The 57,671-nt window shown below is 63.9% G+C and carries 49 protein-coding genes (2 of these 49 cut by a window edge); 20 read left to right on the forward strand and 29 right to left on the reverse strand.

Going from position 1 to position 57,671, the window contains the following annotated elements:
- The 11 genes from F3J17_RS16655 to F3J17_RS16705 all read right to left on the reverse strand — a co-directional run.
- Positions 1-963, reverse strand: the 5' portion of a protein-coding gene (locus F3J17_RS16655) for an acyltransferase (RefSeq protein WP_167060682.1). The gene continues 153 nt to the left of window position 1, outside the view; the window shows 963 of its 1,116 coding nt (coding positions 1-963); its start codon is at positions 961-963; its stop codon lies beyond the left edge, outside the window.
- 199 nt (positions 964-1,162) lie between these two features.
- Positions 1,163-2,317 carry a glycosyltransferase family 1 protein gene (locus tag F3J17_RS16660; RefSeq protein WP_167060685.1) on the reverse strand — a complete coding sequence of 385 codons (1,155 nt, stop codon included), beginning with the start codon at positions 2,315-2,317 and terminating at the stop codon, positions 1,163-1,165.
- Positions 2,314-3,210 carry a glycosyltransferase family 2 protein gene (locus F3J17_RS16665; RefSeq protein ID WP_167060688.1) on the reverse strand — a complete coding sequence of 299 codons (897 nt, stop codon included), beginning with the start codon at positions 3,208-3,210 and terminating at the stop codon, positions 2,314-2,316. The genes F3J17_RS16660 and F3J17_RS16665 overlap by 4 nt, the downstream gene beginning before the upstream one ends.
- A gap of 248 nt (positions 3,211-3,458) precedes the next feature.
- Positions 3,459-4,397, reverse strand: coding sequence for a glycosyltransferase family 2 protein (locus tag F3J17_RS16670; protein ID WP_167060691.1), 939 nt, complete (start codon positions 4,395-4,397; stop codon positions 3,459-3,461).
- 144 nt (positions 4,398-4,541) lie between these two features.
- Positions 4,542-5,801 (reverse strand): hypothetical protein, encoded by a 1,260-nt coding sequence (locus F3J17_RS16675; protein WP_240161019.1) that lies wholly within the window; start codon positions 5,799-5,801, stop codon positions 4,542-4,544.
- Positions 5,802-6,024: 223 nt separating this feature from the next.
- Positions 6,025-7,260 (reverse strand): glycosyltransferase family 4 protein, encoded by a 1,236-nt coding sequence (locus F3J17_RS16680; RefSeq protein WP_167060698.1) that lies wholly within the window; start codon positions 7,258-7,260, stop codon positions 6,025-6,027.
- Positions 7,248-8,351: a glycosyltransferase family 1 protein gene (locus tag F3J17_RS16685; protein WP_167060701.1), complete on the reverse strand. Its 1,104-nt coding sequence runs from the start codon at positions 8,349-8,351 to the stop codon at positions 7,248-7,250. Before F3J17_RS16685 ends, F3J17_RS16680 begins: the two co-directional genes overlap by 13 nt.
- A 210-nt stretch (positions 8,352-8,561) precedes the next feature.
- On the reverse strand, positions 8,562-9,647 hold the full coding sequence (locus tag F3J17_RS16690) for a glycosyltransferase (RefSeq protein WP_167060704.1): 1,086 nt from the start codon (positions 9,645-9,647) through the stop codon (positions 8,562-8,564).
- A gap of 135 nt (positions 9,648-9,782) precedes the next feature.
- A complete protein-coding gene (locus F3J17_RS16695) occupies positions 9,783-12,029 on the reverse strand; it encodes a GNVR domain-containing protein (RefSeq protein WP_167060707.1) in 2,247 nt (748 codons plus the stop codon).
- Between the two features lie 55 nt (positions 12,030-12,084).
- A complete protein-coding gene (locus F3J17_RS16700) occupies positions 12,085-13,221 on the reverse strand; it encodes a polysaccharide biosynthesis/export family protein (RefSeq protein ID WP_240161029.1) in 1,137 nt (378 codons plus the stop codon).
- A gap of 275 nt (positions 13,222-13,496) precedes the next feature.
- Positions 13,497-14,561 (reverse strand): sugar transferase, encoded by a 1,065-nt coding sequence (locus F3J17_RS16705; protein WP_167060713.1) that lies wholly within the window; start codon positions 14,559-14,561, stop codon positions 13,497-13,499.
- A gap of 409 nt (positions 14,562-14,970) precedes the next feature.
- Here F3J17_RS16705 and F3J17_RS16710 point away from each other — a divergent pair, with 409 nt between their 5' ends.
- The 5 genes from F3J17_RS16710 to F3J17_RS16730 all read left to right on the forward strand — a co-directional run bounded on the left by F3J17_RS16710 (position 14,971) and on the right by F3J17_RS16730 (position 21,128).
- A complete protein-coding gene (locus tag F3J17_RS16710) occupies positions 14,971-15,222 on the forward strand; it encodes an acyl carrier protein (protein WP_167060716.1) in 252 nt (83 codons plus the stop codon).
- Positions 15,219-16,493, forward strand: coding sequence for an acyl-CoA dehydrogenase family protein (locus F3J17_RS16715; RefSeq protein WP_167060719.1), 1,275 nt, complete (start codon positions 15,219-15,221; stop codon positions 16,491-16,493). The genes F3J17_RS16710 and F3J17_RS16715 overlap by 4 nt, the downstream gene beginning before the upstream one ends.
- Position 16,494: 1 nt before the next feature.
- Positions 16,495-17,523 (forward strand): amino acid--[acyl-carrier-protein] ligase, encoded by a 1,029-nt coding sequence (locus F3J17_RS16720; protein WP_167060722.1) that lies wholly within the window; start codon positions 16,495-16,497, stop codon positions 17,521-17,523.
- On the forward strand, positions 17,520-18,527 hold the full coding sequence (locus tag F3J17_RS16725; RefSeq protein ID WP_167060725.1) for a DUF1839 family protein: 1,008 nt from the start codon (positions 17,520-17,522) through the stop codon (positions 18,525-18,527). Before F3J17_RS16720 ends, F3J17_RS16725 begins: the two co-directional genes overlap by 4 nt.
- 75 nt (positions 18,528-18,602) lie before the next feature.
- Positions 18,603-21,128 carry a glycoside hydrolase family 2 protein gene (locus F3J17_RS16730; protein WP_345891211.1) on the forward strand — a complete coding sequence of 842 codons (2,526 nt, stop codon included), beginning with the start codon at positions 18,603-18,605 and terminating at the stop codon, positions 21,126-21,128.
- A 165-nt stretch (positions 21,129-21,293) separates the two neighbouring features.
- Here F3J17_RS16730 and F3J17_RS16735 read toward each other — a convergent pair whose 3' ends face one another.
- Positions 21,294-23,129: an alpha/beta fold hydrolase gene (locus F3J17_RS16735; RefSeq protein ID WP_167060731.1), complete on the reverse strand. Its 1,836-nt coding sequence runs from the start codon at positions 23,127-23,129 to the stop codon at positions 21,294-21,296.
- A gap of 282 nt (positions 23,130-23,411) precedes the next feature.
- Between F3J17_RS16735 and F3J17_RS16740 the strand changes: the two genes are divergently transcribed.
- Positions 23,412-24,827, forward strand: a complete 1,416-nt coding sequence (locus F3J17_RS16740; RefSeq protein WP_167060734.1) for a calcium-binding protein — start codon at positions 23,412-23,414, stop codon at positions 24,825-24,827.
- Positions 24,828-24,844: 17 nt separating this feature from the next.
- Here F3J17_RS16740 and F3J17_RS16745 read toward each other — a convergent pair whose 3' ends face one another.
- Together F3J17_RS16745 and F3J17_RS16750 are read right to left on the reverse strand one after the other, a co-directional pair.
- On the reverse strand, positions 24,845-25,876 hold the full coding sequence (locus F3J17_RS16745) for a glycosyltransferase (protein WP_167060736.1): 1,032 nt from the start codon (positions 25,874-25,876) through the stop codon (positions 24,845-24,847).
- A gap of 240 nt (positions 25,877-26,116) precedes the next feature.
- Positions 26,117-26,677 (reverse strand): flavin reductase family protein, encoded by a 561-nt coding sequence (locus tag F3J17_RS16750; protein ID WP_167060739.1) that lies wholly within the window; start codon positions 26,675-26,677, stop codon positions 26,117-26,119.
- Positions 26,678-26,872: 195 nt separating this feature from the next.
- On the opposite strand from F3J17_RS16750, the gene F3J17_RS16755 reads away from it, so the two are divergent.
- The 3 genes from F3J17_RS16755 to F3J17_RS16765 all read left to right on the forward strand — a co-directional run bounded on the left by F3J17_RS16755 (position 26,873) and on the right by F3J17_RS16765 (position 28,951).
- Positions 26,873-27,976 carry a glycosyltransferase gene (locus F3J17_RS16755; RefSeq protein WP_167060742.1) on the forward strand — a complete coding sequence of 368 codons (1,104 nt, stop codon included), beginning with the start codon at positions 26,873-26,875 and terminating at the stop codon, positions 27,974-27,976.
- Positions 27,977-28,103: 127 nt separating this feature from the next.
- Entirely contained in the window at positions 28,104-28,238 is a 135-nt protein-coding gene (locus F3J17_RS16760) for an entericidin A/B family lipoprotein (RefSeq protein ID WP_027816744.1), read from the forward strand.
- A gap of 260 nt (positions 28,239-28,498) precedes the next feature.
- Positions 28,499-28,951, forward strand: a complete 453-nt coding sequence (locus tag F3J17_RS16765; RefSeq protein WP_167060745.1) for a host attachment protein — start codon at positions 28,499-28,501, stop codon at positions 28,949-28,951.
- A 21-nt stretch (positions 28,952-28,972) separates the two neighbouring features.
- Here F3J17_RS16765 and F3J17_RS16770 read toward each other — a convergent pair whose 3' ends face one another.
- The 3 genes from F3J17_RS16770 to F3J17_RS16780 all read right to left on the reverse strand — a co-directional run bounded on the left by F3J17_RS16770 (position 28,973) and on the right by F3J17_RS16780 (position 31,239).
- The gene (locus tag F3J17_RS16770) at positions 28,973-29,149 is read right to left on the reverse strand and encodes a DUF1427 family protein (protein WP_167060748.1); all 177 of its coding nucleotides are present in this window, start codon (positions 29,147-29,149) and stop codon (positions 28,973-28,975) included.
- Positions 29,150-29,185: 36 nt separating this feature from the next.
- Complete coding sequence (locus F3J17_RS16775; RefSeq protein WP_167060751.1) at positions 29,186-30,154, reverse strand: zinc-binding alcohol dehydrogenase family protein; 969 nt, start codon at positions 30,152-30,154, stop codon at positions 29,186-29,188.
- Between the two features lie 179 nt (positions 30,155-30,333).
- Complete coding sequence (locus tag F3J17_RS16780) at positions 30,334-31,239, reverse strand: MBL fold metallo-hydrolase (protein WP_205194829.1); 906 nt, start codon at positions 31,237-31,239, stop codon at positions 30,334-30,336.
- A gap of 127 nt (positions 31,240-31,366) precedes the next feature.
- Between F3J17_RS16780 and F3J17_RS16785 the strand changes: the two genes are divergently transcribed.
- The 3 genes from F3J17_RS16785 to F3J17_RS16795 are packed head-to-tail and all read left to right on the forward strand — an operon-like array spanning position 31,367 to position 34,263.
- Positions 31,367-31,720, forward strand: a complete 354-nt coding sequence (locus F3J17_RS16785; RefSeq protein ID WP_167060756.1) for a metalloregulator ArsR/SmtB family transcription factor — start codon at positions 31,367-31,369, stop codon at positions 31,718-31,720.
- A 58-nt stretch (positions 31,721-31,778) separates the two neighbouring features.
- Entirely contained in the window at positions 31,779-33,383 is a 1,605-nt protein-coding gene (locus F3J17_RS16790; RefSeq protein ID WP_167060759.1) for a bifunctional protein tyrosine phosphatase family protein/NAD(P)/FAD-dependent oxidoreductase, read from the forward strand.
- Between the two features lie 31 nt (positions 33,384-33,414).
- Positions 33,415-34,263 carry a sulfite exporter TauE/SafE family protein gene (locus F3J17_RS16795; RefSeq protein ID WP_167060762.1) on the forward strand — a complete coding sequence of 283 codons (849 nt, stop codon included), beginning with the start codon at positions 33,415-33,417 and terminating at the stop codon, positions 34,261-34,263.
- 7 nt (positions 34,264-34,270) lie between these two features.
- Here the strand turns inward: F3J17_RS16795 and F3J17_RS16800 are convergent, their stop codons facing one another.
- Together F3J17_RS16800 and rarD are read right to left on the reverse strand one after the other, a co-directional pair.
- Positions 34,271-34,651: a DUF5594 family protein gene (locus F3J17_RS16800; protein WP_167060765.1), complete on the reverse strand. Its 381-nt coding sequence runs from the start codon at positions 34,649-34,651 to the stop codon at positions 34,271-34,273.
- 112 nt (positions 34,652-34,763) lie between these two features.
- A complete protein-coding gene (rarD, locus tag F3J17_RS16805; RefSeq protein WP_167060767.1) occupies positions 34,764-35,666 on the reverse strand; it encodes an EamA family transporter RarD in 903 nt (300 codons plus the stop codon).
- A 347-nt stretch (positions 35,667-36,013) separates the two neighbouring features.
- Here rarD and F3J17_RS16810 point away from each other — a divergent pair, with 347 nt between their 5' ends.
- Positions 36,014-36,802, forward strand: coding sequence for a sulfite exporter TauE/SafE family protein (locus tag F3J17_RS16810; protein ID WP_167060770.1), 789 nt, complete (start codon positions 36,014-36,016; stop codon positions 36,800-36,802).
- A 108-nt stretch (positions 36,803-36,910) separates the two neighbouring features.
- On the opposite strand, the gene F3J17_RS16815 is transcribed toward F3J17_RS16810, so the two are convergent.
- Entirely contained in the window at positions 36,911-37,171 is a 261-nt protein-coding gene (locus F3J17_RS16815) for a hypothetical protein (RefSeq protein WP_167060773.1), read from the reverse strand.
- 208 nt (positions 37,172-37,379) lie between these two features.
- Positions 37,380-37,730 (reverse strand): BON domain-containing protein, encoded by a 351-nt coding sequence (locus F3J17_RS16820; protein WP_167060776.1) that lies wholly within the window; start codon positions 37,728-37,730, stop codon positions 37,380-37,382.
- 530 nt (positions 37,731-38,260) lie between these two features.
- On the opposite strand from F3J17_RS16820, the gene F3J17_RS16825 reads away from it, so the two are divergent.
- From F3J17_RS16825 to F3J17_RS16835, 3 genes are all read left to right on the forward strand, one after another.
- Entirely contained in the window at positions 38,261-39,718 is a 1,458-nt protein-coding gene (locus F3J17_RS16825) for a TAXI family TRAP transporter solute-binding subunit (protein ID WP_167060779.1), read from the forward strand.
- 110 nt (positions 39,719-39,828) lie between these two features.
- Complete coding sequence (locus F3J17_RS16830) at positions 39,829-40,482, forward strand: 2-hydroxychromene-2-carboxylate isomerase (RefSeq protein ID WP_167060782.1); 654 nt, start codon at positions 39,829-39,831, stop codon at positions 40,480-40,482.
- A gap of 201 nt (positions 40,483-40,683) precedes the next feature.
- A complete protein-coding gene (locus tag F3J17_RS16835) occupies positions 40,684-41,709 on the forward strand; it encodes a LysR family transcriptional regulator (RefSeq protein ID WP_167060784.1) in 1,026 nt (341 codons plus the stop codon).
- Positions 41,710-41,773: 64 nt separating this feature from the next.
- Here the strand turns inward: F3J17_RS16835 and F3J17_RS16840 are convergent, their stop codons facing one another.
- The 4 genes from F3J17_RS16840 to xdhA all read right to left on the reverse strand — a co-directional run bounded on the left by F3J17_RS16840 (position 41,774) and on the right by xdhA (position 46,876).
- A complete protein-coding gene (locus tag F3J17_RS16840; protein WP_167060787.1) occupies positions 41,774-42,169 on the reverse strand; it encodes a DUF995 domain-containing protein in 396 nt (131 codons plus the stop codon).
- A gap of 173 nt (positions 42,170-42,342) precedes the next feature.
- On the reverse strand, positions 42,343-42,924 hold the full coding sequence (gene xdhC / locus F3J17_RS16845) for a xanthine dehydrogenase accessory protein XdhC (protein ID WP_167060790.1): 582 nt from the start codon (positions 42,922-42,924) through the stop codon (positions 42,343-42,345).
- Between the two features lie 28 nt (positions 42,925-42,952).
- Positions 42,953-45,307: a xanthine dehydrogenase molybdopterin binding subunit gene (gene xdhB, locus F3J17_RS16850; protein WP_167060793.1), complete on the reverse strand. Its 2,355-nt coding sequence runs from the start codon at positions 45,305-45,307 to the stop codon at positions 42,953-42,955.
- A gap of 33 nt (positions 45,308-45,340) precedes the next feature.
- Complete coding sequence (gene xdhA / locus F3J17_RS16855) at positions 45,341-46,876, reverse strand: xanthine dehydrogenase small subunit (RefSeq protein ID WP_167060796.1); 1,536 nt, start codon at positions 46,874-46,876, stop codon at positions 45,341-45,343.
- Positions 46,877-47,381: 505 nt separating this feature from the next.
- Here xdhA and F3J17_RS16860 point away from each other — a divergent pair.
- A complete protein-coding gene (locus F3J17_RS16860; protein ID WP_167060799.1) occupies positions 47,382-48,608 on the forward strand; it encodes an MFS transporter in 1,227 nt (408 codons plus the stop codon).
- Positions 48,609-48,687: 79 nt separating this feature from the next.
- Here the strand turns inward: F3J17_RS16860 and F3J17_RS16865 are convergent, their stop codons facing one another.
- From F3J17_RS16865 to aspT (F3J17_RS16875), 3 genes are all read right to left on the reverse strand, one after another.
- Entirely contained in the window at positions 48,688-50,358 is a 1,671-nt protein-coding gene (locus F3J17_RS16865; protein ID WP_167060802.1) for a bifunctional aspartate transaminase/aspartate 4-decarboxylase, read from the reverse strand.
- A gap of 134 nt (positions 50,359-50,492) precedes the next feature.
- Positions 50,493-52,178 (reverse strand): aspartate-alanine antiporter, encoded by a 1,686-nt coding sequence (gene aspT / locus F3J17_RS16870; RefSeq protein ID WP_167060805.1) that lies wholly within the window; start codon positions 52,176-52,178, stop codon positions 50,493-50,495.
- A 75-nt stretch (positions 52,179-52,253) separates the two neighbouring features.
- Entirely contained in the window at positions 52,254-53,936 is a 1,683-nt protein-coding gene (gene aspT, locus F3J17_RS16875; protein ID WP_167060808.1) for an aspartate-alanine antiporter, read from the reverse strand.
- Positions 53,937-54,532: 596 nt separating this feature from the next.
- Here aspT (F3J17_RS16875) and F3J17_RS16880 point away from each other — a divergent pair.
- Entirely contained in the window at positions 54,533-55,501 is a 969-nt protein-coding gene (locus F3J17_RS16880) for a LysR family transcriptional regulator (RefSeq protein ID WP_167060812.1), read from the forward strand.
- Between the two features lie 73 nt (positions 55,502-55,574).
- Here the strand turns inward: F3J17_RS16880 and F3J17_RS16885 are convergent, their stop codons facing one another.
- The gene (locus tag F3J17_RS16885; RefSeq protein ID WP_167060815.1) at positions 55,575-56,147 is read right to left on the reverse strand and encodes a hypothetical protein; all 573 of its coding nucleotides are present in this window, start codon (positions 56,145-56,147) and stop codon (positions 55,575-55,577) included.
- Between the two features lie 133 nt (positions 56,148-56,280).
- Between F3J17_RS16885 and F3J17_RS16890 the strand changes: the two genes are divergently transcribed.
- Together F3J17_RS16890 and F3J17_RS16895 are read left to right on the forward strand one after the other, a co-directional pair.
- Entirely contained in the window at positions 56,281-57,135 is an 855-nt protein-coding gene (locus tag F3J17_RS16890; protein ID WP_167060817.1) for a crotonase/enoyl-CoA hydratase family protein, read from the forward strand.
- A gap of 255 nt (positions 57,136-57,390) precedes the next feature.
- Positions 57,391-57,671, forward strand: partial view of a winged helix-turn-helix domain-containing protein gene (locus F3J17_RS16895; protein WP_167060820.1) — the 5' end (the start) only. 1,534 nt of this gene lie beyond the right edge of the window; 281 of the gene's 1,815 nt are visible here — the first part of the coding sequence; the start codon lies at positions 57,391-57,393; the stop codon falls past the right edge of the window.

Here is a 57,671-nt window from a genome sequence, read left to right on the forward strand (position 1 = left end):
GGTCTGCAGCAGCGAAGCCTCCGGCAACGCCACGTGCGTCGCACGGATCATGTTCGTCACGGGCAGATGCAGCATGTAGAGGCTGTAAGACGCCGTGCCGAAAAACAGCAACACCGCGCGCACCCACCGCGACGGCTCGAAAGACGCCCCCGCCCAGACCAGCGCCGGGATGACGAACAGCACGACCGACAGCGTGAACACCGCTTCCAGCGCAGGGGGAACCGGCACGAGGAAGATCAGTAGGAAGAGCACGACGATGCCAACCGCAACGACATTGCTTGTGCGCCGACGCCCGCTGTGCAGGCGGAACAACAGCACGCCGAGGAAAAAGCCGTAAGCGACGCGCACCACACCAAAGTAAGCGTTCACCCGCGCCCAGCCGCCATTGATCGACCCGGTGTCACTACGCACGGCCTTGGCCACCAGCAAGAGCGCCGCCGCCGACACCAGCGCAAGCAGCACGCGTGTCGACAGAAATCGGAAGCAGAACGCGTAGACGGTGTTGGCCAGCAGTTCGAAGAAGAGCGACCACGACGGCTCGTTGAGCGGATAAAGAAACCCCGGGATGGTCCCGTCTGGACTCTGCATCGCGATCGGACACGGCAGCATCAGCAGCGCGAGCGGCAGCGCCGATACGATGAGATGCCATTCGCTATGCGGCATTCGGAGCAGCAGCCCCGCCGTGCCGAGCAAAGTGCCGAGAAGATAGAGCGGATAAAGGCGGACCAGCCGCAACCGCATGAAGCGGTGCGCACCGATACCGCCCGGTGCGAGCTTGCGGTCATAGGCGCTCGCGATGACAAAGCCGCTCATGACGAAGAACAGATCGACGACAAGATAGCCACTGTCGATGTAAACCGGGCTGAACCAGTCGTTGCAGTGATACATCACGATGATCATCGCCGCGAAGCCGCGCAGGCCGTCCAATGTCGCGTATTTGTCGGACTGTGCTGTTCTGTTCACAGGTCACCTGTATTGGCTGCCGCGCGATCGCCGCGAAGGATCGTGCCCCGCCGACATCGCGCACGCGGGGGAAACGGTATCGGCGCCGGACGCGTCCGACCGTGCGATACCCTGGTCCGATCGTATGCCCGCTGCCCGAGGCCTTACCGTGGGTTGCCCAACAATTCCGCGCGACTGCACCGCCCAGGCCGACTGCCGATCAAGCGGAGGATCGGCTTGCACTTCGGCCCTGGCGGGCCAGCGTGGCGACCTGCAGGGTCTCGACCAGATTGCGCGCGGCCTGCTCCCAGGTAAAGGCAGCGGCATTTGCGCGCCCTTCCGATATCAGTGAGCGCCGCGTCGTATCGTCGTCAAGCACGGTGCGTATTGAAGCCACCCATGCTTGAGGACGCTGCGGGTCTGCGTAGAGCGCCGCCTTGCCGCAGACCTCCGGCAGCGCGCCACACGGCGCAGCCACCACAGGACATCCCAACGCCATGGCTTCGAGCGGCGGCAACCCAAATCCTTCCGTCAGCGAAGGAAACGCCAGTGCGCCGGCATTGCGCATCAGCCCAGCGAGTTCGGCATCGGTAATGCGACCGGCAAACTGCACATTGCGCGGCACGACATAGCCGAGGCGCTCGAAGTCTCCCCTCGTCGCGCCGCCGAACAACACCAGCGCGGTGTCCTGCAGCGCAGGGTCGGCAAATGCACCCAGCAAAACGCCGATGTTTTTATGCTTCTGCGTGTTGGCAAGCGCCAGGACATAGCGCGCGGGCGTGAGCTTCAATGCCGCGACCTGGCTATCGTCCGGCGTGACCTGCAGGATGTGATCGCAGCCGTTGTGCACGACCACGATCTTGTCCGCGCTCGCCACGCCGTAGCGGATGAGTTCCTGCCTCGAAAACTCGGACACGGTCAGGATGACTCTGTGACGCCTGCCGATAAAGTAAAACAGGAACTTGTACCAGAGGCGAAAAGATCGCGAATAAGACTCGGGCGCCGAATACACCTGGGCATCGTGAATCATCGTTACGGAATCCCGATGAATCAGCGGCCCGAGATTGCACAAATTGAGAATAAAGTCCTTTCTGCGCGCCATCGGCAAATAGAACTGTTCCCACGCGATCCTGTGCATCCGGCGCACGCGCGGGCTTTCGTGTACACAGGCCACATGACGATACGGCGGAACCTCAACGCCGTCACGCACGATCAGCGCGTAATCGACGCTGCGTGCGGTTTGCCTGGCAATCAAGGCATCCGTCGCCGCGATGAGTTGCTCGGCAACCCGGTGTACGCCGGTCGGAGGTGCGCCGAAGAACTTGCCATTGAACGCCACGGTCTTGTGGCCAGGCCATGCTTCGAACGGCTTCATAGATTCGCTGCCCGCTCGGGCGTCAGCCGTCCCCGCACACAGTCCCAGACACCGATCAGGTTGCCGCTCAGTCGCCCGCGCCGGTCGATCCACGGCTCCGGCGAGACGCTGCGCACGATATTGCTGGCGACATTGCGCAGGACGTGGTCGAGCGCGTCGCGCAAAGGCATTGTCTTCTTTCGAGCCAGGTAGAGCGGATTGATGACTTGCGAATAACCGAGCTTGCGCCCCGATACCCTTCCCCGCTTGACGCCCAGATGCACACCTAATGCGGTATTGACGCGCACGACATGATTGCCCCGGCTCCAGATCTGGCCGCCGAAATCGCGGTCCTCTTGCCAGCCGTAGAGCACCAGTCGCTCATCAAAGCGCAAACCGGCGATGCTACGCGCACGAAACGCCATATTGCAGCCGTATGGACCGCCGGTGGGAACCGCGACCATGGGCCCGGTATTGGGTGTCGCTTTGGCCAGAATGGCGCAGCCTTCCTCGACGGTATAGCCGGGACCATGAATGCCATCGGCCAACACTGTTCCAGTCACGCAGGCAATCGCAGGATCACTGTCGAAAGCCTTGAGAACCTCATCGATCCAGCCGCTGTGCATCAGGAAATCATCGTCCAGCATGACGACGACATCGAAATTTGCGGGCACGTTTCTTAACGCATTGTTTCGTTGTGCCGCGAGACCCGGCAGGCCTTTAATCACGCGCAGCCCCGGACGATCCGCCAGGCGACCAGCATCGTCGTCGCTGACGCATGAAACGATGATCAGATCCGGTTTCACCGTCTGTAACTCGACATACTCCACCACTCGGTGAAGAATTTCGGCACGGCCCCGGGTAGGAAAAATGACGCAGATTTTCCGTTTCCCGCACGACGACGCATCGCTCATTTTATTTGACCCGGTTTGATAGGTTCGATCCAGTTTTAGCGGCCCGGTTCTGCGCCGGGCGATGCAGAAGCCGCACGCGACTCCCATCAGTACTTGAAGTCTATGGTATCGATGCAGCCCACACATCACTGCTACCTACCGCACGCAAAATATATGCGATCCTCTCCTACGAGGCACGCATTCGCGTAAGCCGGTTTCGCGGCTTCCCACACAGCTTCGCAATGACGCAAAGACACGAGCGCGCGAAATCAAGGCACATAATTGCGCGGCTGGAATCTCTGCCTGAGATGCTTCAAAAGATTGACGCCCTTGCTGCCGATAATTAGTCTCGCAAGTAGCAGCGACCAACCTCTGCTCGGCATCTTTATCTTTCTGCAAATAACCTGGGCCACAATCCTGAGCCTTAAGGTCAGGTTCATACTCTTGTAGATCAGCACATTGAAGATAAACGCCGAGACATGCTCCCCCGACATCAACTTCGCGTATTTGTCGAAGAATGCGAGGCTTGGCTCGCAATTGATCGAACCGGATATCCGGTTCGCACCGGCATTGAGCGAGTACTCAACCAGTGCTTCGTGAAGATAGATGAAGGTACAGTTCACCCTGTCGGCATTGATGGCGAAATCCCAGTCCTGATGCCGCCGCAAGCTGCCATCGAAACCGATCAACGGGTATTGATGACGCCACATCATGATGGACGACGTCTGAACATAACCGCCATCCAGAATGATGAAGTCGATCATCGCTCGGCCATCGTATGACGCCCGGTTGCCCTGGATACGCCGATTGCCGTCGATCAGCGTGACGTTGCTGAACAGCACACCCAGTTCATGCAGCGGCGGCCGGGCGCCGATTGCCTCGATGCATCGTTCGAGCTTGTTCGGCAGCCAGCGATCGTCGGCGTCCAGAAATGCAATCAGTTCGCCCGTCGCTGCCTCGATGCCTTTGTTGCGGCACCACGCGGCGCCGCGATTCACGCCTTCGCGAATCAGCCGCAGTTCAATGCCTTCTCCACAATGGCTCGGTAATTCGAACGACGAGCTCGACGCATCGTCAACAACAATAATCTCTCGCGGCACAACGGTCTGACTAGAAATGGACCTTATTGCTTCGCAAAGCAGATCAGGACTGTTGTAGTGCGGAATGACGACGCTAACATTAGGAACAAAATCATCTCCATTCTCCATCCCACACCCCGACTGACAATCTGCATATATTCGGTACACAACGCGCGTGCGTCGCGCAACGCCTGCCGATGAGAAGCAGAGGCGGTCCGTCTCCTGTCGGTTCGTCGCTAAGCGCTACGCGGTGACCGCGGCGTTGTGTGGACTTTATTCATGTACGCGTCTGAGCGCCCAGCTGACTTGCGGTGGCACGCGCCGCGGCGCACGTGCACAGAGCGCAGCCGCCGCGGCTGCAAACAAATAAAAACACGATCCGAGTTCGAACACGCCGCCCGACGACGAAGCGACGATCAGCGTGGCGATCGTCGCGTGACGTGAGGCATAACAGACGGCCCGCTCCGTGAGCGGATAATGGCTCGACACCGGCGACAGCAACGACTTGCCAAGAAACATCCCATAGCAGACCACGCCCACGATCCCGAGACTTCCCAGCAACACAACCAGAAAGCTCGACGCGCGTATGCTTCCCAGCCCCACCCCTATCCCGTACGTTTCGAAGAAATTGGTCACACCCTGCGTATTCCAGCTCATTCGCTCGACGCCGGAGTCGCTACCGGCCTTGTTCAGAACCGTCATGTTGACGAACTGATAAATCGCATCCGCCACGGCGGGCAGAAAGAGAATGACGTACAGCGTGCCCAACAGACCCGTGCACGCAGCGATCACCCACATGCGTTGCTTGCGCGACGATGCGTCGGGCGAGACGCGGCCGGGTTGGCTGAAAAACAGCACGACCAGATATCCGCTCAGTCCGACATAGGCCGTTCCCGAAGTCGATAGCAGCAGCAGCAATCCTGACGCGATAGCCAGCGCGCCAGCCACGCGTCGGCGATAGCCGACCAGCCAGAGGTTTAGACAGAACACAAAGAGCGGTAGCGTAAAGCCTGAGAATGCCGACGTCTCGCTGAATGTACCGCTGATCCGCACGAAGCCGCCCATCTCCTCGCCGGTCAGATCCGCATACTGCGCCGTCTTGACCGCCGACATCACATCGATACCGGCAAAATGAGCTCCAACGTCGATTACGCCCGCGAGCACGTCACATAACGTCAGCATGAAAATCGCGGTGGCAAGCGCTTTATACGCACCGCGAAACTTCAGAAACGCGTACATCGCGCAATACACCACGACGTCGCCGATACAATAGATCGTCTGCGACAGATTCCCTGAAACCGGGCCGAGCGGCTTCAGCATCACCGACCCCACGATCGTGCGATCGACCGGAAATACCAACGTCGAGCCGCGTAGCAAGCGCGGCAGCAGGATCGCGCCTACCACGCCCCACAAGCAGGTGCAGAGCAGCCAGAAGCCGGCTTTGTCCAGCGCGAACGCATCGGCGAGATTCTTGCCACCGCCCAGATTGAAGGCGCGCAGGAAGAAGAACAGCAGGAAAAGCTGCGCCGGCATGATACCGACACCGCCCGGCAGTACAAGGGCCAACGCACAGCCGAACAACGAATATACCGCCATGCCGTAAATTGCCCCGCGAAATGACGCATAAAGCGCCCAGAGCCCGGTGACGAACACCGCGATGCCGAATATCGTCAGTTCCACTTTACTGAGCCCCTATAATCTCCCCGCACGCCGTTACGCAAGCGATCCCGCCGTCGCGCCACCGGGTCACGTCACCTCAAGCAGAGCGCCAGCGCTGGACCGGCTGTGGCGCTAACTCGATCCCTTTGTTCGTGTCCACCGTGCGCTCGATCACGCCCATGAACTCCCGCTTGAACCGCTCCGCCGTAAAGCGCATGGCGTTGCGACGGCAAACCTCGGCGCGAAACGGCGGATGCTGCTCGAAACGCTCCACCGCGTCGACGATCGACGCCACGCTCTGCTCGCTGAAAAAGAGTCCCGTGCAGCGCTCCGGGTCCGGCGAATCGACGACGATCTCGCGCACGCCGCCCCGCCCCAACGCGATGACCGGCGTCCCGCAAGCCTGCGCCTCGACAACCGAAATGCCGAAGTCCTCTTCAGCAGCGAAGACGAACGCGCGGGCGCGCTGCATATAGTCGACCAGCACGGCATCGGACTGGAAACCGAGCAGCGTCACATTGGGCGTGGCGCAAGCCTTCGCGCGTTCGAAATCCGGGCCGTCACCGATCACCACCAGACGCTTCGACGGCATCGCCGAAAACGCCTCAACGATCAGCGGAATGCGTTTGTACGGCACCATGCGCGACGCAATTAGATAAAAGTCCTCATGTTGCGTGCTGAGCTTGAAGCGCTCGACGTCGACGGGCGGATAGATCACCGTGGCGTCGCTGCCGTAGGCCTTGTGAATGCGCCGCCCGACAAAGGCTGAATTGGCGACAAATGCATCCACGCCATGAGCCGTGCGCTGATCCCAGATGCGCATGTAGTGCAGCAGCAGACGCACGATCCAGCTCTTCACGCCGCGCTGCATGCCGGCCTCGGCGAGATATTGGTGCTGCAGATCCCACGCGTAGCGGATCGGCGAATGGACGTAGCTCACGTGCACCTGGTTCGGTCCCGTCAGAACGCCTTTGGCCACGGCATGACTCGAAGAAATCACCAGATCGTAGGACGAGAGATCGAACTGTTCGATCGCCAGTGGCATCAGCGGAAGATAATTGCGAAAGGATTTGCGCGCCCGCGGCAAGTGCTGGATGAACGAGGTCTTCGCGTGCTTGCCGCCCAGCGCCCCGCGTTGCGGCTCCGGGAAAAAGTCGACGACGCTGAAGAGATCGGCCTGCGGAAACAACTGCAGAATCTGTTCGACCACTTTCTCCGATCCAGCGTAGGCCACCAGCCAGTCGTGCACGAGGGCCACGCGGCCGAAACGACTCGTGTCGTTGGCTGAGTTTGGCGAATTGGACGGATTAGGCGCAAGCGTTACATTAGCCACGGCGAGATCTCCTCAATCAATCTAGCGGCGGTTGCCTTCCAGGTCAGTTCCTGAGTTCGCACGCGACCGCGCTCGCGCAGACGTTCACGCAACGATGCATCGCTGGTGATGCGCTCAAGCAGGCGCGCCAGTTCGGCGGGATCGTCCGGCGAGGTATAGAGCGCCGCATCCGAGCACGCTTCGCGCACGGCCGGCAGCGTCGATGCAATCACGGGACAACCCAGAGCCAGCGCCTCCACTGGCGGCAAGCCGAAGCCTTCATAGCGCGACGGGTAGACAAAGCACGCTGCACGCCGGTAAAGCGCCGCCAACTCGCCATCGCTGACATAGCCCAAGTGCTTCACGAAGGCGGGCAACGCCTTCTGTCCGTCCCCGTACACACGTGTGTCGCCACCGCCCACTACCACGATGTCGAAGCTGGCGTCGCGAATCAGGCGAGCCGCCTCCGCCACCAGCCTGAAATTCTTGTGGCGGTTTAGGCTGCCCACGGCCAGCACGAAGGGCCGTCCATTCAGAGTCGATGCCAGCGCACCCTCATCTTGTTGCACACGCAACATATGTTCACCGCTCTCCGACACGACGCCGATCTTCGCGGCCGGAATGCGATAAGCTTCGCTCAGCTCGCGGCGAGAGAATTCCGACACCGTGATCACGCGCTGGGAAACGCGGCCGATGCGCGGCGCCATCAGGCGATACCAGGCAACGAAGGAGCGGCTGTAGCTATCCGGTACGCGCGCAGGCGCCGCGTCGTGCAGCACCGTGACCTGACGCCGATACAACAAAGGCCCGGAGTTGCAGAGATTGAGCAGCAACCGACCGCGCGCCGCCTTCGGCAATGCGAGCTGTTCCCAGCGCAATCCCGGACCTTTCCCGCTCGCACGCAGGCCGACATGCGCAAACGGATTGACGATGCCCGCCAGCGTTTCGGGTACGACGATCTCGGCGTGCAACCCGTCAACGAGCGGTTCGCCTGCGGCAATCAATTGATCGAGCGCGCGAATGGTTTCGAAAGCAAAACGGTCCACCCCTGTCGCGCGCCGCCCGAGAAAGCGGCCGTTGATTAGCAGGTTGGGAGTCGCGGAGGATTTCATCGGCAAGTTCCAGTGGCATCGCTCATGGACTGGCCGGTATCCGAACGCAAGATCATCTCGACACACGATCTGATTCGCCAGGCCACACTACACAAATCATCTGATTCGGAGTGTGAGCGAATCGCCCGTGGATGAATGTTCGCCGTCGCTCATGCCACATCAGTTCACGCGTGGCGCTGTTGAATCACGCGTGTGTGACGCGTGGACATCTCACGCAGGCGTCGCACACGCATCGACAAGCTGACGCCAGCGGCCGAGGATGGGCTCGCGGGCAAACTGCGCGAGATGTGCGCGCGCCTGCGAGATTCGCTTGACGCGCTCGCCCTCGCGCATGTCGACCAATGTCCGCATCCCGCACGCGATCGAATCGGGATCCAGCGGATCGGCACCCAGCATCGCTTCGCCACCGACTTCCATCAGCACGCTGGATCGGGAAACGAGGCAGGGCAAGTCATGAGTCGTCGCTTCGGCGACTGGCATACCAAAGCCTTCCAGAAGACTCATCAGGACAAAGCCACTCGCATTGTTGTAGAGCCAGCGAAGTTCGTCGTCCGTCGTATAGCCAGGCATGACGACACCCGGTGTTTGCTTCGCGAGGCGAATCGCCACATCGGCGCCGGGCTCCGGTCCGCCGACGATCACATACTGCCAGCCGGCCTTCGCCAACCCGCTCGCGGCGAAGGCCGCGATACAACGCGCCTGGTTCTTGCGCTCGCCAACGCTGCCAACGGTGAGAAGAAACGGCTGCTCCACGCCATCGGGCCTGCGCTTCTGGCCTTGCGTCACGCCAGCGCGGGTAGGAATGTAGATGACGTCCGACGACGCATAGCCCTGCCCAAAGAGTCGATGAAACTCCTGCTGCGATGTCTTGCTCACAAAGACCATATGGGGCTTCGCCTGCCTGATCTGCTCATAGGCGCAGGCATACATGACGTCGACACTTCGCGCGAAGTATTGGGCGTGGGTAATGGGACCGACATCGTGGCAGAGCACGATGTCACCTGGCTCCAACTGATGGCGAACGACGCTCAGCGGGTCGAGATGCAGGGTAGGCCGAGGGTCGCGGATGGCCGGCACGAACAACGCCGCCGTGGGATGGCAAGCACGCGCCAAAGTCTCCTCGTAGGTCAGGCGTCCCCAGACACGGCGGATGAAGTCGTGACGCGGAAAATCGTGAAACCTGCCGTAGCGGATCTGGCTAATCCGTTTGCCGAGCGTGGCAATGACATCGCGCCCCAGAAAGAACTTTCCGGTACGCTCGTTGAGAGCCAGCGAGAAATCGACATCAATAGACATTACTCTATCCAGATAGCCACGCTTACCGCCCTGCACCACCTGACACCGCGAATTCCCATTGGCAGGAATTCGCGGCTCCGTACTCCCCCCCTGCCTGTCTGAAGCCGCTTCACACAACCGAGCAAGTCTCGCGGACTATCCGGCGCGATCCACAGGGCCAGCGTCCTTGGCAAAGCCGTAGCTGGAGTAGCCGTACGCAGCATACTCGTTGCCATAGCGCCCAGGACGCGACGTCATGTCGTTGAAGATAACGCCTCGGATCGGCACGCCAACCTGTTCAAAACGGCGCACCGATTCGCGCAGTTCGGCCACGCTCGTCGCGCCCTGTCGTGCAACGACGAACACCGTCCCGGCCAGTTTTCCGACAATCCCGGCATCCGCCACCGGCAAGATCGGCGGCGCGTCGATCAGCACGAGGTCGTATTCCGAATCCGCCCAATCGACGAAATCCTTGAAGCCCTCTTCGCGCAACAGCTCGCTGGCGTTGGTGACATAGCCGCCCGTCGCAACGAAGTCGACTCCCGGCATGACTTCGCGGTGCACGACCTCGTCATAGTCATAGTCGCAGCCGACGATGTTCGTCACGCCGGGCGCGCTCGGCACACCCACATGCCGGTTCAGCGAACCGCGCCGCAGATCCGCATCGATGAGCAGAACCCGTTTGCCCGATGCACCAAACACGGCCGCGAGATTCACCGACACGAACGACTTACCCACCATCGGCGTCGGGCCGGCCAGCAGGACCACGTGATTGGCCGCATTCTGCAGCGAGTATTCGAGGGCGCTGCGGAAACTTCTCAGGCTCTCGACCGCGGCATCGAAGACGGCCGTGTGAGCGAGCACCGTGTTCGCGCCCAGCGCATTGCGCGGCAGGCGCCGCGTGAGCGTGTGCTGGATGCGGCTGCGCGGCACGGCGGCAAACACCGCGAGACCCGTGCCGCCTTCGATTTCGTCGACGAGCGAGACACCGCGATTGAGCCGGTGACGCAGCAAGACGAGCGCGGCGCCCGCAAACAAGCCCGTGAACACCGCCGCAATGATCAGCACGGCGCGCTTGGGACGAACCGGGCTCTCCGACGGCACGGCGGCGTCGATCATGCGCACGTTAGAGACACGCCCGGCGCGCAGCAGACGCAACTGCTCGCGATTGTTAAGAAGATTGGTGTAGATATTCGTGTCGACGGTCACTTCGCGTTCCAGCCGAACGAGCCCCTGCTCGACCGGCGGCAGAGCGCGGGTCTGACCGGCTAGATCTCCCAGCGATTTTTCCGCTTCGCCAAGCTGGCCGTTGACCGCGACCAGTGCGGGATTGTCCTCCGTGAAGCGGGCCATCAACTGCGCGCGCTGCTGGCGCAGATCGGCGATGCGCTGCTGGGCGAGCGACGAACTCTGCAAGAGCGCCGCCGCCTCGGCGCCCAGGTTCACAGCGCCGTGTTCCGAGCGGAACTTGTTGTATTCGGTTTCGGCCTTTTCGAGCTGGTTTTTAAGCATCGGCAGTTGCTGGTCCAGAAACGCAATCTGCTTTTCTGCCTCTTCCTGGGTGCGCTGCGCGTTCTGGCGCACATACTCGTTGCCGATGGCATTCAGAATCACGCTGGTCAAAACCGGGTCCGCGCCGTCCAGCGCGACACCAATCACATCGGATTCCTTACCTTTTTCCGAAATCATCAAGGCCGATTGCAGATACTCGATCGCGTTCAGTTCGGAGTCGCGCGACAACTCGAAGCGCACGCCCGGCTTTGCTTCAATCCTGTTCACGAGCAGATCGATAGCGCCGCCGACCGCGGGCGCGTGCAGCACCTCGCCCACGCGCCCTTCGAGCGTAACGCTGCCGTACTGGAGCTTGTAGGCTTCATCGCCCTCGTAGGTCAGCACGAACGGCCGGCCGTGCAGCCTTTCCGGCACGTTGAACTGCGCCACGTCGATCGCCTCGTCACTCCACGCATAGCCGCCGAAACCCGACCACGCGCCCAGCCCCAGATGGTGCGCGGCCCAACGGCCCACCACGGGGAAATAATGCGGCGCGGCGTGGATATAGAGCTTCGTGGCCTGCACCGCCGACGACACGACCAGACGCGAACGCAGCACCTCAATCTCCGCCGAAGCGGCGGTCTTGACCGCGAACTGCGCGGAAAGATCGGCCAGCGCGGACTTCGCGGCGTTCTGGCTTTCCTCGACCTGAATCAGCATGTCCGATTCGTAGACCGAGGGCGCGAGAAGCGCATAAGTGAGCCCGATCAGCGTGCAGACCGCCGTGACGATCAGAATCGTTTTGCGGCCCGAGTAAAGCGTATCGAGCAGATTGCCCATATGGCCGCCGTCCGGCCCAATAGGAATGACCGTATCGGTGGGTCCTTCAAGCAGGAAATCGCGCTGTTTCATCTCATCCTCTCGGTGCAGGCGCGCCGCTAGGGCGCTGCCCGCCTTCATACTGGCCTTAGTAACCCACAGCGCGGCTGGCCGCCGCGGCTTGCGTAGTCGGCAAAATCAGGCTGATGACACGACTCCACTTCACGAGAGAAGACGTATCGACGAAGACGACATCGTTGGGCTTGAGCTCGAACGAATCGGCCGTGGCCATCGCGGAAGCATTGCTGGCGTCCAGATGGAACACCACCGGCTTGCCAGTATCGCGGCCACGCACGACATAGACCTGCGAGGCGTCGGCCGACGCCTGGCTCAGACCGCCCGAATTGCCCAGCGCCTCATTGAGCGTCATGCGCCCATTGTTGAATTCGACGCCGCCGGGCTTCTGCACTTCGCCCACCACGAATACCTTGCTGTCGGTCTGTGCATAGACACGGACCAGATCGCCGTCGTGCAGCACGATGCGGTCGGGATTGACGCCCTTGCGGATCAGGTCCGGCATATCCACGATCACCGTGCTGTCGCCGCGCGTCACCGCCACGCGCGAGCGATCGGAGTTAGCCGTGAAGCCGCCCGCGCGGTTGACGGCCTCCGGCAGCGTCATGGGCCGGTCGTTGAGCACCTGCACGCCCGGCGTCTTGACCTCGCCATCCAGATAGACGCGCTTGCTGCGGTAGGTTTCGATGCGCACGGTCACTTGCGGCTGACGCACGTATTTCGCGAGTCTCTGCGCGAGCGCGTCGCGCACGCCCATCTCGGAGAGCCCTTCCACCTTCAGCGGCCCGATGTAGGCGTACTGGATGAAGCCGTTGGTGTCGACCGTGTAGCCCGACGCGATGGAATTTGCACCCGTCGTGCTATCGCCCGCGCCGCCGGAGGTCGGCAGATTGAGTTCAGGGTGATCCCAGACCACGATGCTGAGCACGTCGCCCGGCCCGATCTGATAGGGCGTTGGCGTCGCGAAGAGCTTCTTCACGTCCTCCGGCACGCCGGTTGGACGCGCCGCGGCTTCCTTCGCCACCAGCTCGGTCGTAATCTCGATGACGGAACCGGCAGGCGCGCCTGCCACGCCTTTGGCCACAAGGCTGCTGGGAACCGATGCACCAGTCGTTGCACCGACGTCCGCGCTCGCATTCGAGCCGCCGCTCGATCCGCTGAATGACATACCCGGCGACAAGGCGCAGCCACCCAGCATCGCCAGCGTCATCCACGCGGCGCACACAGCAATGCGCCCCTCACGGTGCCTCCGGTGTCGCGTCACCGCGCTGCCGGAATGTGTTGCTTCAGGCTGTGCACCGGGTTGCTCCCCGCGCGCGCGATCGGCCAGGTCCTGCATGTTCAGTCTCATTGCACTACCCCCATTCCGTAAAAGCCTGTTCCGGGCCATACGTTGTGGCCCGGATACAAAACCAAGTTGGGCGCGCTCGCCCGTTCGCTAGCCCCTGCTCATCGCTGATGAAGCGTTCATCAACGAGTTCTTGCTCAATACGCGCCGCTGCCACGAATCACCACAAAGAACGTCTTGTAGAGAATCGCCAGGTCCTTCCAGAAGGACCAGTTCATCACGTACGAAACGTCGAGCGAGACGCGCGTCGCGTAGTCCACGTCATTGCGTCCGCTCACCTGCCACAGGCCGGTGATGCCGGGCGTCACCATAAGGTAGTACTTGCTCGCGTCGCCGTAGCGCTCCAGTTCCTGATCGATGATCGGACGCGGCCCGACGAAGCTCATCTCGCCGCGCAGAACGTTCCACAGCTGTGGCAATTCATCGAGACTTGAGCGCCGCAGGAAATGGCCAATCGAGGTCACGCGCACATCGTTCTTAAGCTTGAATTCGCGCTCCCATTCGGCGCGCGCCTCGGGGTCACGGGCGAGCAGTTCCTTAAGCACCTCTTCCGAGTTGACCACCATCGAGCGAAACTTCAGACAACGGAATTTCTTGCCATTGCGTCCCACACGCGTATGCCCATACAGGATCGGTCCGCCATCGCGCCGGACAATCATCGCGACGACGATCAGGATGGGTGCGAACAAAAACATCGCGCAGAGCGCTGCGCCAATATCGAAGACGCGTTTCAAGGCATGCCCGATGAACGCGCTGCGCACCGTGTTGCGCGACGCGACTTCCAGCGGCTCGCTGCACCACCATGCGCGGGTGACGCGCAGCACGCTGAACTCCGCAAAGAATAAGGTGTGCGAGGCCAGCAGCGAGATGCCCGTCGTCAGCGTCCACCAGATGAACCAAGGCAGCGACAGCAGATGGTCGTGATGAATCGCATACAGCAGGACGAGGCCGCACATCTGCACAGCGAGCCACGCGAACGCCGTGCGGCCCGCGACGCTGAACAGCGAGCGGCTGCCACGCGCGCCATAGGCGCCGCAGGCGGGGAACACCGACAGCGCGAGCGCCGCGCAAAACGCCACGAGCGTCGGGTCAGGATGATGCGGCGCGCCGATCGGCGCGAAGCTCAGATTCAGATGGACGGCGCACACGGCGCCCAACACGATCAGCGCGATATCGATCGTACGTTGCGTTAACTCAGACATATCCCTACCCCATGCGTGTCGTGTTCGTCTGATCTTCGTGGTCTGGCAAGGTAGTCTGGTGCGAGTGAACGCCTGGATTACCTGGCCCAGGACAATGCGTACATCGGCATCGCCCCACCCGATAGGCCACATCGACACATTACGGAGTGGACAACAAGGGAACCGTGCGTCATCCCACCAACTTCGCACGATCATTTGCCGCTCGCCCCCATTGATCAGCGGATTCGCTTTTCATCGCGGCAAAACGTCGTCGCAATCCGACGAATAGGTGCGTTGGCGCACTTACGTCCCTTACGGCAGCCCGTTTAATACGGTCAACGGTCATACGGTCCGTCAGCTGCGGACCTCCTGTTCATGAACCGCGCACCGACCGAAGAAAGCTGACACCAACCTCTGGGGGAAACACCGCATGAAAACGACTTTGCGACGCATTCTTTCCGAATCGGCCCGTCTGGATGTGCCGGCTGATTCGCTGGCCGATGACGCTGATCTCTACGCCGCGGGCCTGTCTTCGCTGGCGACGGTCCATCTGATGCTGGCGATCGAAGACGAATTCGGCATCGAGATTCCCGACCGCATGCTCACGCGGCGCCTGTTTTCCAGCATCGATTCGCTCGCTGCGGCCGTGACCGAGCTGCAACAGGCGAAGGCGGCAGCATGAACGCCCCGCTCACCGACGCGGCCGTAGAACCCGAACGTCGCGCGCTCGCCGAAGCTGCGAGCGCAGATGGTACGGATTCCAAGGCAATCGGCGCAAGCTGGCGCGAAGCCGCGCAGCGCGTCGCCGCGATCGCCGCTCAATACGCCGATCACGTGGACCGCAACGCACGCTTTCCGGTCGAAGCGTTCGACGCGCTCAAGAACGAACGCCTGCTCTCCGTGATGGTGCCGGCGCGCTTCGGCGGTCCGGGCCTGTCGCTCGCGGAAATCGCCACGCTGTGCGAAACGCTCGCGCACGGCTGCGCGTCCACCGCGATGATCTATGCGATGCACCAGATCCAGGTGGCCTGCATCCTGGAGCACGGCGCGCAGATGCCCTGGCATCAGAACGTGCTCACGCAGCTTGTCGAACAACAATGGCTGCTGGCTTCGGCGACGTCCGAGGAAAACATCGGTGGCAGCATGCGCACGAGCGCCTGCGCGGTCGACGTGCAGAACGGCCGCTTTCACATCGAGAAGATGGCGCCAACGATTTCGTATGGGGCTCACGCGGAAGGCATTCTTGTCACCGCGCGCCGCACCGCCGAATCGCCCGCATCCGATCAGGTGCTGATCGTCGCGCTGCTCGGCGATCTCGAACTGGAAAAGCGTGGCATGTGGGATTCGATGGGCATGCGCGGCACCTGTAGCGAAGGCTTCCGGCTGGTCGCCGAAGGCAGCGCAGAACAGATACTGCCCAGCTCTTTCGCCGAAATTGCCGACCAGACCATGCTGCCCGTCTCGCACACGCTGTGGGCGGCCGTGTGGACCGGCGTGGCCAGCGACGCAGTGAACCGCGCCAAGGCGTTCTTCCGTGCCCAGGCGCGCGCCAAGCCGGGCTCGGTGCCGCCTGCGGGCATGCGTCTGGCCGAAGCCGTCGGCTTGCTGCAGATGATGCAGGCACGCCTGAAAGTGGCGCTCGACGCCGCGCACGCCGCCCATCTGGCGCGTGCCGCAGGTTGTGACGCCGATACACCGCTTTCCGCGCAGTTGCACTACGCGTCGGACATGAACACGCTCAAGACCAGCATCTCCGCGACGGCGCTGCTCGTCGTCCAGGAAGTGCTGATGATCTGCGGCATGGCTGGCTACAAAAATGGCACCGAATACAGCGTGGGCCGGCATCTGCGCGACCTGCACTCGGCGCCGCTCATGATCAACAACGACCGTATCGCCCAGAACACGGCGAGCCTGCTGCTCGCGCAACGGCCGACCGGCCCGGGGAGAGCCTGAGATGAACACGATGACCGAAGCCGCCGCGCTGGCTGTAGCAACTTCGAGCGACACGCCCGCGCCGACCTTCCGCGACGAGCTGATCGCCAGCGGCCTGTTGATCGACACGGGCGAAAACGGCCTCTATGGCCGCAGCCAGGTCTTCGAGGACGTGATCGATCGCCTCAACGTGGCGATCACGCACCTGGGAACAGATCAGAACCCCGAAGTATTGCGCTTTCCGCCCGCGATGCGCCGCACCGACTTCGAGGATAGCGAATACCTCAAGAATTTCCCGCAACTGGCTGGCACGATCCATTCGTTCTGCGGCAACGAGTCGGGCCAGATGCGCCTGTTGCGCTGCCTCGACGACGCCATGGAAAAGAGCGACGACGATCGCGACACCGCCTGGATGGAGCAGCAAAAGCCCACGCGCGTGGTGCTCACGCCGGCAGCCTGCTACCCGATCTATCCGGTGATGGCGAAGCGCGGTCCGCTGCCCGTCAATGGCCGCACCATCGACGTGCTCTCGTACTGCTTCCGTCACGAGCCCTCGCTCGATCCCGCGCGTATGCAGATGTTCCGTCAGCGCGAATATGTGCGACTGGGTACGCCGGACCAGGTGATGGCGTTCCGCCAGATGTGGATAGACCGCGGGTCACTGCTGGTGTCGCTGCTCGCGCTGCCGGTCGATGTCGATCTCGCCAACGATCCGTTCTTTGGACGCGGCGGCAAGATCGTCGCGGACAGCCAGCGCGCCCAGGCGCTCAAGTTCGAACTGCTGATTCCGGTCGCGAACGCCGATAGCAAGACCGCGTGCCTGTCGTTCAACTATCACATGGATCATTTCGGCGGCATCTGGAGGATCGAATGTGAGGACGGCACGACCGCGCACACGGGTTGCGTCGGCTTCGGCATGGAGCGCATCACGCTCGCGCTGTTTCGCCATCATGGTCTGGACGTCAATGCATGGCCGGACGACGTGCGCGCGCTGCTGTGGGGCGACACCCAGGCCCGCATCGAGCGCGGCCTCACGGAGAAGGGTGTATGAACGCGCCGACCGCCAACGCTGCGGTGACCGAGGTTGGCGCCTCGGTCAGCCCACGCGTGCATGAATCGCACGCGCTGCACCAGGGCGAGCGCGTATGGGTGGAGACCAACTGCTACGTCGATCTCTGGATCGAACTGCTGCACGGCATGGGTTTCGATCCGCGCGCGGCGCTCGCCTTCACGGTGACCCAAGACTTCGAGGGCGATCAGTTCACGTTCTTCAAGTTCCCGCTCGAAGACATCGAACGGCTCTACGGCACTCAGGTGACGGAGCTGGCGATCTACGACTCCCTCGAAGACCGCGTGCTCGCGCAGACGCAGCGCGGACACACCGTGCTCGTCGAAGTGGATGGCTTTTATCTGCCGAATACGCGCGCGACTTCGTACCGCCGCGAGCATCCGAAAACCAGCGTGGGGGTCGACTTCATCGACCCGGCGGCCAAGCGGCTCGGCTATTTCCACAACACGGGCTATCACACGCTCGACGGTGAGGACTACGACGGCGTGTTCCGCAAGCTGCCGCGCTTCGAGGGGCAAGCCGACCTGCTTTTTCCGTATGTTGAGTTCGCCAAGCGCGTGCGCGCACCGCTTGAAGGCGAAGCGCTCGCGCACGGTTCGGCAGAATTGTTGCGCACGCATCTTTTGCGGCGTCCCACACGCAATCCAGTGACGGAATGGCACGCGGCGTTTCCAGCCCAGCTCGACATGCTGCTCGAACGCGGTGAGAAGTTTTTTCATCCGTACTCGTTCAACCTGATGCGGCAGTTAGGCGCGAACTTCGAGTTCCTGTCGAAGTATCTGCTTTGGCTGGACGCGAATGGTGTGGCGATCCCGCATGAAATCGCCACGGCCGCGCAGAAGGTTGCTTCCGAGGCCATGGTGATGCAGTTTCGCCTTGTGCGTGCGATGGCGCGCAATCGCCGCGATACCTGCGACGACTGCTTCGACGTGCTAGAAACGAACTACGCGCAAACGCTGGAGCCACTGGCTGCGCTGATGCTTTAACGATGGAAATACACGTCCGCCGGGGGACAACGCGTGCGTAATCTGCCCTACGATTCAAACGAGCTGGGCGCGGACGTGCCGCAAGGCGCGCCCGCGCCTGCGCCTGTTTCCGCGCAATCCGACCACGCGATATGGCCCGTGCCGCTCGATGCGTCGTGGCGTTGTGTATCGACGCCTGCGCACGCGTGCACGTTACCCTCTGCGCTCGACACTGGCACGAACGCCTCCGACTGGCTCGACGCGCCGGTGCCCGGCACGATCGCATCGGCCATGCGCGCGGCGGGCAAGCTCGATATCGAACGCGCTCCGCCCTTTGCTTCGCAGGATCACTGGTATCGCACGACGCTCACGGGCCACGGCACGCGGCGTCTGCGCCTGCAGGGTCTTGCCTCGATCGCCGAAGTCTGGCTCGACGACACCTTGCTGCTCGAATCGGATTCGATGTTCGTCGCGCATGATGTCGAATTCGAATTGCACGGCACGGCCACGCTCGCGCTGTGTTTCCGCTCGCTCGACGCGGCGCTCGGTGCGCGGCGCACGCGGGCGCGCTGGCGTCCGCGTCTGGTGTCGCCACCCTTGCTGCGCAACGTGCGCACCACGCTGCTCGGCCATATGCCGGGCTGGTGCCCGTCGGTGCATGCGGCAGGGCCGTGGCGGCCGATCGAAGTCCTGGGCGATGTGCCTGATGCGATCAGTAGCGCCGATATCGCCACGACGCTGGACGTCGACGATGGCATCGTCGACGTGACGCTGCGCTTCGTGCATGCCCACGACGGCACGCAACCGGCGACGCTGCATTGCTCGGGTGCCGAAATCCCGCTCGCCTGGCAGGACGCACACACGCTACGCGGCACGCTGCGGGTTCCCGTAGTCGAGCGCTGGTGGCCGCACACGCACGGCAAGCCCACGCGTCACGCGCTGACGGTGCACCTCGCGCAACACGAAATCGCGCTAGGAGACGTGGGGTTTCGCAGCATCGAAGTCGACCGCAATCTGAATCTGGCCGATGACGCGGGTTTCGCGCTACGCATCAACGGCACGCCCGTGTTCTGCCGGGGCGCGTGCTGGACGAGCGCGGATCTCGTCACGCTCGCGGGCAGCGAGGCGCAGCTCGAACACACCTTCGCGCTCGCACGCGACGCGGGCATGAACATGATCCGCGTGGGCGGCACGATGGTCTACGAGTCCGATACCTTCTACCGACTCGCCGACGCGTACGGCATCCTCGTGTGGCAGGACTTCGCGTTCGCCAATTTCGACTATCCGACCGACGCGGCCTTCACCGCCGCGGTGGAAGCGGAAGCCAGCCAGTTTCTCGCCCGCACGCGCCGTTACGCCGCGCTTGCCGTGGTATGCGGCGGCAGCGAAGCCGACCAGCAGGGCGCGATGTTCGGCCTGCCGCCCGAGATGCGCGGGCAGGCGCTGTTCACGCAGCAGTTGCCCACCATCGTGGCGCGCGAGCGGCCCGATGTGGCTTATGTGCCCAATTCGCCGTCGGGTGGCAACTGGCCGTTCTCGACGCGTACCGGCGTGACTCATTACTACGGCGTGAGCGCGTATCAGCGGCCGCTCGAAGACGTGCGCCGCTCGCAAGTGCGTTTTGCTTCGGAGTGCCTTGCATTTGCCAACGTGCCTGATGACGCCACGCTGCACGACGCGCTCGGCACGATCCACGCGCACGATCCGCGCTGGAAAACCGCAGTGCCGCGCGACCCTGGCGCGGGCTGGGATTTCGACGACGTGCGCGATCATTACGTGCGCGCGCTGTTTGGCATCGAGCCTTCGAGCGTGCGTTATGAAGACCCACAGCGCTATCTGGATCTCTCGCGCGCTGTGGTCGCCGAATTGATGATCGAGGTGTTTTCCGAATGGCGGCGCGCAGGATCATCGTGCGGCGGCGGGATCGTGTGGCAGTTGCAGGATCTGCGCGCGGGCGCGGGCTGGGGCGTCATCGATGCGTGCGGGCGGCCCAAGAGCGCGTGGCATGCGCTCGCCCAGGTGCTCAGTCCCGTCCAGGTCGCGATCACCGATGAAGGGCTCAACGGGCTCGATATCCATCTCGTCAACGAACGCGCCGGGACGTTCGCCTTGCAGCTCGAACTGGTCTGCCTGCGCGACGGCGCCGTGAGCGTCGCGCAGGCCTCGCGGGCCGTCGAACTCGCACCGCGCAGCGTGCAGCGCGTGAGCGCCGCCGATCTGCTCGGGCGCTTCTTCGACTTCACGCACGCATACCGCTTCGGTCCGCGTTCCCATGACGTCACGCTGGTCACGCTACGCGATCCCGCGAGCAGTACCGTGATCGCCGAGGCGTTCCACCTGCCCGAGCGGCGCGCGCTGGAACGCCACGATCTGGGCATCGTGGCCACGCCGCAGCGAGGCGAACACGGCTGGCAGCTGGTGCTGGAAGCGCGACGCTTCGCGCGCTGCGTCCATATCGCCGATGCGCACTATCGGGCGCGCCGCGACTGGTTTCATCTCGCGCCGAACCGGCCCGTGACGATCGATCTGCTGCCGCTGGACGCAAAGACCGATATCGACGCTCGCGCGCCCGATGGCGAGATCCGCGCAATCAATGCGCAGTCGCCGGTCATGTATCGATAAGAGCTAAAAAGGAATCGGGCGCGGACATCGTAGAGATGCCCCGCCTTTTCATGTGAGGGTGATCGTACGGCGCATTGCGCTGAGTGGACAACGTTCGCACGGTGCGAAGTCAAGTGCGATGAACCGCGTGACGTTGCATGGTCCATCGCACGAATCGATACGCCATCAGCCTCGTGCAGGCGACCCGATGCAGCGCGGCGCGGCGCGGCGCCCGGCACCGCGTTCAAGCTCGTCTTCAAGCGCGAACTCCGCCTGCAGCCAGTCAACGAGATCATGCATGACCGCCGCGCGGGCCTCGCGCGTGTATAGCGCGTGGTCGAGCTTCGGTATGACATTCACCTGAATGTTCGGCAAGGAGCGCAGCGCGCCCAGCGAAGCGCCGAGCTGCACGCGCGCTTCCTCCAGTCCACGATCCAGCTCGCCATAGACAAGACGCAGATGCGCGTTCCTTTTCTGGATCGAATGCAGCAAGGCGCGCGTTTCGGAGGAGGAGACCTGTCTACCCCGCGTGCGCGCAAGCCAGTCCCGACCCGCGAAGGCAACGCGCCGCAGCGCGCGGCGCGCCTTGCTCGCGAACCAGCTGCGCACAAGTACGCGGCGCGTCATTTCGCGGGCCATGACGAGCGGACTGTTCGAGACCGAATCGATCGGCGCGCGCAACAGCTTTTCGCCGGTCAGCACGGCATGCCAGGATGCCTTCATCGAGGCGAACCAGCTGGGCCGTGCTGGCTCGTCGGACGGATGCCAGACGAACTTCTGCAGGTTCACCGCATAACCGGCAGCGATATTCGGATGCGACGCACAGGCTTGCACGCTCGCGAACGCACCGCCGCAGACGCCGAACGCCACGACCCGCGCATGGCCGCGTGCGGCCAGCCATTGCGCGCCCGCCCCTGCGTCTTCGCGCGAAGACTGCGCGTAGATTGAATCCAGCGTGATTTCATCGGAAAGCAACGTGGAATCGCCCTGGCCGCGCAAATCCATGCGCAGAGATGCAATGCCGAGCGCCGCGAGGCGGCGCGCAACCAGCACCAGGAAACGGCCATCGCCAATATGGTGCGACGCGCCCGTGCAGATCAGCAGCACGGCAGGCGCGCCCTGGCGCGGCGCATCGGGCTCGCAGGCAATGCCGAAGCACTGGCCAAACGTGACCGGCCGCTCGCTCGCACCGTGGGCCAGCGTCATGACGGGTTCCGGCAACGCGGCAGACGGCGCTGCCCTCGTTGCAGGCGACGCACTCTGCGCGAGCCACTTGACTACCCGGCCGAACGCCACCGTCGGTTCCTCGCTCATCAGCGGCTCAAGGAAGAATCGATCGGATTCCTCAAAATCGCCACGCTCGACTTCGGCGCCCAGCGATTCGTAGTGCTGCGCCAGTTTGTCGATGAGATTCGTGCCGGTCGAGTCGAGCAACAGCACCCGGCGTGCCGGCGTGCGCGTGCCGCCCAACATGTCGATGGCGCCCACCTGGGCAATATCTACGCCGTGAATGCCAAAGCCGAAGGCCTCGGCGTACTGCTCGTCGTCGGCAATCGGGGCGGCGTTCGCGCCTGCCGGCGTACTCATCCACGCGGTGCGGTGCGCGCGCAATTCGCGCAGATAACGGCGCCCCGTGACAGGCGGAGCAAGCAATACAATGCTATCGATATTTCCAAGGCGTTGTGCGGCAAGCGCAGCCAACGTAGCGCCGAAGCGCACGCCCACCAGCGCCACGCGCTCGACGCCCGTCCATGCGCGCAGGCGCGACACGGCCGCTTCGATGGCCGCCAGCCACGCGCCGAAACGGCCGGGATCTTCCTCGAATCCCGCCGCGTCGCCGGTGCCTGGATAATCGAAGCGCAGCGTGGGCAACCCTGCAGCTGCGAGGCGCGCGGCGAGCTTGCGCCAGCTTCGATGCGTGCAAAGCGCGTCATAGCCGAACGGATTGCAGAGCACGACCCCAGTGCTGGAATGTGCCGGATGCAGCCAGCCAAAACAGCCGTCAAAGACAACTGGTTTCATTGATTCGCCACCGTCTGAATTGTGACCCGATGCTCACCAAGGCCGTTGCCCGGCCGGGGAGACGCTCACCGACTTTTCGCACGCGCGCCCATTCCTTCCCGCTAGTAAGAGACGCGTTGTAAGTGAAATATAAGCTTCTGGGTTTTCTCGATCCGTGCGCCGTCGCACACACATCGGGTGTCACACGACGTCAGAATTAACTGGCCAAAAAGGCAGAACTTTGCGACGTACCCACCTGCGATGGGCTCGACGCCAGCACACGTATAAAGCGAGGAGTCCGTTGTGAAGCATTCCGCCGTTCCCGCCGCATCCCTGCGCACGTTCATGTCGTTCTCACATGATCCGCACCGCGCCCGTGGATCACAGCAAACGGGCGCCACCCTGTCACGCAAACCGATCGGCTCGCGCGTGGCGAGCATGCTCGGCGCGGGCCTGCTCGCTCTGGCCTGGGCGATGGGCTCACAGGCAGGGGATGCCGTGCGGGCGATGCCCGTGAGCGCGTTCATCGACACGCTCGGCGTCAACACGCACATTAACTACACGGACGGCGCTTATGCGAATCTGCGCAACGTCGCCGACGATCTGACATGGCTCGGCATCCACCATGTGCGCGATGAAACGCCGGGCGGCACCGTACCGCTGTCAAGCTATGCCTTCCTCGCGCAGCGCGGCGCCAGATTCAACCTGTTTCTTCACTCGCCAATTCCAACTGCGGTCGAGCTGAGCGCGCAACTGAACACCGCCGTGCCCGGCAGCGTGGCGGCCATCGAAGGTTTGAACGAAGTCGATAACTTTCCGGTGCCTTATAAAGGCCTCACCGGCACGGCGGCCGGGCTCGCCGTGCAGCGGGAGATATACCGGCGCGTGCACAGCGAACCGCAGCTAGCGGGCGTCGCCGTCTATGACCTCACGGGCTTCGATCCCAAACCGGTCGACACGCGCGCCAATGCCGCCGACTACACCAATATGCATATCTATCCGCAGAACGGCGAGCAACCGTCTTACAACGCGAACGGCGACAAATTTATGCCGCCCGCCATCGAGCTCTTCAAGAAGTTTCAACGGCCGAATGTGATCACGGAATTCGGCTATTTCTCGCTGCCTCAGTCGGGCTGGCTGATGATTGGCGTCGACGAGCAGACCCAGGCGAAAGGCATACTCAACGGTTATATGGACGCGGCGGCGGCCGGAGTGGCGCGCACCTACGCCTATGAATTGCTGGATCAGAAGCCCGATACGCAAGGCAAGGAAAACGAAATGCACTACGGCTTCTTTCGCAACGACAACAGTCCGAAGCCCGTGGCACACGCGGTCCGCAATCTCACGACGATCCTGAACGCCAGCGCACTACCTCGCGCAGGTGCCGACAAGCGCGGCGCGCCGCCGCCCGCTTATACGTTGTCAGGGCTGCCTGTATCGGGAAATAGCCTGCTGCTGCAGAAAGAGGATGGCCGTTTCGTGCTGGTACTCTGGGACGAAACGCAGATCTGGAACCGCGCGACGGGCACGCCGATCACGAATCCGGCCGCCGACGTCGAACTCGACATCGGTGCGAACGCAAGCAGCGTGGTGATCTACGATCCGCTCGTTTCCGCCACCCCGCTGGCAAGCCATCGCAATGTGCGCAGGCTCAAGGTGGCGGTGCCCGATCATCCGCTCATGCTGGAGTTAACGTTCTCGGGCACGCAAGGCACCTGATCCGCGGCGACGTTGCGTCAGCGTTTGAGGCGCGCTCGCAGCGCGAAAAAAGGCCGATAGACGGTCGGGCACGCAGCATAGAGGAACATGCGGATCTTGAAGCCGAATTTGACGTTCGGAGTGCGCAGGAGCAACTGGAGTTTGGCGCCGATGCCCCGCAAAGCGAACACGTCACGTGCATAACGCTCACGCGCGAGCTTGGGCACGAGCAGCGTGCGCATTTCGTCGCCGACACCCGCGATCTGCGCGTCGCGCTGGAACTGCTCCGATTCGGCCAGTCCAAACGCCGTCGTGCGCTTGACACGCTCGACGAACTGCTCGACGGTGCGATAGCGTTTCTTGCCCGACAGACCGCCGCGCCGGTAGCGCACGAGCGGCTCGCGCAGGCTGTGCGCGCCGCCGGACATCACGGCGCGAAAGGTCATTATCTGGTCTTCCGCCATCGCGCCCGGCAACATCGGCCCGAAGCGCTCGAACAGCCGCCGCGACCACGCATGCGACGCGCCGACCACCCAGGGCTGCCCGCGCTTCCAATCGTCGAATCCTTTGTACTGGTCGAGCCCCGTGGGCGCGATGCGGGCGGCCTGCCCCGCGACACCCTCGAACTCCTCCAGGTCGGAAGCAATCAGGTCGATGCTGCGCCCATGCGCGTTCCAGCATTCGACCAGACGCGCGCAGCGCTCGGGCGCGGACACATCGTCGCCAGCCGTTACCACCAGCAATGCGCCCCTGCTCATCGCGGCCAGTTGCGAAAGATGCGCGCTGATGCCTGCGTTCTGCTCGTTGCGGTTCAGGACGACGCGATGCGGACCGCTATAGCCGCGCACGGCGGCTTCGATGACCGCCCACGTGTCATCGCTGGAGCAATCGTCCGAAATCAGGATTTCGAGCGGCGAGTAGGTCTGCGCAAGCGCGCCCGCGACGGCGTCGGCGATGACACTGGCCTGGTTGAACGCGATGAGCAGCATCGACACAAGTGGGCGCGAAGCGTCGTTCGCGGGCAGATCGGTGCGGTCGGCGTGTCCAGCGTGTCCGTATTCCTGGATCATCGGCAATGAAGAGCCCTAATGCACGGGCGTATGAGTTGACGCAAGGGGTTCGCCCTTGACAGACCCGCGTCGGCATCGCCCCCGGGCCCATCAAATTGGGCGTGCCATCCTATCATGCACGGGCTAGGTTCCCGCAATGCGGAAAGCCACCGAAAGCCCGGGCCTTGGGTTTCGGCCTTACATCCGCGCGGGCGCGCGTCACGCCGAGGCAAGCCGCGTCGTCAGGTCATCCACGGGCACTCAGCGATCGGCGGCGACCGACGCGTAGCGACCGCCAATGAACAGCAATGGCCGCCGCTCGTCCAGCGAAAACGCGAGGATTTCACCCACGAACAAGGTGTGATCGCCGCAAGGATGACGATCGACGGTTCGAAGTCCAAAGTGAGCGGTGGCATATTCAAGCAAGCCAACGTCATGCACGCCATCGAGCTGCGCAAAGCGCAGCTCCAGCGCACTTTGCGGCTCACCCGCGAAGTGGCGGCTATGCGGTTCCTGCTCGGCGGAGAGCACGCTGACGCCAAAGCGCTCGGCGGCCATCAGTCGCTCATGCATGCGCGCCCGATGACCGACCGACACCACAATCAGCGGCGGCCTGAGCGAACCGGACATGAAGGCATTGGCGGTCATCGCGTGCAGGGTATCGCCGCTGCCGACCGTAATCACCACGACGCCCGTCGCGAACCGGCCGAGCGCGCTGCGCAACTGCCGCTCGTCCAGGCGGGGATCGCTGGAATGCTTGAGCGGCGACGCCGTTCGATGCGAAAGCGTTTCGGCGGCGGCCGCAGGCACAGGTGCGTTCATCGTCCAGTCTCCCTCTGCGTCAAAGCGTGCAGCTTGAGCGGTCATTTGAACAAAGTGCGCAGGCGCCATCTGTACGCCCCCGCGCACATGTCCGGCAAGTCGGGCGCGCGGGAGCGGCATCGCGAACTCGCATGGCACGCCCCGCCGCCTTTGTATAATCCCGCATTCCCCTTTTGCGCCCTGCGTTTACCTTTCATGCTTAGTTTCGCACTCGGCTTCATCGTCTCACTGCTGGTCACGCTGCTGATCGTGCGTTATGCGCATCTGCATGAAAGGTTTTCCGTCGATTCGGATCTCGCTGGCGTGCAGAAATTCCATGCGCGCCCGGTGCCGCGCATCGGCGGAACCGGCATCCTGGCCGGACTGATCGTCGCTGCGGCGCAACTGCACGGCGCGTACCCGGCGGTGTCGGGCGGCATTCTCGGCATCGTGGCGTGCGGGCTGCCCGCGTTTGCCTCCGGTCTCACCGAAGATCTGACCAAGAAAGTCTCGCCGCTCGCACGCCTGATCTGCACCATGGCCGCCGCGGCGCTCGCGTATTTCCTGCTGGGCATCGCGGTCACGCGCATCAGCGTGCCGCCGCTCGATTTCCTGCTGTCCTACGCGGCGATTTCCTGCGTCATCACCGTGCTCGCGGTGGCGGCGCTCGCCAATGCGATCAATATCATCGACGGCTTCAACGGCCTCGCATCGATGGTCGCGTTCATGATGTTCGCCTCGCTCGCCTACGTGGCCTTCCAGGTGCACGATCCGGTGGTGCTGTCGGCGTCGTTCATCATGATGGGCGCGGTGCTGGGCTTCTTCATGTGGAATTTCCCGGCGGGCCTGATCTTCCTTGGCGACGGCGGCGCGTACTTCATCGGCTTCATGCTGGCCGAACTGTCGATCCTGCTGGTGATGCGCAATCGCGATGTCTCGGCGTGGTATCCGGTGCTGCTGTTCATGTACCCGATCTTCGAGACCTGTTTTTCGATCTACCGCAAGAAGTTCGTGCGCGGCATGTCGCCCGGCATTCCGGACGGCGTGCATCTGCACATGCTGGTCTACAAGCGGCTGATGCGCTGGGCCGTGGGCGCGCGCACCGCACGCGAACTCACGCGCCGCAATTCGCTGACTTCGCCGTATCTCTGGCTGCTATGCCTGATCGCCGTGATTCCGGCCACGCTGTTCTGGCGCCACACGCTGCATCTGTTCTGTTTCGTGGTGGTGTTTGCGCTCACTTACGTGTGGCTTTATGTGAGCATCGTGCGGTTTCGCTCGCCCAAGTGGCTGGTGGTGCGCAAACATCGGCGAACCTGAATCTCGCTGAAGCGCGCCAGAGCATGTGGCCCCGGTTCACGCGTACAATCGTCGCGATGACCGCGCGCGGTGCCGGGCATCAGGACTTGCTGGGGATTCCATCAAAAGGAGAGCCGACATGAGCCACATGAAGCGTTATCTTGCGTTTGCCCTTGCCCTTTTCGCCGTCACGCTCGCCGCATGCAACACGATTGCCGGCGCTGGCGAAGATATTTCGAAGGGCGGCAACGCCATCACCAATTCGGCGGACAAGGCGAAGTAAGCACTAACCTCCACGCTTCGCCTGACGCCACCAGGGCCGTTCCCGCTCGATTTCGGTCGATGCGCGAGCGGCCCTTCTGCTTTCCAGCCACTTGCGCCCTCTTTTTCGCGGCCGTGCCGGGAATGCGCCTCGCGCATCCAGGCGCCGTCATCTCGCGCGAAAGCGCTACCCTTGATATTCGCGCCGCGCCGCGCGAGTCCATTCATCGCTTCGGCAACGTGTTGGGTTGTGGCGGCTGGAGCACTGGCAGGGAGGCAAGCATGTCGAAGTCGATCTGGGTCGTCGTCGCCAATCGCGTCACCGCGCGCATTTTCGCCACGGAGAATCCGCTGGGCGCCATCGAGGAAATCGAGACGCTGCTGCATCCGGAAAGCCGCGTGCCTGAGCAGAGCCTCGTGAGCGACCGCTCGGGCCGCACCGAGCGCTCCACGGCGGGCCGCCAGTCGAGCGATCCCGATACCGCCCATCACGAGCACGAATCGACGGTGTTCGCCGCGCAGGTCGCCACCACGCTGGCGAAGGCGCGCAACGACGGCCGCTACGGCACGCTCGTGCTGGCCGCGCCGCCGGCCTTTCTTGGCGTGCTGCGCAAGGCGCTCGACCCGCAGACGAAAAGCCTCGTCACGCTGGAACTGGACAAGGATCTCGCGCTGCTCGACGCACGCACGCTGCGCACACACTTTCCCGAGCGGCTGGTGCGTGCGCAGACCTGACGCAAGGATCCAGCCTGCCCATCAACCCGCCAGATGTGTGATGCAGTTACGCACGAAGCCGATGGCATGCTCGCCCGCGAGCATGCCCAGCAGGCCGACCAGCGCGATGGTGGGCGGCGCGGGCGATTTGACGTCGAGCACGCTGTAAAGCAGGCCCGCGAGCGCGCCCACGGCGAACGAAACCAGATAAGCCTTCATGGCGAACTCCCGGGTTCGTGTGAATGCGCGCCGCGCTCAGGCGATGTCGATGACCACGCGCCCGCGCGTGCCCGCCGCCACCGCCGCATAGGCGTCCTGGGCGTGTTCGAGCGCGAAGCGCTCGGCCACTACGGGTGCGGCGAACTTGCCCGCGTCGAAGGCCTCGGAAAGCGCCCGCATGATCGGGGCGGCTTCGGCGACGCCCAGCTTCGCGCTGTCGGCGCCCAGCAGCTGCGTTTCGTTGTGATAGAAGTCGATCAGATCGAACTCCACGCGGCGCTTGCCGGTCGCGCTGATCTCGACCACACGGCCGCGGCGCTTGACGAGCGAGAGCGCCAGTTCGAAGGCCACGCCGCCCACTGCGTCGTAGACCACGTCCGCGCCCGCGCCGCCGGTCAGTTCGCGCACCTTCGCGGCAGTATCGGCGTCCATCGGCACGAAGCCATCGATCAGCTTTGCGGCCGGCGAATCCGCATCCGGCGCCTCACGCCCGACGCCGATCACGCGCGAGCCGCGCGCCTTGGCGATCTGCGTGACCGCTCCGCCCACGCCGCCCGATACGCCGATCACCGCGATCGTTTCGCCCGCGCTCAACTGCGCATAATCGACCGTGCCCAGCCAACCCACCACGAAATTCACGCCAATCGACGCGGCTTGCGCATGCGAGAGCGCCTTCGGCTTGCGTGCCAGCGCGGCGACCGGAATTTCGATGAATTCGGCGTGCGTGCCGTCGCGCGTGAAGCCGATGTCGCCGCCCGTGCCCCAGACTTCCGCGCCGATCCACTCGTCCGGGCCTGAAACCACCACGCCGCTGAAGTCGCGGCCCGGCACGCGCGGCAGGACCGTGTGATCGAAGTGGCCCGAGACGTTTTTCACGTCGCTCGGATTCACCGAGGCGCTTTTCACCTGCACGAGTGCGTGGCCCACGGCGGGCGTGGGCGTCGGCAGATCGACGAGTTCGAGGACGTCAGGCTTGCCGAAGTTTTTGAACTGGATGGCTTTCATGATGGGCTCCGTGAGATCGGTTGCGGTGTCGGTTCCAATGTCGGTGACGACGTGAAGCCAGTCTAGATTGCCGGAACGCAGTCGAGTGGACAGATGCTTTCGAATTTCGGACAAAGCCAAGGCGAAACGCAAACGGCCTGCGCGAAGGCAGGCCGTTTGGGTCGAATCGAAGCGCGGGATCAAAGCGCGTCGAGCGGAATCTTCAGGTAGCGCACGCCGTTGTCCTCCGGCTCGGGCAGAAGTCCCGCGCGGATATTCACCTGGATCGACGGCAGGATCAGGTTCGGCATGGCGAGCGTGCGGTCGCGCGCGCTGCGCATCTGCACGAAGGCGTCCTCGCTCACGCGCTCGTTCAGGTGGATGTTGCTCTCGCGCTGCGCGCTGACCGTGCTCTGGAAGCTCGGGCCGCGCGATGGGGGCGGATAGTCGTGGCACATGAAAAGCCGCGTTTCGCCGGGCAGATCGAGCAGTTTGCGCACCGAGCGATAGAGCGTGTGCGCGTCGCCGCCGGGGAAATCGCAGCGCGCCGAGCCAACGTCGGGCATGAACATCGTGTCCCCGACGAACACCGCGTCGCCGATCTGGTAGGCGAGATCGGCGGGCGTGTGGCCGGGCACGTGCATCGCGCGCGCCGCGAGCGGGCCGATCTGGAAAGTCTCGCCGTCGGTGAAGAGATGGTCGAACTCGCTGCCGTCGCCCGCCAGCGCGCCGTCGAGATTGAATACCGTGCCGAACACGCCCTGCACCGTGCGGATGTGCTCGCCAATCGCGATGGTGCCGCCCAGTTCGCGCTTGAGGAAGGGCGCGGCGGAGAGGTGATCCGCATGGGCGTGGGTTTCCAGCAGCCATTGCACCGTGAGACCGTGGTCGCGCACGAAGGCGATCACGCGTTGCGCCGATTCCGTGGACGTACGGCCCGACTTCGGATCGTAGTCCAGCACCGGATCGACGATGGCGCAGGCCGATCCGCGTCCCGAATGCACTACGTACGTCACGGTTGAGGTGACCGGGTCGAAGAACGGCTCGACCCGCGCGGCGGCGCTTTCGGCCAACGAGGCTGACGCAGTGTTCACGTGTTCTGACATCGACGACTCCATACGGCTCATATTCTGTTGAAGCACATATTATGAATCGATATAATGTTTGTCAACAAACTGTCAGCCGCTCCATGATGTCGCACATTGTTTCCCGCATCGCTTCGGTGACCTGCCCATGAACTCTCCTATCACCCCCGACGCGCTCGCCGCCCTGCGCGAATCGGCCGAAAAGTGCTGCGCGCTGCTCAAGGCGCTCGCGCATGAAGACCGTCTGCTGCTGCTCTGCCAGCTCACCGAGGGCGAGCGCAATGTCGGCGAACTTGAGGCGCTGGTCGGCGTGCATCAGCCGAGCCTGTCGCAGCACCTGGGCGTGCTGCGCGAGGAAGGTCTCGTCGAGACGCGCCGCGAAGGCAAGTACATCTACTACCGCCTCGCCAGCACCGAAGTCATCCAGGTGATGCAGACGCTCTCCAGCCTCTATTGCGGCCGCCTCAAGGCCCAGGCCGCACAACCGGCGCGCCCGGCTTGAGGCGCATCGCGCCGCGGCAGTCGCCAATCATTCAGCCATACCAGGAGTTTTCGAGCCCATGCAAATCGTGCAACACGACGCGCGCTTCGCGAGCGCCGACCAGGTCACGCCCGCCGATCTCGCCGCCATCGCGGCCGCGGGCTTTCGTTCGATCATCTGTAACCGGCCGGATGGCGAAGGCGGCCCGACGCAACCCGCGTCGAATGACATTCGCGCCGCCGCCGAACAGCTCGGTCTGACGTTCGCCTATCTGCCCGTCACGCCCGGCAAGATCGGCCCCGACGATGTCGCCCAATTCGCGCAGCTGCTGGCCGATCTGCCCGCGCCCGTGCTCGCCTACTGCCGCACCGGCAACCGCGCGACCAATCTGTGGCAGTTCGCGCAGGCGAGCGCCGTGGCCGCGCCCGTCGCCGCGTCGAACCCGGACACGGCGGGCGAAGTGGAGCCCTGGGACGTCGTCGTGATCGGCGGCGGTCTTGCGGGCATCAGCGTGACGTCGAGCCTGCTGCGCCGTCGGCGCGATCTGCGCATCGCTATCGTCGAGCCAAACGACACCCACGACTACCAGCCCGCCTGGACGCTGGTGGGCGGCGGCGCCTTCGACGTCAAAAAGACGCGCCGTCCGATGGCGAGCGTCATGCCGCAAGGCGCGACGTGGATTCGCGCGGGCGCGCAGCGTGTCGAGCCCGCGCAGAACCTCGTGCGTCTCACCAATGGCGAAACCGTAGCGTACAAGCAGTTGATCGTCGCGCCTGGTTTGCGCCTTGCGTGGGAGCGCATCGCCGGGTTGCAGGAAACGCTAGGCAAGAACGGCGTGACCTCGAACTACCGCTACGACCTCGCGCCCTACACCTGGGAGCTGGTGCAGAAGATGCAAAGCGGCACCGCGCTCTTCACCCAGCCCGCCATGCCGATCAAATGCGCCGGCGCGCCGCAGAAGGCCATGTACCTCGCCTGCGACCACTGGATGAAGCGCGGCGTGCTGCCGAAAGTGAAGGTGGAATTCGATCTGGCGGGCGCCGTGCTGTTCGGCGTGCCCACTTTTGTGCCGCCGCTCATGGAGTACGTGAAGCGCTATAACGCGCAGCTCGCGTTCAGCTCGAACCTGGTGGCCATCGACGGTCCGGCGCGCAAGGCCACCTTCGAAGTGAAGGACGCCGACGGCAACGTCACGCGCATCGACAAGCGTTTCGACATGATCCACGTGGTGCCGCCGCAGGTCGCGCCCGACTTCATCCGCGAAAGCGATCTCGCCGATGCAGCGGGCTGGTGCGAAGTCGATCACGCCACGCTCCAGCATCCGCGCTGGCCCAATGTGTTCTCGCTCGGCGACGTGTGCTCCGCGCCCAATGCCAAGACCGGCGCGGCCGCCCGCAAGCAGGCCGTGATCGTCGCGGAAAACCTGCTGGCCGCGCGTGCGCATGTGGAAATGCACTATCGCTACGACGGCTACGGCTCGTGCCCGCTCACGGTCGAAAAGGGCAAGGTGGTGCTGGCCGAATTCGGCTACGGTGGCAAGCTGCTGCCGACCTTCCCGCTCGACCCGACGCGCCCGCGCCGCCTGATGTGGTTCCTCAAGGCGAGCGTGCTGCCGCGCTTCTACTGGAGCGGCATGCTCAAGGGCCGCGAGTGGTTCACGGGCGCACGCGCCAGCGACGCGTAACCCCGCCAGCCGATCATCGGGAACCCCGCCTATGGATACTGCCCTGCTCGTGAGCGCCGCACTTGGCTCGGTCGTCGGGCTCATTCTTGCGCTGACGGGCGCGGGTGGCGCCATCGTCGCGGTGCCGCTGCTGGTGTTCGGTCTGGGCCTGAGCGTGGCGCAGGCCGCGCCCATCGGCCTCTTCGCGGTGGCGCTGGCGGCGGGCATCGGCGCACTGCTGGCGCTGCGCGAAGGCAAGGTGCGCTACAAGGCCGCCGCGCTGATGGCGTCGGCCGGGGCGGTGATCTCCCCCATCGGTTTATGGGTCGCCCATCGCGTGCCCGACGCCCCGCTGATGCTGCTGTTCGCGCTGGTGCTCGCGCGCGTGGCGTGGCGCATGTTTCGCCAACCCGCCGCCAGTGCGACGCATGATCTGCAAGGCGGCGCCGATCCCTGCCCCTCCGACCTGCCGTGCCGCCTCAACCTCGAACGCGGCAAGCTCGACTGGACCGCACCCTGCGCACGGGCGCTCGCGCTTTCAGGGGCAACGGCGGGGTTTCTCTCGGGATTGCTCGGCGTGGGCGGCGGCTTCGTGATCGTCCCGGCGCTCAAGCGCGCCTCGGACATTCCGATGCAAGGCATCGTCGCCACTTCGCTGGCGGTGATCGCGCTCGTGTCGGTGTCGGGCGTGGCGGCCTCGGCCGCCAGCGGTCATATGCTCTGGCTCAATGCGCTGCCGTTCGCGGCGGGCGCGCTCGCGGGCACGCTGATTGGCCGCAGCTTCGCGCGCCATGTGAGCGGCGCGCGACTGCAGCAGTCGTTTGCGATCTTCGCGGGCTGCGTGGCCGTGGGCATGGCGGTGAAAGCCGTTCACGCGCTCGTGTCCACGGGCATCGTGTGAGGCGGGTTCAGCCCTCGAAATCCAGCCCGCCGATCAATATCTCCGGCTCGCCCTGCGTGCGCGTGGCGAAGTCGATCGGGCGCGCGGTTTCCCACGACGCCATCTTGCGGATCGTCGCCTCCAGGTAGTGGACGAAGCGCGCCTCGCCGCCCGGCTCCATCAGACGCTCGATTTCATCGACATCCCAGGTCAGCGAAACGTTCAGCGCGAACGTGTATGGGTGCCGCGCCTCGGCGGGCTCGCCGCGCAGGCGCACGCGCGTGGGACGGCCATGTCCCTCGTTGGGCACGACATCGACCTGCACCGTCGGCCCAAAATGCTTCGCAAGCTTCGCGGCGATGCGAGGCGCGAACGCCTCCTCGAAACGGTGAACGGCTTCATGACTCATGCGCGGGTGTCTCCGTTCCTTGTGCTCTTTATGCTCTGGCTGCCCTGACGGGTTAGCGCCACATCGTCGCATAGGCCCGACGCGTCGGCCAGTGCGCAACGGCTTTATCGCTTCAGTTGACCACGCGCGCCATGCGCGCGGCCCGCGCCGCCGCCAGCGTGCCGCGCAGCCCTTCGAGCGAATACAGCGCAAGCGCGACCCAGATCGCGCCATAGCCGACTGCGCGTACCGATCCAAACGGCTCGCCGTAGATCAGCACGCCGGTCAGCAGCTGGAGCGTGGGCGTGACGTACTGGATCAGCCCGAGCATCGACAGCGGAATGCGTCGCGCCGCCGCTGCGAACAGCAGAAGCGGCACGGCGGTGATCGGCCCAGCCGCGGCCAGCAGCAGTTGCACGCCCAGCGACGCATGCCCGAAGTGACTCGCGCCCGCGAGGCCAATGATCGTCAGATAGACGATCGCCACGGGAAACAGCAACACGGTTTCGAGCGTCAGCCCTTCGAGCGCGCCCAGCTTCGCGGTCTTGCGCAGCAGCCCATAGCCGCCGAAGGTTGCCGCCAGCGCGAGACTGATCCACGGCGGCGTGCCGTTCTGCCAGGTGAGCCAGGCCACGCCCAGCGCCGCAATCGCCACCGCGCACCATTGCAGCGGCCGCAAGCGCTCGCGCAGAAAGGCATAGCCGAACACCACGTTGATGAGCGGATTGATGAAGTAGCCCAGGCTCGCCTCGACGATATGGCCGGCGTTCACGGCCCAGATATAGATGCCCCAGTTGGCCGAAAGCAGCACCGCGCTCGCCGCGAAGCGCGCGACGAGACGCCGGTCGCGCAGCGCGGGGCGCAGCCAGCTCCAGTGATGCCGCACGATCAGCACGCCGAGGATGAACACCAGCGACCACGCCATGCGGTGCGCCAGCATTTCGAGCGCCGGGATCTGATGCAGCGTCTTGAAGTAGACCGGAAAGAGGCCCCACATCACAAAGGCGGACAGGGCGTAGGCGATGCCGGAATTCATAGGCGTTCTGGTTGAATGACGCGCAGAGTGAAGCGGACTCGACGCCTGTTTCGGCTACGGAATCGGCGACGGAATCGGCAGGGGCGAGCGTAAGCGTGACATAGCCGCGGCATGAAATTTCAGGAAGATTTCATCCATCCCCTGCGCCAGGTCGCCGCTTTTGCGACAATAGCGGATTTTCGCCGCCAGACTTTGCCGCTGTCCAGCTTGACGCACCGCCTGATTACCTCGAGATTGCCTCGATCCAGGCCCGCGCAGCGACGCCGCGTCATCCGCGAGGCATGTAGCTAGACCCGCATTCTTTTCACGCGAGAGGCGCGCACTGCGCGCGTGTCCGCGCCGCCGCGATGTCCCTACCTCATATCGAACCGCTGTATTCGCTGTCCGGCCTTGCGGTCGGGTTCCTGGTCGGCCTGACTGGCGTGGGCGGCGGCTCGCTGATGACGCCCATCCTCGTGCTGCTATTCAACGTGCACCCCGCCACGGCGGTCGGCACCGACCTGCTCTACGCCGCCGCAACAAAATCGGCGGGCACGCTGGTGCATGGGCTCAAGGGTTCGGTGGACTGGCGCGTGACGCTGCGCCTGGCGGCCGGCAGCGTGCCTGCGGCCACGATCACGCTGATCCTGCTACACCGCTACGGGATGGACACGCCCAAGGCCGGGCATCTGATCCAGGCCGTGCTGGGCGCAGCGCTGCTGATCACCGCCGTCGCGCTGCTGTTCCGCCCGCAACTGGCCGCCTTCGCGGCGCGCCATCGGCATGGACCGAGCGAGACGCGTACGCTGCTGTTCACCATTCTGACGGGAGCGATTCTGGGCGCGCTGGTGTCGCTGACCTCGGTGGGCGCGGGCGCGATTGGCGTGACGGTGCTGCTGCTGCTCTATCCGGCGCTGCCGACGGTGCGTATCGTCGGCTCGGACGTCGCCCATGCGGTGCCGCTCACGCTGCTTGCAGGCGCGGGGCATTGGCTGCTGGGCTCGATCGACTGGTCGATGCTGCTGTCGCTGCTGTGCGGCTCGCTGCCGGGCATCGCCGTCGGCAGCATGTTGTCTTCGCGCGCGCCCGAAAAGCTGCTGCGCATGCTGCTCGCCGCCACGCTGACGCTGGTGGGCGCGCGGCTGGTGCTGGCTTGACCCACGGCTGAACCTCGCCCGAACGCGGGCAAGCCGATCACCTCATCCGCGCGGCCCGGTTGCCGCGCGTCTTTCCCCGTCGATACTGCGCTCGCCCGGCCTTCTGGCTCAGGCGTAAGGCGCGCGGCTGAAGAAACGGCCGTTCAGATCGGTTTCGAACTGGCGCAGCCACTGCCCGCGCGCGTCGATGCGGTAGGCCTGGGCCCACGCGCCGCGCCGCACGATCAGCAGTTCGCCATGCTCGGGATCGTCGGGATCGGCCTCGCCGCTCACGTCGAAGTGGATCGGAGCAAAGCCGTGCCGCGCGCAGGCCAGCTCGAACGCCGCGCGATCGACGAGCGGCAAGTCGGTGTAGGTATGAATAGTCATGACGGTGTCCGGCAAGGAGCCACAAGAGACTCGTGGGGTCTGCATGATTCCAAGGTATACCCCCAAACACGCGAAAGCTGTGTGTCAGTCCACATTTAATCGCGCGCATCCGCCACTCCTCGTGCAGATAGTCCGAAAAAAACGGGCCCCGGCGCGATGCCGGGGCCCGTTCATGCGGTGACCCGCGCTTTGCAGCTGAATTCGAGGATTACTGCTGCATCACCGTCAGCTTGTTCGACACCGACTTCACGCCTGCCACGCCTTGCGCGACCTGGCCAGCCTGGTCGATCTGACCCTGCGTCGGGACCGAGCCCGTCAGGCTGACGGCGCCTGCTTTCGAGCGCACCGTGATGTTCGACACGTCGAGGCCTTGAGCCTTCGACAGCGCCTTGCGCACGGTGTAGCCGAGCTTGCGGTCAACCTTCTTGGCCGACGGGGCCGGAGCCGCCGACGTCGTGGCGGCCGCGCCGCTCGCCGAGTTGTCCTGTGCATACACGCTGCATGCGACCGTTACGCAGGCCACAGCGGCCAGAGTCTTCAGAATAGCGACCGATTTCATATTTTCTCCTTGTTACTATCGCGTTGTTGCTTCACACGTTGCTTCGCTCATGGCCCAAGCCACGTGGCGAAAATGGACCGCCTCTTGCCGTGACAGGACGAAGTGGTACGTCCGGCCCGGTCTGACGGCTTCGGTACGACACCCACGGGCAGGCATGCACGCGTAGGCGCGTGCATGCGCGCGTCAAAACATCGCGACGCCGCCATGGTCGGGACACGCTGGTGCGAGAGGCAAGGATCCGGTTGAGCGAGGCGGCATGACTGCACTGCCTGCGCCGATTGCCATGAAGATGCTGTGGTGCTTTGGAATAGTAACGGTCGATTGGTTCGACTCTAGCTGCCGCGCGCCTTAAGCGCTGCGGCGACCCACAATTTAGCCTGGGCGGGGCGCGAGCGCAAAGGATTTAGCGGACAGGCGCGGCGTGCGCGCCACGCCCGGGCGCAAGGCGCTGCGGCCGCCATTCTCATGTAACATCGGCACGCCCCCTCCTTCTTTAGCAAGCGGAACCTCCCTAGGCCTTTCTCTCCCCCATGAAGTCCCCCTCCGGCCGCAAACCTCCTCCACGTCTCGTCGCGCGCTTCGTGGCGATTTCGTGGCGCGACCTCGCTGTCTCGTTCGGCCCCATCCTGCTGGTCAGCGTGGCGGCCATCTGGCTCGCCGTGCGGCTGATCCAGCCCGCGCCGCCCAGCACGCTGACGATGAGCGCCGGCCCCAAAGGCAGCACGTTCTGGAATGCCGCGCAGAAGTACAAGACGATCCTCGCGCGCAACAACATCACGCTCAACATTCTGGAATCGGAAGGCTCGGCGCAGAATCTCGCGCGCCTGTCCGACCCGGCTTCGCATGTCGACGTTGCGTTCGTGCAGGACGGCCTCGCGAACAAGGTGCCCGAGGGGCTGGTCTCGCTCGGTAGCGTCGCCTATGTGCCGCTCGCGGTGTTCTATCACGGGCCGCCGGTCACCCGCCTGTCGCAGTTCGAGGGCGAACGCCTCGCCATCGGCGCGGAAGGCAGCGGCACGCGCGAACTCGCGCTCGCGCTGCTCAAGGCCAACGGCATCGAGCCGGGCGGCAAGACGCAACTGCTGCCGCTTTCCGGCGACGATGCGGCGCACGCGCTGGTGTCGGGCAAGATCGACGTGGCGTTCCTGGCCGGCGATTCCGCGCAGCCGCCCGTCATGGGCCGCCTGATGCGCATGCCCGGCGTGCGCTTTTTCGACTTCGCCCAGGCCGACGCCTACGCGCGCCGCTTCCCCTACCTCACGGCGATCACGATCCCGATGGGCGCGTTCGACTTCGGGCGCAACCTCCCCGCCGCGCCCCTGCACTTCATTGCGCCGACGGCTGAACTGGTCGCGCGCGACTCGCTGCATCCGGCGCTGTCCGACCTGCTCGTCGAAGCGGCCAAGGAGGTGCATGGCCGCTCGACGCTGCTGCAGCGCGCGGGCGAATTTCCCGCACCGCGCGCGCAGGACTTCCCGATCAGCGACGACGCCGCGCGCTACTACAAATCGGGCAAGAGCTTTCTGTACCGCCTGCTGCCGTTCTGGCTGGCGAGTCTCGCCGACCGGCTGCTGGTCGTGCTCGTGCCGATCATCGTGGTGCTGATTCCGGGGCTGCGTCTCGTGCCTGGCCTCTACGCATGGCGGGTAAAATCGCGGATCTACCGCTGGTATGGTTCGCTGATTGCGCTGGAACGCGCCGCACAGGCCGATGTTTCGCCGACGGAGCGTCGCTCGCTGATGCGCCAGCTCGACAAGATCGAGGAGTCGGTCAACGGCATGAAGATGCCGCTCGCCTATGCCGGTCAGTTTTACGTGCTGCGCGAGCATATCGGCTTCGTACGCGAGCGGTTGCTGGCGGTGCGCGAAAAGCTCGAAGCGACGCGCGATGAAGTCGACGCGAACGACGAAGCGCGAACCAATGCCGAAGCAGCAACGCCGGGACCGAAGCCGGACGCCGGCGCGCCAGATGCGGAAAGCCCCAGGTAAAAAAGCAGCAGGAAAGCGGCATAAAAGCCGCACACAGCACCGGATACGATCAATACTCGAACGACGGGCCGCCGTTGCGGTCCGCATGAAGCCCATCTCGGAGGAACAGCATGATCCGCGGCATCGACGCCACCCAGCCGGCCTGGTTCTACGACTTCGTGTCGCCGTTTTCGTACCTGCTGCTGGAGCAGTACGACAAATGGCCGGGCTTCGACTTCGTGCCGACGCCGGTCCTGCTCAGCGACCTCTATCGCCATTGGGGCACGCCATACGGCGGCGCGATTCCCGCCAAGCGCATCTTCACCTATCGACACGCGCTGTTTCGCGCCGAACAGCTTGGCATTCCGCTGAAGATGCCGCCGGCGCATCCGTTCGACTCGGTCAAGCCGATGTTGCTGGCCATTGCCGCGGGCGGCGAATTCGCCTGCGTGCGCGAGATCTTCCGCTTCATCTGGCGCGAAGGCCGCGACCCGTCGAGCGAGGAAGGTTTCGAGCAGTTGTGCGAACGCGTGGGCATCGCGCATGGCGAAGCGCTGATCGAAGAGGAAGCGGTGCGCGCGCAACTGCGCCGTTATACCAATGACGCGATCGCGATGGGCGTGTTCGGCGTACCGACCTTCTGGATGAACAAGCAGCTTTTCTGGGGCGAGGATGCGCTGCCGATGGTGCTCTATTGCGCGCGCACGCCGAACTGGCTCGACTCGCGCGAGGTCAAGCGCATCAGCACCCTGCCTTCAGGACTGGCAAGCCCGGAAACGGCCTGAATCCGCGGGACGGGTCCGGCACGCAAACCGCGCCGTTTCGGTCGGGCTGTCGGCGCTGGTTTTGTCCCTGATGCCGGCCATAGGGCGCGCCCTATGGCGGCCCGGCGCGCGGCGGCATAAGGTTATGGCTGAAGCCGTGCGCGCGCAGCACGGCCGCCGCGCCCCACGCGGCTTTTAAACCGCCCCACGCTTTTGCATCACATGGACGACACTGCCCTTTCCCTCGACATCTGGCTCGTGCGCGTGCTGCGCACGCTGCTGGTCGAGCGCAGCGTCACGCAGGCCGCACTGCGGCTGAACCAGACCCAGCCGGCCATCAGCACGGCGCTGCGGCGCCTGCGCGAGATCCTGGGCGACCCCATTCTCGTGCGCGGCAAGGCCGGCATGGTGCCGACCGAATATGGCGAGTCGCTGCTCGCGCATGCGCAGCGCGTGCTGCGCGATGTCGACTTCGTCGCCACACCGCACGGCGATTTCGATCCGGAGCGCTCGAAGCGCACCTTCCGCGTCGCCGCACCCGACTACCTCAACGACTTCTTCATGCCGACGCTGATCGCCTGGTTTCGCGAGGCGGCTCCTGCGGCGCGGCTGGAGATCCTGTCGCTGTCGCCCACGCTCGATCATTACGGCGCACTGGAAGCGGGCGAACTCGACATCGTGATCGGCAACTGGCCCAAGCCTGACGCGCGTTTCGCGCGCAGCGACCTGTTCACGGACCGCATCGTCTGCATGATGCGCGCCGATCATCCGCTCGCGCGTGCGCCGCTTACGCGCGAGGCCTATCTGGCGGCGGGACATCTCGCGCCCACGCCTTACACCGGCGCGAACGCCAGCCCGATCGACATCGGTTTCGCAAAGGCCCGCGCGCACCGGCACATCGTCGCGACGCTGCCCTACTTCGGCCTCGTGCCGCAGGTCTTGCTGCAATCGGATCTGATTTTCACCACCACGCGCCGGTTCGCTACGCACTACGCGGGACTGTTGCCGATTGCGGTGGCCGAACCGCCGTTCGCGTTTCCGCGCATCCGCTGTTATCAGATGTGGCATCCGCAACCGGATCGGCCAAGCGATGTGTACTGGCTGCGCGATCTGATCGAAGGCGTGTCGGCTTCGTTGACGGTGCGTGGAGGCAAGCGTGCGAACGGCACGAGCAAGCGTGGGGCGGCAGGTGCTCGCAGTGCGGCGGTTGCGAAGGCGGTGGCGGCTTCGACGCAGGAAGAAGCTTGAGCGGATTGGCGAGCGCGCCGATCATCAGGATTGCAAACCATCCTTCACACGAACGCTTTCGCGTTCATTTCGACACTTTCATTTTCCAGTCGGGATGATTCGCGAGCACGAACTCGCCGTCGTCACCCTTGACGACCGGGCTACACCAGTCCGAGACGTTCCTGCGCCACTGAACATGGCTGCAGTACTTGCCGTCATCGGAGATTTTCCAGGTGCCAGTGCCAGGCGCCGAATAATGCTTCGATGAAGTGAAGCCCGAGGTCCAGACAGCCTCGACGCTACCATCGTCGGCGTCTTTCCAGAGCGTCGTCGAACCGTCCGTATAGGTGATCTGGATCTGCGCGCCGGGCATGAGTTGCTGGAGCTCGTCGTGCGTAAGCGGCGTGGCGCCGTCGGCAATGGCAGGGGAAGATGCGAGCACCGGAACGGCGATCGCCAGGCTTGCGAGCGTGACTTTCATATTGGACCTCTTCTACGTCATGCAGCAGCACAAAACATACTGGGCGGTCATGCTGAAAATTGCATGACCGCCCAGTTCATTGAAGCTGTTGCGAAGTCCAAAAGCAAATTGATGCGCTTGCTACATTAGCGCCCGCATCGTTTTGCGTGACGGCTCTTTCGAGTTGATTACGCCTATGCGAAAGACTCCCGACGCACGTTGTTCGGCAACATCACCCGCATTTGCATCAACTGCGCCGCCACGGCCACCGCAATCGACGACGGCGCTTTGTCCACGATCCCCGTCACGCCGATCGGGCAGGTGATCTCGCTCATGCGCTCCGCCGCCACGCCGCGCTCGATCAAGCGCCGTTCGAACTTCACACGTTTCGTCTGCGAACCGATCAAGCCGAACCACGCGAAATCGCGCCGCCGCATGATGCGCTCGGACAACTCGAAATCGAGCGCGTGGTTATGCGTCATCACGATGAAGTACGCACCCGCCGGCGCTTCGTCGACGATCGCTGCGGGCGTGTCAGTCGCCTCGATCTGCACATTCGCGGGCGTTTCATCGGGGAAGAGCTCGTCGCGTTCGTCCACCCATTGCACGACGCAGGGCAGCATGCCGAGCAGCGTCACGAGCGCATGGCCCACGTGACCCGCGCCGAACAGCACAACGTGCATCGGCCCGTACTGCGGCGCCGGCGTACTGCGTCGGCCAATAAGCACGCGACCGTGGCTATCGACGTTCACGCAATGATTCGGATGACTACGCATATCAAGATCCTCGTTCGCCTGAGCCGTCTCAACCGCGCGCCATGGTCCGTACTGCGCTCACGCCCTTGAGGATTTCCTCGGCGGTAGCGGGCGCGTTCATCGGCGGATTGAAGCGATAGTCGGCCACGCTCGACACAGCGTCGCGGATCGCGAAGAACACCGAAAACGGCAGCAGCAGCGGCGGCTCGCCCACGGCTTTCGAGCGATGGATGCTGTCCTCGGCGTTGCGGTTCTTGAACAGCTTCACGCTGAATTCGGGCGGCGTGTCGTTCACGGTCGGGATCTTGTAGGTGGACGGCGCGTGCGTCATCAGCTTGCCGTCCTGCTTCCACCAGAGTTCTTCCGTGGTAAGCCAGCCCATGCCCTGAATAAAGCCGCCTTCCACCTGCCCCACGTCGAGCGCCGGGTTCAGCGACGCGCCCACGTCGTGCAGCGCATCGGCGCGCAGCACGCGCATTTCGCCGGTGAGCGTGTCGATCACCACTTCCGAAACGGCTGCGCCATACGAGTAATAGAAGAACGGCCGGCCGCGCAGCGTCGCCTGATCCCAGTAAAGCTTGGGCGTGGCGTAGAAGCCATCCGACCACAGTTGCACGCGCGCCAGATACGCCTTCTGCACCAGCGTGCCGAACGGCACCACTTCGTCGCCGACAATCGCGCAGTCGTTGGCGAAGCGCACGTCCGCCGCGTTGACCTTGCCCTTGCCCCACGTCGTCGCGGCAAGCGACGCAAGACGTTCGCGCAGTTGACGCGCGGCGTCCTGCGCGGCCTTGCCATTCAGATCGCTGCCGGTGGACGCCGCCGTTGCCGAGGTATTGGCAACCTTGCTGGTGTCCGTGGCCGTCACACGCACGCGGCCAAATTCGATGCCGAGTTCATGCGCCACCACCTGCGCGACCTTGGTGTTGAGTCCCTGGCCCATTTCGGTGCCGCCGTGATTCACGAGCACGGAGCCATCGGTATAGATGTGCACCAGCGCGCCGGCCTGGTTGAAGTGCGTGACGTTGAACGCGATGCCGAACTTGCACGGCGTAATCGCGATGCCCTTCTTCAGCACTTCGTTGTTCGCATTGAATTCGCGGATCGCCGCGCGACGCTTGCGATAGCCGCTCGTTTCCACGAGTTCGTCCATCAGCTCGTGAATCACGTTGTCTTCGATGGTCTGGCCGTAGGGCGTTTCGTTGTTCTCGGTCTTGCCATAGAGATTGCGCTTGCGCACATCGAGCGGATCGAGGCCGAGCGAGCGCGCCACGTCGTCCATGATGTATTCGATCGCGAACGCGCCTTGCGGGCCGCCGAAGCCGCGGAACGCCGTATTCGACTGCGTATTGGTCTTGCCGCAGAAGCCCGAGATCGACACATCGGGCAACCAGTAGGCGTTGTCGAAGTGGCACACCGCGCGCGTCATCACCGGGCCGGACAGATCGGCGGAGAAGCCGCAGCGCGAGGTCATGTCGACGCTCACGCCTTCGATCGTGCCTTGATCGTCGTAACCCACTTCATAGGTGTAGTGGAAGTCGTGACGCTTGCCCGTGATCATCATGTCGTCGTCGCGGTCTGGGCGCAGCTTCACGGGGCACAGCAGCTTCCACGCCGCCAGCGCCGCGCAGCACGCGAAAATGCCCGACTGCGATTCCTTGCCGCCGAAGCCGCCGCCCATGCGGCGGCATTCCACCAGCACGTTATGCGAAGCGACGCCCAGTACGTGCGCGACCAGATGCTGCATTTCGCTCGGGTGCTGCGTCGAGCACCAGACGTGCATGCCGTCGTCGTCCTTCGGCACGGCGTAGGCGATCTGCCCTTCCAGATAGAACTGTTCCTGGCCGCCCAGCAGCATCTCGCCTTCATGGCGATGCGCGGCGCGTGCGGCGCGCGTCGAGGCTTCGCCGCGCGCGAGCTTCATCGGCGGCAACACCGACTGATTCGCGGCGCGCGCCTGCTGCGCCGTCAGGATCGGCGGGAGTTCTTCGTATTGCACTTCGGCGCGGCGCGCGGCGAGGCGCGCGATGTCATGCGAAGTCGCCACCACGATGAACATCGGTTGCCCGACGAATTGCACGATGCCATCGGCCAGCACGGGATCGTCGTGGATGATCGGGCCGCAGTCGTTGACGCCGGGAATGTCCTCGGCGGTCAGCACGGCGACGACGCCGGGCGTGGCGCGCACCTTGGCGAGGTTCATCGACACAATGCGCGCATGCGCCTTCTGCGACAGACCGAGCGCGGCGTGCAGCGTGCCCGCGACGGTCGGAATGTCGTCGGTGTAAGTGGCGCGGCCGCTCACGTGCAGATGCGCGGATTCGTGCGGGCGCGAGACGTGCACCTGTGCGAAAGGCTCACGGGCCTTCGCTTCTTCCAGGAACGGTTCGGCTTGCTGGTTCATGGTTCGTTCTCCATATTTCTTCCGTTATCTGGTTTAAGCGGTTTCCGCCGCCACGTTGCGTACATTGACCGCCTGCGGCGCAAGCGGATTGTGCGGACGCGTTTCCAGCCAGAAACGGTAAAGCGTGTTCTTCGCGGCTTCGAGGCGATAGTCGCTGGTCGCGCGCATATCCGAGAGCGGCGCGTAGTCGTTGCCCATGGCAATCATCGCGGCCTGCGCGGTGGCTTCATGCCATTGCGCGTCGGCCAGCACGGCTTCGGTGTGGCTCGCGCGCTTGGGCGTGGCGGCCATGCCGCCGAAGGCAATGCGCGGCTCGCGGACCGTGTCGCCATCGGCGATAAAGGCGAACGCGGCGCACACGGCGGAAATATCCGAGTCGAAGCGCTTAGACACCTTGTAGGTGCGGAACTTGAGATTCGCACGCGCGCCGGTGCGCGTCGGCACTTTCAGCGCGAGCACGAATTCGTGCTCGGCCATGTCTTTCTTCTGGTACGCCAGATAGAGGTCTTCGAGCGGCATTTCGCGCTCGATCTCACCGCCGCGCAGCACCACGCGCGCGCCCAGCGCGATCAGGCCCGGCATCGAATCGCCGATCGGCGAGCCGTTGGCCACATTCCCGCCAATCGTGCCCGCGTTGCGGATCGGCAGTGAGGCGAAGCGCAGCCACATCTCTTCGAGTTCCGGATAGTGCTTCGCGAGTTCCGCGTAGGCGCGCTCGACACTCACGCCCGCGCCGATTTCGATGAACGCGTCGTTCACCTGGATTTCGCGCATCGCGTCGACCTGACCGACATAGACGATGTCGCCCAGTTCGCGCATCTGCTTGGTGACCCACAGGCCGATATCGGTACTGCCGGCGAGAATGCGCGTGTTCGGGCGCGCTTCCTTGATGGCGGCGAGTGCGTCGACGGTGCGCGGCGCGTCGTATTGCTGGCCCTTGTGTTCGTAGTGGAAGGTGTCGCCGCGCTCAATCGTGGCGAGCGTCTGCGCCAACGTCTTGACGTCGACGGGCGCTTTCGGGCCTTCGAGTTTGAACATCTGCTCGGCGGCGTCGAGGATCGGACGATAGCCCGTGCAGCGGCACAGATTGCCGGTGAGCGCGTTAGCGATATCGTCGCGCGATGGCGTGCTGCAGGCGGCCTTGTTCGCGCAGCCGCCAGGCGCGCCGGCGTGCTCGTGACCGGTCTTCTCATAGAGCGCCCACATCGACATCACGAAGCCCGGCGTGCAGAAACCGCACTGCGAGCCGTGGCAGTCCACCATCGCCTGCTGCACGGGATGCAGCGAGCCGTCCGGCTGGCGCAGGTCTTCCACTGTGAACAGCGCCTTGCCGTCGAGCGTCGGCAGGAACTGGATGCAGGCGTTGACCGCCTTGAAGCTCACGCCGCCTTCGGCATTGCGTTCGCCGACCACGACCGTGCACGCGCCGCAGTCGCCTTCGGCACAGCCCTCCTTGGTGCCGGTGCAGCGCGCGTCTTCGCGCAGGTACTGGAGAACGGTGCGGGTCACGCCCGCGTCGCTGACTTCGCGAATCGCGTTGCGGTGATAGAAGCGGATCGGCTCACTCATGATGTCTGTCTCGTCGTGCTTGTGCGTTGCTTGTGCGGTACTTCTGCGTAATCTTTGCGTGGACGATTCGAAAACTATCACCGCCAATATTGAGAACCCATAGCAGCAAGTGCATGTGGGATATATCGTCGCGGCGATAAATCGGCGCTTTGTCGTGGTGCGACGCTTATGGTGCGATGACCGATTTGCGCTCTTTTTTTCAGATTTAGCTCAAAGACGACAATCCCGACGCGTGGATCGTGCACCAGAAAGTGGCAACACGCCTCTTCTCCAGCGTAGTTCATGCCTGCCGCGCTTCAATTCCGACGAACCCGCGCCCAACTCCGTGCATTTCCGCTCATGCACATGTCACGCCGTTGAAGCGCCCGTTGCGCACCGCTCACGCGCTTCAAGCCCGTAAAAACCGTCGGATACGCCCAACGGATGGGTTTTTCAACGTCTGCATAAGAACCGGTTCCATGGGACAATCACGCCTTTCCCGCCGTTATCCATCCGCGTTTTCCCCATGTCCGCTGATACAGCGCTCCCGCGCTCCGGGTTGTCGACGACCATGCAGATCATTCCGGTCGTCTTTTTCACCTTCATTTGCTATCTGACGATCGGCATTCCGCTCGCCGTGCTGCCAGGCTACGTGCACAACGACCTCGGTTTCAGCACCGTCGTCGCGGGCGCGGCGATCAGCGTGCAGTACATCGCGACGCTCTGTTCGCGTGCGCTGGCTGGCCGCTCGGCGGATACGCTCGGGCCGAAGAAGACCGTCAGCATTGGCCTGACGATCTGCGGCGCGAGCGGCGTGATGCTGCTGCTCGCCACGCTCGTCGATCACTGGCCCGGCCTCTCGCTCACGCTGCTGATCGCCAGCCGCCTGCTGCTAGGCTGCGGCGAGAGCCTGTGCGGCACCGGCGCGATCCTCTGGGGCATCGGCCGCGTGGGCACCGCGCACAACGCCAAGGTGATCTCGTGGAACGGCATCGCCACCTACGGCGCGCTCGCGCTGGGCGCGCCGGTGGGCGTGGAAATGGCGCATTACCTCGGTTACTGGATGCTCGGCATTTCGGTGATCGCGCTGGCGGCGCTGGGCTTCTGGCTCGCGCGCCCGATCGCGCCAGTGCCGCTCGTGCACGGCGAACGCATGTCGTATCGCAGCGTGGTCAAGCGCGTGCTGCCGCATGGCCTGGGCCTCGCGCTGGGTTCGGCGGGCTTTGGCTCGATCGCGACCTTCATCACACTCTTTTACGCGGCGCGCCATTGGCCCAACGCGGCGTTCTCGCTCACGCTGTTCGGCCTGATGTTCATTGGCGCGCGGCTGCTGTTCGCCAACACCATCAAGACCTTCGGCGGTTTCCGCGTGGCCATCGCTTCGTTCTCGTGCGAGTGCGCGGGCTTGCTGCTGCTGTGGCTCTCGCCCACGCCGCACGTTGCGCTGCTGGGCGCGGCGCTCACGGGCTTTGGCTTCGCGCTGGTGTTTCCGGCGCTTGGCGTGGAAGCGGTTGGGCTTGTGCCGCCGGCCAGCCGTGGCGCGGCGCTGTCGGCGTATTCGGTGTTCCTCGATCTGTCGCTGGGCATCACCGGCCCGCTCGCGGGCTATGTGGCGAATGTGTTCGGCTACGGCTCGGTGTTCCTGTTCGCGGCCATCGCGGCGGCGGCTGCCGTGGCGCTGTCCGTTTCGCTCCATCGCAAGAGCGTGCGCGAGGCGGAGCTCAAGCAGCCGGTGACGTCGGAAGCACAGTAGTCCATACGCAGAACTCGTACGCAATATAAAAACCGCACCGGGCAGCACGCCCGATGCGGTTTTTTGTTTTCGCCCGGTCTTACTTCTTCACCGTGCTCGGGTCGATCTTCTTGCCCGTTTCCTCGTTGTAGCGCTGGACGTACTCTTCGCTGAGCTTGCGCATCGCGCGGCCGATCTTGCGGTAATCGGATTCGTTGAGGTTCGCCAGCGACACGCGGCCCGACGGATGCGCCGTGCCAAAGCCCTTGCCCGGCAGCAGCACGACACGCGCTTCCGCCGCGAGACGGAACAGCAGTTCGTTGGGCTGGACCTGCTTGAGCAGCCAGTCGACGAATTCGCGGCCAAAGCGCTTCTCGCCCAGATACTCCATGTCGATGATGGTGTAGTAATCGACCTGGTTCGGATCGGCCTCGTCGACGGCAATGCCCATCTCCTCGAACAGCGCGCGCTTGCGGCTGCGGATCAGGCGCTTGAGCGCGTTCTTGTAGGCGTCCGGCGTATCCATCAGCGAGAACAGCGAGAACAGCACCATCTGCACCTGCTGCGGCGTCGACAGACCGGCGGTGTGGTTGAGCGCGACGGTGCGGCTGTCGGCAACCAGACGGTCGATGAACTTCAGATTGTCCGGCTCGGTCGTGATCGACTCGTAGCGCTTGTGCAGGATCTTCTTCTCTTCCTTGGGCAGCTTGGCGAGCGTGGCGTCCAGCACATTGTCGCGATGCGTGGCGATCGCGCCCAGACGCCAGCCGGTCGCGCCAAAGTACTTCGAATAGGAGTACACGAGAATCGTGTTCTTCGGCGCGAGCGCAAACAGCGAGACGAAGTTATCGGCGAAAGTGCCGTACACGTCGTCGGTCAGCAGGATCAGGTCCGGGCGTTCCTTGATGATCTCGGCGATGTACTCCAGGCTTTCATCGTCGATCTTCACCGAAGGCGGATTGCTCGGGTTCACGAGGAAGAACGCCTTCACCTTCGGATCGCGCAGCTTGTCGAGTTCCTTCTTCGAGTACTGCCAGTTGTTCTCGACCGTCGCATCGAGATGCACGACGTTGAGCTGGTAGTCGTTGAGTTCGGGAATTTCGATGTAGGGCGTGAAGATCGGCATGCCCAGCGCGATGGTGTCGCCCGCCTTGATCAGGAAGTTCTCGCGCATCGTGTTGAAGATGTACGTCATGGCCGCCGTGCCGCCTTCCACCGCGAACACGTCGAACTCGCCGACGAACGGATGCTTGCCGATCATCTCGCGGCGCAGATATTGCCCGACGATGATCTCCGACAGTTTCAGCATGCGGTCCGGCACCGGGTAGTTGCAGGCCAGGATGCCTTCGCACATCTCATAGAGGAAGTCGCCCGCGGAAAGACCGAGCTGGTCGCGCACATACGAGACCGCGCCGCCAATGAAGTCGATGCCGGGCTCGCCTTTGTTCTCGCGCAGGAACTGGTCGAAGCGCTCGACAATGCCGTCGCGCTGCGGAAAGCCGCCCACGCCTTCGGGCATATACGAGAACGAGCGCTCCGATTCGCGCATCGCAAACAGGCCCAGTTGCCAGAAACCGTGACGCGGAATCGTGGCGAGAAAGTTGGGGTTGCCGCGGCCGGCGTTGAGCATCGCGAGGTTGGCCGGACGCTCGGTCGCGCCGCCGCCGGCCGCCTTGATCAGTTCGTCCTTGAGCTCGAACGGGCTCAGTGCGTCGATGCCCGACTTTTCCTTCGTGCCGTTACCGTTACCGTTGCCTTTACCTTTTGCCATGATGCTCTCCAGTGGAAGACAGTGAGCGTGCAGCAGTCTTTCGTCGTGTGAGGCGAGAAACCGGCACGCGATTCGACCCATTCTGGCGAACCGGCGCACGTCGGATGACGCGCGCGGCCCGCATTGACTTCATCTCAAGCAAGACCGACCACAAGCGGCCCGAGCAGCGTCAGCAGCACGTTCGCAATCGCATAGGTGATGGCGAACGGCACCGTCGGCACGGCGCTCTCGGCCTTGTCGAGAATGCCGCCGAACGCCGGGTTCGCACTGCGCGCGCCGGACAGCGCGCCCGCGAGAATCGCCGCGTTGTTGTACTTGAGCACGTAACGGCCAAACAGCATCGTGAGGATCAGCGGCACGATGGTCACCACCACGCCAAGCAGGAAAATGGTGATGCCGCTCTGCTTGATCGTCACCACGGCCTGCAACCCCGAGTTCAGCCCCACCACCGCCACGAACGCCGCCAGACCGAAGTCCTTGAGCAGTTGCGAGGCGGCCGGCGGCATCACGCCATACATGGGATGCTTGCCGCGCATCCAGCCGAACACCAGACCCGCGAGCAGACAGCCGCCGCCCGAACCGAGCGTGAGCGGAATGCCCGCCACGTTCACGACGATCAGGCCCACCAGCAGGCCCAGCACCAGACCCACGCCCATGTAGATAAAGTCGGTCTTGTTGCTCCACGCAAGCTCGTAACCGGCTTCCTGGACCGCGCGTTTGGTGTCGGTGGCCGTACCGTAGATCGTAATGACGTCGCCGTGTTCGAGCTGCGTTTGCGGCAGCACCGGCACCGGCTGGCCCGCGCGCTCGATCTTCTCGATATAGACGCCGTGGCGCATATCGTGATCGACGTTCTTGCGCACCTCGGCGATCGTGGTGTGGTTCATGCCCTTCTTCGTGAAGACGAGCTGGCGCGTCTGCATCACGAGGCTCATGCCGCCCGAATCCGGCACCTCCGGCCCGATCAGCGCGCCCACTTCGACCATCTGTTCGCGGCGGCCCACCACCAGCACGAGATCGTCGCGGCTGAGCACGAAGTCGGGTGTGGAATCGAGTACCTTGCCCGCGCGGCGGATTTTTTCGATCGCAACGAGGTCTTTCTCGGCGGATTCGAGCTGCTTGACGGTTTTGCCCGCCGCGGCTTCAACGCGGAACACACGACCGAACAGCTCCGGCAACGCCGTCACCTGCCCCGGCCCCGACGATGCGCCGCCGCCCGCCATTTCGCGCTCGGCATCGAGCGAGGCGTCCTTGAGGCTGCGCCCCATGAACTTCGGCAGGATGTTCACGCAGACGATGATCGCGCCAAGCGAACCGAACACATAGGTCACGGCATAGCCGATCGCCACGTTGGCCTGCATCGCCTTGACCTGGTCGGCAGGCAGACCCAGACGCGCGATGGCGTCGCCAGCCGTGCCGATGATCGCCGACTGGGTCATGCCGCCCGCCGCGAGACCGGCGGCGAGGCCCTTGTCGAGGTGAAAGAGCTTCGCGCACACCAGCACCGTGAAAAGGCCCGCGAGCGCCATGAACACGGCCATGGCGATTTCGCGCAGCGTCTTGCGGTTGAGCGAGTTGAAGAAGCCCGGCCCCGAGTCGTAACCCACGGCATAGATGAAAACGGCGAACATCACCGACTTGACGCCGTTATCGATCGTCACGCCCACCTGACTGACCACGACTGCGGCCAGCAGCGACCCGCCCACGCCGCCTAGCTGGAATTTGCCGAAATTGATCTGGCCGACCCAGTAACCGACGGCTAACGAGAGAAACAAGGCGATTTCCGGGGATTTGTGAAAGATGTCATGTAGCCATTCCATCGTGCCCTCGCATGGGTAGGTGTGATGCCCTGCCGCCACCGCTCAATGACGACGGCTGCGCGAACCAGCGCCGCGTCAGCCGAACTTCGTCGCGAGCCCGACCACCACGGGCCCCATGAGCGGCAACAAGATATTCGACAGCGCATAGGTGATCGTGTAGCCGATCACGGGCGTCGAATTGCCGGTGACGCCGACGAGCGCACTGATCGCCGGCGTGCTGCACTGCTGACCTGCTATTGCACCGAGCAGCATCGGCGCTTCGAGCTTGAGAAACATCCGCCCGATCCAGAGAGAAAGAAGGCCCGGAATCAGCACCATCAGGATGCCGGCGAGCGGCAGCGCGAGACCGTACTCGCGCACCAGCTTGATGGCGTCCGGGCCGGCTGACAGGCCCACGGCCGCGATGAAGGTGGCGAGACCGAAATCCTTGAGCACTTGCGCGGCCGCCGAAGGCAGCGATCCGACCACGGGAAAATGCGAGCGCAACCAGCCGAAGAAGAGCCCCGAGAGCAGACAGCCGCCGCCCGTGCCGAGCACCAGCGCCACGCCGCCCACATTCACCCCGAGCCGCCCGATCATCATGCCGACCAGCACGCCCAGGCCCAGATAGACGAAGTCGGTTTTCTGGGTCTGCTGGATCACGTAGCCCAGACGCTTCGCGCCACGCGCGACGTCCGAGGGCGCGCCGAGCAGCGTGAGCACATCGCCGCGATGCACCATCGTGCCGGGCAGCGCGGGCACCGTGGTGTCGAGCCGCGTGATCGCGCCCACGTAGATGCCGCGCGCGTCTTCGGGCGAGGCGCGCTCGCGCAGTTGCGCAAGCGTCAGACCGTTGGCGTCGCGGCGCGTGAGCATCACGTCCACGCGCTGGGCGAGCAGCCTCGTGAAGCCCTCGCCGGAGACTTCCGCGCCAAGCAAGGCCGACGCCTCCACCATCGATTCGCGCCGTCCCGCGATGAACACCACGTCGTCCGCCTGCAGCACGAACTGCGCGTCGGCTTCGAGTTGCCGTTGTGCGCGCAGTACCCGCTCGATCGTGATGTTGTTGCCAAAACGCGCCTCGAACGCCGATACCTGCGTGCCCGCCGCCTGCCCCACTTCGAAGGCGCGGCCCACAAGCGGCGGCAGCGCGAGCCGCTGGCCGTCGTCGAGCACGCCATCGCCACCCAGCTTGCGAAAGAGGCGCGCGGCTTCTTCGCGCAGATTCACGCGCATGATGAGCGGCGCGATCTGGCTGGTGAACAGCACGATGGTGATGAGGCCAAAGAGGTAGCTCACGCTATAGGCCGTGACGATGTGCGCCTGCATGGTGCTCACCTGGGCGTCGCTCACGCCCAGTTTGGCGATGGCCTCGGACGCCGTGCCGATCACCGCGGATTCCGTTGCCGCGCCCGCGAGCAGCCCGGCTGCGGTGCCCGCATCAAGTTTCATCAGGACGACTGCAATCATCACGAGCGTCATGACGGAGACGATCTCGACGATCGACAGCAGGCCATAGCGCCACCCGCGCCCCACATTCGCGAAGAACTGCGGACCGCCCGTAAAACCGAGTGCAAAGATGAAGAGTGCGAACGCGACGTTCTTGAGATCGGGCGCGAGCCGCGCGCCAGTCTGGCCGATCAGCAGCGCAACGATCAAGGTGCCGCACACGCCGCCCAGCGATATCGGGCCGAAACGAATTGAACCAATTAGATAACCGAGCGCAAGACTGACGAACAGGGCAATCTCGGGTTGAGACTTCAGCAATTCGACGATCATGTCAGGTCTGCCGATTTACGTTTTCGTTTTCCTAAATTCGCTTAAAAAGACATGCACAGCGCATGCATGTCTTTATGTCGCGCTTCGCCGATTATTGGCGCAATGCGCAATAAAGCTCAAATCCGCCTTTATCTACCGTATATGTTAAAAGTGTGAATCGAATCTGCGCAGCGCACGACAAAGGATTGAAAACAAACGTATTCAGCGGGACAAAATAGCAGACTGTAGAAAAGGCTGTCGCGACAGTGTGCAACGGCTGACGGCGCCTGTGGATTTCAGCCGTATTTCCCGCCAATTCAAAGTGTTTCCGGCAGCATTACGAACGAAGCTGAAAACCTGATGCAGCGCGCGCATCGCGTGACAAAACGCCTCGTCCCGCTCTCATGCCAGGCCAGCATTGTTTTTAACAAACGCGAAACAGCTCTGTCGCTTAAGATAAATATTGTAATTCCCAACGACTGTCAATATTATTTTCGTGCACGATCGCTGTTCGCTCATCTGGAAGCCGCATTACATCGGATACCCGGTTTTTGCCGCCAAAAGCCCATGTAATGCCCATTCAACCGGCACATGCATCAGCATACGAGGCGAATTCGATGAACCAGATACACGCCATGCGCGTCTTCGTCCGGGTTGCGGAATCGCAAAGCTTTCGCCGCGCCGCCCAGCAACTCGATGTCTCGAATGCGCTCGTCACCCGCTCGATTGCAATGCTCGAAGCGCATTTGCATACGCGTCTGATCAATCGCACCACACGCAATCTTTCGCTCACCGAAGCAGGCCTGCGCTATCTCGAAGGCTGCAAGAGCGTGCTCGAAGAACTCGATCATCTGGAAGACTCGCTCGCGCTCACCGAACGCGAGCCCAGCGGCACGCTGCGCGTCATGGCGGCGGGTGCGCTGTCGCTCGCCACGCTCACGCCGCTCATCGACGGGTATCGCCGGCTCTATCCGCGTGTGAACGTGCGCCTCACGCTGGCTGAGAAGCACACCGACATGCTCGAAGACGGCTTCGACGTGGGCATTGTCGCGGCCTGCGCCACGCGTGGCGGCGAGTTTGTCGAGCATGCGCTCGGCACCACCGCGTTCGTGCCATGCGCGTCGCCCGCGTGGCTCGCCGAGCATGGCGAACCGCTCACGCCCGAGCAACTTGAACAGCACGCCGCCGTGACCTTGCCGCCCGAGGAGCGCAGCGTGAACTGGCTGTTCGCGCGGCCCGGAGAAAACGCGCAACAGGTCACGCTACAGCCCGGCTACGCGGTCAACAATATGCTGATGGTGCGGCTTGCCGCGCTCGCGGGTATGGGCGTGGCGATCGTGCCCGCGCCGCTGGTGGCCGACGATCTCGCGGCGGGTACGCTCGTGCGCCTGCTGCCGGACTATGAGATCGAAGACGCGCAGGCCAGCATGGCCATCGTCTATCCGCGCCGCCAGTATCTGCCCGCAAAGACGCTGCGCTTCGTCGATTACACCGTCGAGCATTTTCAGCAGATGTGCGAAGAAAAACCGTTGCGCGCGCCACGCGCGGCGCACGCAGTCGACACGGGCATGCTGATGCACGGCTAGGCCAGCACAACGGCATGACATCGAAGGGCGCTCATGCGCCCTTTGCTTTTTCTTCGTCGGCGGGATTCAGCGCTCAGGGCGCGTGCTGCACGGCTTCGCGCTGTTCGTCGTCCTCGCCCGCCGCGCCGCAGAACTCGCGCAGCAACGGCGCTTCGCGCTCGTGCACTTCAACCGGCAGCCATACCGCGCCCGCCCACGCCAGATAGCGCGCGCGATGCTGCCCATTGCGAAACGCCACGACACCGACATGCGACACGCCGAGCCAGCCGGCCAGACCGCTTGCGCGCCGCTTCGAGATCGTCACGTAGGGCATTTGCGGCACGCGCTCGTTGCGCGGATCGAGAAACTCGCGGATGCCGCGCACCTTGCCCACATGCCAGTCATCGACGGGCTTGAGCACGTAATCGGTATCGTCGCGGTCGGCGCAGAGCAGCAGTTTGTGGAGATCGACGAGCACCACTTCGTGGCGCGTGCCATCGGTCGTGAAGACGCGCTTGAAGCGCACGTGGTCGAAGGCCTGATGGGCAGGCAGGGGCACGACCCAGAGCGGGCCGCTTGCGGCCTGTAGCGTCGACGCGGAGCTCGGCACGGAAGTCGACGACGATGGCGGCGACGGAATCGAAGGCATCTCGGGGAACGTGGACATGGACGTCTTCGGCATGCAGGTAAGGCGCCTCTCGCAGGGAGGAAAAGCGGCCTAAGCTACGAGGGATTCGTGACTATTTCGTGACCTATGCCGCGTGAATGCGCGCGATGTGGGTTCATCCGGGAAGCCGCCAATGGACACCTGCAACGACACGAACAACAACGCCCACCACGACGACACGCGTATCGAAACATTCGGCGCTCATGTGCGCATCGAATCGCGCGGACCTGACGCGACGATTGCCACCGTCGTGCTCGATCGCCCTGCCCAGCGCAATGCGATCGACCGCGCCGTCGCCAATGCGCTCGCCGCCGCCTTCGCACGTTTCGAATCGAATCCGCAGTGGCGCGCGGGCGTACTGTTCGGCGCGGGCGGCACCTTCTGCTCGGGCGCCGATCTGGGTGCGCTCAACGACGATGCGCGCCGCAACGAAGTCCACGCCGATGGCAGCGGGCCGGGGCCGCTCGGCCCGACGCGCATGCTGCTGGGCAAACCCGTCATCGCCGCTATTTCAGGATACGCCGTCGCGGGCGGCCTGGAACTCGCCTTGTTCTGCGATCTGCGCGTGATCGAACAAAGCGCGGTATTGGGCGTGTTCTGCCGCCGCGTGGGCGTACCGCTGATCGATGGCGGCAGCGTGCGCCTGCCGCGCCTGATCGGCCTGTCACGCGCGCTCGATCTGATCCTCACGGGGCGCGCCGTGGACGCGCAGGAAGCGTTGGCGATTGGCCTTGCGAACCGCGTCGTCGCGCCAGGCGCCGCGCGCGCCGAAGCCGAAGCGCTGGCCACGCAGCTTGCCGCCTTTCCGCAGGCGGCGCTGCTGGCTGATCGCCGCTCGGCGTATGAAAACAGCCCGCTTGCCGATCTGGCCGAAGCATTGTGCCGCGAAGGCGCGGGAGGCTATCGCGCGGTGATGGACGAAGGTCTGGCGATGGCCGCGCGCTTCGCCTCGGGCGCGGGGCGACACGGCACGTCCATCGACGATTGAACGTGATTACGCGTGATCCAGGCGATCCAGGCTTGAACGTGGCTGCGCGAGCCGCTAGATTGAATCTGACAGGCTTGCATCCGACAAATCCGGCGTAGCTGTCCGGCGCGTCGCATCGCCAGCCCTGTCTCGATAGCAAGACCAACTTCGCCCGCGCCGCCCGCGCCCTCTGCGCGATCCGTACCTCGAAGGGGCTCCCCTCGGACATGACGCCGCCGCGCGCGCAACCCATGATGCCGCATCAGGGGACCGCCCATGCCGACGGATCGAATCATCCGCTTTGCGGATTTCGAACTCGACGTCGAGCGTTATCAGCTCCGCCGCGCCGGCGAGCAAGTCCGGCTCGAACGCCTGCCGATGGATCTGCTGATCCTGCTCGCCTCGCGTCATGGCGAGCTGATCTCGCGCGCCGATATCGTCGAGCGACTGTGGCACGGCAACCCCTACCGCGACACCGAAAACGGCATCAATACCGCGATCCGCAAGATCCGTATCGCCCTTGACGACGATCCGCTCAAGCCGCGTCATCTGGTGAC

This window comes from Burkholderia sp. Ax-1719 (assembly GCF_011753055.1).
Taxonomy (GTDB): domain Bacteria; phylum Pseudomonadota; class Gammaproteobacteria; order Burkholderiales; family Burkholderiaceae; genus Paraburkholderia.

Excerpts from the sequence above, each read along its gene's own strand:
- F3J17_RS16675 (WP_240161019.1), bottom strand. The coding sequence starts at position 5,801 with ATGCCGGCGCAGCTTTTCCTGCTGTTCTTCTTCCTGCGCGCCTTCAAT.
- F3J17_RS16755 (WP_167060742.1), top strand. The coding sequence starts at position 26,873 with ATGCTTAGTTTCGCACTCGGCTTCATCGTCTCACTGCTGGTCACGCTG.
- F3J17_RS16790 (WP_167060759.1), top strand. The coding sequence starts at position 31,779 with ATGCAAATCGTGCAACACGACGCGCGCTTCGCGAGCGCCGACCAGGTC.
- F3J17_RS16670 (WP_167060691.1), bottom strand. The coding sequence starts at position 4,397 with ATGGAGAATGGAGATGATTTTGTTCCTAATGTTAGCGTCGTCATTCCG.
- F3J17_RS16705 (WP_167060713.1), bottom strand. The coding sequence starts at position 14,561 with ATGTCTGAGTTAACGCAACGTACGATCGATATCGCGCTGATCGTGTTG.
- F3J17_RS16815 (WP_167060773.1), bottom strand. The coding sequence starts at position 37,171 with ATGACTATTCATACCTACACCGACTTGCCGCTCGTCGATCGCGCGGCG.
- F3J17_RS16865 (WP_167060802.1), bottom strand. The coding sequence starts at position 50,358 with ATGGCAAAAGGTAAAGGCAACGGTAACGGTAACGGCACGAAGGAAAAG.
- F3J17_RS16720 (WP_167060722.1), top strand. The coding sequence starts at position 16,495 with ATGAACACGATGACCGAAGCCGCCGCGCTGGCTGTAGCAACTTCGAGC.
- F3J17_RS16890 (WP_167060817.1), top strand. The coding sequence starts at position 56,281 with ATGGACACCTGCAACGACACGAACAACAACGCCCACCACGACGACACG.
- F3J17_RS16775 (WP_167060751.1), bottom strand. The coding sequence starts at position 30,154 with ATGAAAGCCATCCAGTTCAAAAACTTCGGCAAGCCTGACGTCCTCGAA.
- aspT (WP_167060805.1), bottom strand. The coding sequence starts at position 52,178 with ATGGAATGGCTACATGACATCTTTCACAAATCCCCGGAAATCGCCTTG.
- F3J17_RS16665 (WP_167060688.1), bottom strand. The coding sequence starts at position 3,210 with ATGAGCGATGCGTCGTCGTGCGGGAAACGGAAAATCTGCGTCATTTTT.
- F3J17_RS16795 (WP_167060762.1), top strand. The coding sequence starts at position 33,415 with ATGGATACTGCCCTGCTCGTGAGCGCCGCACTTGGCTCGGTCGTCGGG.
- xdhC (WP_167060790.1), bottom strand. The coding sequence starts at position 42,924 with ATGCGTAGTCATCCGAATCATTGCGTGAACGTCGATAGCCACGGTCGC.
- F3J17_RS16690 (WP_167060704.1), bottom strand. The coding sequence starts at position 9,647 with ATGTCTATTGATGTCGATTTCTCGCTGGCTCTCAACGAGCGTACCGGA.
- F3J17_RS16800 (WP_167060765.1), bottom strand. The coding sequence starts at position 34,651 with ATGAGTCATGAAGCCGTTCACCGTTTCGAGGAGGCGTTCGCGCCTCGC.
- F3J17_RS16885 (WP_167060815.1), bottom strand. The coding sequence starts at position 56,147 with ATGTCCACGTTCCCCGAGATGCCTTCGATTCCGTCGCCGCCATCGTCG.
- F3J17_RS16820 (WP_167060776.1), bottom strand. The coding sequence starts at position 37,730 with ATGAAATCGGTCGCTATTCTGAAGACTCTGGCCGCTGTGGCCTGCGTA.
- F3J17_RS16825 (WP_167060779.1), top strand. The coding sequence starts at position 38,261 with ATGAAGTCCCCCTCCGGCCGCAAACCTCCTCCACGTCTCGTCGCGCGC.
- F3J17_RS16830 (WP_167060782.1), top strand. The coding sequence starts at position 39,829 with ATGATCCGCGGCATCGACGCCACCCAGCCGGCCTGGTTCTACGACTTC.
- F3J17_RS16745 (WP_167060736.1), bottom strand. The coding sequence starts at position 25,876 with ATGATCCAGGAATACGGACACGCTGGACACGCCGACCGCACCGATCTG.
- xdhA (WP_167060796.1), bottom strand. The coding sequence starts at position 46,876 with ATGAGTGAGCCGATCCGCTTCTATCACCGCAACGCGATTCGCGAAGTC.
- F3J17_RS16660 (WP_167060685.1), bottom strand. The coding sequence starts at position 2,317 with ATGAAGCCGTTCGAAGCATGGCCTGGCCACAAGACCGTGGCGTTCAAT.
- F3J17_RS16695 (WP_167060707.1), bottom strand. The coding sequence starts at position 12,029 with ATGAAACAGCGCGATTTCCTGCTTGAAGGACCCACCGATACGGTCATT.
- F3J17_RS16785 (WP_167060756.1), top strand. The coding sequence starts at position 31,367 with ATGAACTCTCCTATCACCCCCGACGCGCTCGCCGCCCTGCGCGAATCG.
- xdhB (WP_167060793.1), bottom strand. The coding sequence starts at position 45,307 with ATGAACCAGCAAGCCGAACCGTTCCTGGAAGAAGCGAAGGCCCGTGAG.
- F3J17_RS16700 (WP_240161029.1), bottom strand. The coding sequence starts at position 13,221 with ATGACGCTGGCGATGCTGGGTGGCTGCGCCTTGTCGCCGGGTATGTCA.
- F3J17_RS16770 (WP_167060748.1), bottom strand. The coding sequence starts at position 29,149 with ATGAAGGCTTATCTGGTTTCGTTCGCCGTGGGCGCGCTCGCGGGCCTG.
- F3J17_RS16765 (WP_167060745.1), top strand. The coding sequence starts at position 28,499 with ATGTCGAAGTCGATCTGGGTCGTCGTCGCCAATCGCGTCACCGCGCGC.
- F3J17_RS16860 (WP_167060799.1), top strand. The coding sequence starts at position 47,382 with ATGTCCGCTGATACAGCGCTCCCGCGCTCCGGGTTGTCGACGACCATG.
- F3J17_RS16715 (WP_167060719.1), top strand. The coding sequence starts at position 15,219 with ATGAACGCCCCGCTCACCGACGCGGCCGTAGAACCCGAACGTCGCGCG.
- rarD (WP_167060767.1), bottom strand. The coding sequence starts at position 35,666 with ATGAATTCCGGCATCGCCTACGCCCTGTCCGCCTTTGTGATGTGGGGC.
- F3J17_RS16760 (WP_027816744.1), top strand. The coding sequence starts at position 28,104 with ATGAAGCGTTATCTTGCGTTTGCCCTTGCCCTTTTCGCCGTCACGCTC.
- F3J17_RS16835 (WP_167060784.1), top strand. The coding sequence starts at position 40,684 with ATGGACGACACTGCCCTTTCCCTCGACATCTGGCTCGTGCGCGTGCTG.
- F3J17_RS16780 (WP_205194829.1), bottom strand. The coding sequence starts at position 31,239 with ATGTCAGAACACGTGAACACTGCGTCAGCCTCGTTGGCCGAAAGCGCC.
- F3J17_RS16685 (WP_167060701.1), bottom strand. The coding sequence starts at position 8,351 with ATGAAATCCTCCGCGACTCCCAACCTGCTAATCAACGGCCGCTTTCTC.
- F3J17_RS16725 (WP_167060725.1), top strand. The coding sequence starts at position 17,520 with ATGAACGCGCCGACCGCCAACGCTGCGGTGACCGAGGTTGGCGCCTCG.
- F3J17_RS16735 (WP_167060731.1), bottom strand. The coding sequence starts at position 23,129 with ATGAAACCAGTTGTCTTTGACGGCTGTTTTGGCTGGCTGCATCCGGCA.
- F3J17_RS16880 (WP_167060812.1), top strand. The coding sequence starts at position 54,533 with ATGAACCAGATACACGCCATGCGCGTCTTCGTCCGGGTTGCGGAATCG.
- F3J17_RS16750 (WP_167060739.1), bottom strand. The coding sequence starts at position 26,677 with ATGAACGCACCTGTGCCTGCGGCCGCCGCCGAAACGCTTTCGCATCGA.
- F3J17_RS16810 (WP_167060770.1), top strand. The coding sequence starts at position 36,014 with ATGTCCCTACCTCATATCGAACCGCTGTATTCGCTGTCCGGCCTTGCG.
- F3J17_RS16840 (WP_167060787.1), bottom strand. The coding sequence starts at position 42,169 with ATGAAAGTCACGCTCGCAAGCCTGGCGATCGCCGTTCCGGTGCTCGCA.
- aspT (WP_167060808.1), bottom strand. The coding sequence starts at position 53,936 with ATGATCGTCGAATTGCTGAAGTCTCAACCCGAGATTGCCCTGTTCGTC.
- F3J17_RS16710 (WP_167060716.1), top strand. The coding sequence starts at position 14,971 with ATGAAAACGACTTTGCGACGCATTCTTTCCGAATCGGCCCGTCTGGAT.